The organism is Lacinutrix jangbogonensis (genome assembly GCF_000797445.1).
Lineage (GTDB): Bacteria > Bacteroidota > Bacteroidia > Flavobacteriales > Flavobacteriaceae > Lacinutrix > Lacinutrix jangbogonensis.
Window position 1 is genome coordinate 230685 of sequence record NZ_JSWF01000028.1, and the last position, 57671, is coordinate 288355.

The following is a 57671-nucleotide window of genomic DNA, read 5'->3' on the forward strand; positions in this document are numbered from 1 at the left end:
TTTGGAACATAATGTGCTACAATTCCAGATAATCTTCCTAATTGCACTCCATTTTGTTCTGTTAAAATTGGACTGCCTTGTAAGAAAATCATTTTTCCATCTACAAACTTAGAGTTTCCTGTTTCGTGAATATAAAGCAATATTGCATTTCGAGCTGCATTAACGTGATTAGGCATGCTTTGAGCAGTAATAGGAATATATTTTGCACCAGATGTTGTTCCGGAAGTTTTAGCAAAATAGAGTGGTTTCCCTTTCCAAAGAATGTCTTTCTCTCCCGCGACTACTCTTTCAACGTAAGGTTTTAGTGCTTCGTAATCTCTAATAGGTACACGTTTTATAAAATCATCGTGGTTATTTATATTTATAAAATCATGGTCTTCTCCAAACGCGGTTTTCGACGCTTCAGAAATTAAATTGTGAAATACTTTCTCTTGGGTTTCAATAGGGTTATTGGCCCATTTCTGAACTTTCTTATGTATATATATTGCAAATGGTTTTGCGAATAGTGATTTTAACGACATATTTATTTCTTAAAATCTATAAAATTTGTTGGGTTTACGGAATAGCCATCACTCCATAATTCAAAATGTAAATGTGGTCCTGTAGTTAAATCTCCTGTATTTCCTGAAGTTGCAATTACTTCACCTGCTTTTACCAAATCGCCTTGCGTTTTAGTAAGAGTTGTATTGTGTTTGTATACAGAAAGTAAGCCATGACTATGCTCTATTAATATTACAAAACCTGTTTCGGCTGTCCATTCTGCAAAAACAACTGTTCCATCTGCAGTGGCTTTAATGGGTGTGTTTTTAGCAACTACAATATCTACTGCGTAATGTTTATTTTCTATACTATATTCCTCACTAATTTCGCCATTTACAGGTGGAAATAACACGAAATTAGTTTTAGATTTTGCAGTTTCAAAAAGGTTGTATTTATCTTCTTTATCTACTTTTGATCTTAAAAGAGAATCTGCTTCATTGGCTGATAAATCTATTTCAGTTGGGTCTATTTTTGCAGATTCGATAATAGAGTCTCTGTTAAACTCTACAGTGCTCACCTCTCCTTTTAGTACTTTTTTTATTGAAGCATAATATTGATCGTTATATGTAATAACCTGCTGTAAAGAATCTGTTTTAAAATTAAGTTCTACAGCTTGCTTTTTTAATGCTGTTGAAGAATAGCCAGGAATGTATTCTCGTAATGGTGTAAAAGCGATTAGTAAAATAGTAAAACCTATAAGTGCTATTGATGAAATACCAAGCAATACAAACACATTTAATAGCGTAAGCTTAAATGTCAATCGCTCCTCGAAAGTATCTTCGTTTAAAATGACTAAACGAAACTTATGAAGTAGTTTTTTTGATATTTTTTTGGTCTTTTTAGTCTTCTTATCCATGAGTAATCATCTTAAAACAAAAGTAAATAAAAATATAGCTTTTCCTATTTAACAATATGCTAAAGTTAGCTTTAAAACGCTATTATTAAACTTTAATTACTAACTTTGTGCTATAAATACATTTATTATGATATCACTAGGTATATTTTTAGGAGCATTTGGACCATGGCAAATTGGATTAATAGTTATAGCTATTTTATTACTCTTTGGAGGTAAAAAAATCCCAGAACTTATGAAAGGACTTGGAAGCGGCATTAAAGAATTTAAAGATGCCAGTAAAGAAGATGAGGAAAAAGCTGAAGAAAAAAAGTAGAATTCTATACTATAGAACATAAAAAAAAACAGCATGTTCGAATGGATTTTAGTTTTGAATTGTCTTGTTATTTTTGTAAAATTTTTTTATGTTCTGTATTTTGAAAACACTAGTTAACTCTAATAGATTTTATAATAGATTCTAACTCAAAAACGTAGTTACGCTTAGAGACAGATGGCGCAAATGCAAAACCTTCGGCAACTACATATCTATCGTTAACCTTATCTTCTATAATATACATAATAAATGGTCCAGACATAAACTGGTTTTTTACATCCCAAAGTCCTTTTACCTCTATTGTTGGTTTGTTATCAATAATAGTTTCGTAAACATGCGGCGCATAAGCCATTTCTGTAGCCATATAACTACCATCTGCAGGTCCTGGAATATATTTTTTACCAATAGAATCTCTAGTTCTAATAATTTGACTAACCAAACTATCGTTCTTTTTTATAGCACTTAATGGTAATTCGTAAAACACGATATTAGTATATCCTGTTGGTATATCTCGTTTTATCCAATTAAATTTATCTTCGGGTTTTGCAATTGTATTTGTAACTCTGTAATACGATGGAAACTTTACTTTTATATCTAACGCTTCTTGAACGGCCTTATTTCTTGATAAAGATTTGCTCATTTGTTTTTGCTTATATCTTATTTCTTCAGCTTTTAAAGCCTCAATAATATTATCCGCATTTTTATTTATTTGAGCTTTAATTTCTGTAATATCTTTTCCAGAAACAGTCACAATTTTTTGAGGCCTTGCATGTACATCTCTTTCAATTTTAAAACCGGATTCACCTTGTTCTACCTTTAAAATACTTCTGCTTTGTTTAGCAAAACCAGTAAAAACAGGAGTTGGAATCTGTGATAAAGAAAACATTGGCTCTGGTTGAGGCAAACCGTCTATTGATTGCGTCATAACGCTTCTTATAGTTTCTCCAACAGTGTTTTTCCATAGCTCGTTGTCCACAACAATGGCAATTTTATTAAAAGGGCCTGCAGAATCTGGAAGTATTCTTATAACCTTTTTACTACCATCATTATTACAAGAAAATGTAGTTGCTATGACAACTACTAATAGAATAAGTTTACGCATAATTTGTTTATTAAATTGGTGTTACTAACTTTTAGAAACTCTTAAAGTCATACCTGGTTTTAAATTAGTACTACTAATATCGTTCCAATCTTTAATATCTTGTAAAGAAACTCCTGATAATTTTTGAGAAATGCTCCATAATGAGTCTCCAGTTTTTACTATATAAGTCTTCCCTTTAAAATTTGGAGTACTTTTGGGTTTCCTAGCAGCTTTTGTTACAGATGAAGGATTTCGTGGATAAACGGTTAGCCGCTGTCCAATTTTTAAACTGTTACTGCGTAAACCATTCCACCGTTTTAGTTCACTCACACGAACACCAAACTTTCTAGCAATTTTACCTAAATAATCGCCTTGCCTAACTTTGTATCTTGTTTTTGTATCTGCGTTTAATAATTGTGGTAAAGGTTTTTCACGTTTATCAAATTCAGCTTTTGCAAAAGCATACATTTCACTTTCATTATTTACAAAAGCACCAATAACATTTCTTGGCAATCTTAAAGTATAATTTTTTCCTTTTATATACGGAATAACATCTAATTTATATGACGGGTTTAAAAACTGAAGCGTCTCCATTTTTACACCTGTAAACTCCGAAACCTGATCTAAAGTAATCATCTGTTTTACGCGAATAGTATCGGTTTCAACATAATTAAATAGAGGTTTATGTTGCACAAAACCATGCTCTTCAGCATATTCAAAAATATACATTGTTGCCAAAAAAGCCGGTACATAACCTGCAGTTTCACGTGGTAAATTAGGCCTAATATTCCAGTAGTTTTTATAACCACCAGAACGTCTAATTGCTTTACTTACATTTCCTGGCCCAGAATTATAAGCTGCCAATGCTAAATCCCAATCACCAAAAATTTGATATAGTTTAGCTAAGTATTTTGATGCCGATTCGGTAGATTTAATAGGGTCACTACGTTCGTCTACATAGCTACTTACGTCCAAGCCGTATTGCTTTCCTGTGGCAAACATAAACTGCCATAAACCTGTTGCTCCAACTCGCGATTTTGCTCTGGGTTTTAGTGCAGATTCTACAATCGCAAGGTACTTAATCTCTAACGGGATATTATAGTTATCTAATTCGCGTTCGAACATTGGGAAATAATATTTACTCAATCCCATTAAACGCTCCATAGATTGGTGCCTTTTTTTTAGCCAACGTTTAATTAAGTTTTCAAGTTGCGGATTATACTCTACATTAAAAGGTGTTCTGGCATTCAAGCGCTCTAACCTTGCTTTTAATGTATCTGTAGGTAATTCTGGGTAGTAAACAGCTTCATATTTAAGATCTGTAACATCGCGATAAATAGTATCGAAAAGCGAAGTGCTATAAAGCTCTTCCATCCATTTTTTATCGATATCTGAAGAAAATGCATTGTCTTGTAGTTCCTTAGCTAAATCTATAGTTTTTAAGGGTTGAAGAGACTTTTTAAAAAAGGCTTTATTATCCACAATTGTATCTATTACATCCCTTTCTCCTGCTATTAATTCAGATTCTAAAAGGTGCGTTTTTTTAACCTCTAAAGAGTCTTGTTCTTGTGCATGAAGTACAATTGCAAAGAAAAGTAAACAAAATAGAACTATATGTTTGATAAATAAATTCATTTAAAAAGATTGCGTTTAAAACTAACGTAATAGTAGCTAAAAAGGTATTAAAGCATAAGTCTTATTCTAAAATAGCTGCAATCCCGGGTAATGTTTTACCCTCTAAACTTTCTAACATTGCACCTCCTCCAGTGCTTACGTAGCTTACTTTTTTATCGAAACCAAACTGTTTCACTGCGGCGACAGAATCTCCTCCTCCGACTAAAGAGAACGCTCCGTTTTTAGTAGCTTCTGCAATTGAATTACCTAATGCTATTGTTCCATTTGCAAAGTTTTCCATCTCGAAAACGCCTAAAGGACCATTCCATAAAATGGTTTTGCTTTGCATTACAACGTTGTGAAATTGCTTTCTAGATTCTGGTCCTGCGTCCAATCCCATCCAATGTTCTGGAATAGCCGTAATGTCACAAACTTTAGTATTTGCATCGTTACTAAAGGCGTCTGCAATTATAGAATCTATAGGAATATGAATAGTAACGTTTTTCGCTTTCGCTTGCTTTAAAATATCTAAAGCCATTTCCATTTTGTCATCTTCTACTAAAGAGTCTCCAATAGTTCCTCCTTGTGCTTTTACAAAAGTAAATGCCATGCCTCCTCCAATAATGATATCATCTACTTTGTCCAAAATGTTTTCTATAACTGTAATTTTAGATGATACTTTTGCTCCTCCTAAAATAGCTAAAACAGGTTTGTCGTCCGACTCTAAAACTTTATCAATACTTTTTATTTCTTGTTCTAATAAATTGCCAAAACACTTTTTTTCTGGGAAAAATTGAGCTACAACTGTTGTAGATGCATGTGCTCTATGCGCTGTACCAAAAGCATCGTTTACATAGATATCTCCAAGTTTTGAAAGTTTTTTAGCAAAATCAACATCTCCTTTTGTCTCCTCCGCATGGAAACGTAAATTTTCTAAAATTAAAAGTTCTCCCGATTTTAAATTAGCGGCAGCCTCTTCTGCTTCAGCTCCAATGCAGTTAGAAACAAATTTAGTTTCAACTCCTATTATATTTTCAACTTTACTAAGAATATGTTTTAAAGAAAACTCCTTTTGAACTCCTTTTGGTCGTCCTAAATGAGACATTAAAATACAGCTTCCACCATCTTCTAATATTTTTATTATTGTTGGTTTTGCTGAAGAAATTCTAGTGGCATCAGTAACATTAAAATTAGCGTCTAATGGCACATTAAAATCTACTCTAACTAATGCTTTTTTATCTTTAAAATTAAAATCGTTAAGGGTCTTCATTTTAGTGGTGTATTATTTTATATGAACAAAAATAATCTTTATTTTTTTATAAATAATATTTATATAGTAGGTGAATCTATATTAACTTTAAAAACCCAAATACCCTCTAAATAATCTAATGCATCTAGCCTACTGCGCTCCTTAAGTGCTACATATATGTCTTCCGTATTAAAAACAGAAATATAATACCAATTGTTTTTAGGATTAATAAATACTTCTGTTTGATAGCCTTTTTTAAGTAATAACGCATTCCAACGATCTGCTAAATACTTTTTTGAAAACACATTAGTAATAACATAATATCCTCTTCGTAACTCTGACGACTCCATGCCTTCACTGTTATTTATGTCTATAATTAAACTTTCAAAATCCTCTGGAATTAATGGGTTTACTTCGTCTATTATTTCTTCATTTGAAACAACAACATTATCGTCTTCGTATTTATCCTGTTCTAATATAGTTTCATTTTCTAATTTTGAAGCGTCAATGCTTGGAGTTGTTTTTGGTTCTGGATTGTTTATTACCAATTCCTTATCATCTGAACTCGCTAAAACTTTAGAGGAAGACATTTCATTGTCTGTATTTACAATACTTTCATTGTTTAGTTTTGTATTTAAATCTATAGGAATAAGGTCTTCTTTGTTTTGTTGTAAATCATAAAAATCTTGACTAATCTCGGTTTCAAACGCGGTAAAAAATAAATAAAAGCGATCTGATTTAGTGTTAAATCTTAAGGTTGCTTCAGTTGTATTCTTACCTATTATTTTATTGTTTTCATTTGGGACTTTTATTTGTGCTAAATCGAAACCTAAAGTGTTTCTACTGTTTGGATTACGATTTATAAACAGTTCATTATCTTTAGTTGTTATGGTACTATTAAAAAAGTTTTTTTCATGTCTTATTTTGTTAGATAATGGTATATAAGTACTGTCTTGAGGGTTAAATACTAATGATTGGTCCTGCTTTAGTCTGCTATCTCCTTCTAATGCGGCCATAGTTATAGATGCATCTATAAAGCCTTCTCTAGCAGTTATAAATTGATTTAAAGCAATATCTAAGGGTTTGTTTTTTTCTAAAACAGCCAAACCATGGTAAGTTGTAATGTATTTTGGGTTGTCTTTGGGTTTTTCGTAAACCACATACAAAACCCAACCAGCAGAGCTTCCTCCTGAAGTAAAACCTTGGGTTGCTTTAATATTTGCAACAGTATAGGCTCCATTTATGTTGTTGTTATCAATTAAATTTGTAACATCTGCATAACAGACATAAGGTGAGCTCTCTTTAAACTTCTCATTTTCAAAACCATCAAAAAGAACGTCTCCTAAAACTGATTTATAGTCACCGTTTGGCGTTTTAAACTTTATAATATTAAAGATACTATCTCTTTTCCCTTTTCCTATGTAAAATATCTTATTTCCTCTTTTTCTTTTAACACCTTTTTTATAACCGTATATGGCGCTCCAGTACAATCCAGCGTAAACAATTTTGTTATTATTTTTTAAAAGTTCTAAATTTGCGGAGCTTGAACTAAAAGTAGAATTATCATTATCTACGTCAACATATTTCATGTTAATTTGATCATTAACTATGTTTATCGTATTAAACGCCTTTTTTTTATGTTTGCTTAAAATATTGTTACCAATACTTATAGCATCACCGTGAACATAAAACTGTTCATTAAGATGGAATGTTTTAGTTTCTTGTGCATAAACAAGTATATTGAACAGTAGCGCAATCAAAAAATACTTTTTATTCATAGGTTTAATTCTTGAGTATAATACTATATATTTATAGTTTGGATAAAACTAAATTTTTTTATGTACCACAAAACTCTGCAACTATAATTATTATATGAATTTTATTAACATTATTGGACAAGCCCATGTTAAAAACCATTTAAAGCTAAGCGCAGATAATGGTAGAATACCTCATGCGCAACTTTTTATTGGTCCAGAAGGATCTGGTACTCTACCAATGGCTATTGCCTATGCACAGTACGTTTTATGTGGTAATACTGATGCCGAAAATAGTAACGGAAATACTGCTTGCAATCTAAAATTTAATAACTTTTCGCATCCAGATTTGCATTTTGCCTTTCCTGTAACAACTAATGATAAAATAAAAAGGCATCCGGTTTCTAAGCATTTTTTAGTAGAATGGAGAGATATGTTGACCAAACAACCTTATGGAAACTTATTCGATTGGTACAAACAATTAGGTGTTGACAATAAACAAGGCCAAATCGGAGTAGATGAAGCACAAGATATTATTAAATCTCTTGCTCTAAAATCTTACGAAGGCGGTTATAAAGTCATGTTAATTTGGATGGCAGATAAAATGAATACTGCCGCTTCAAACAAACTTTTAAAGTTAATTGAAGAGCCACCAAATAAAACTATTTTTATTCTTATTGCTGAAGAAGAAGAACAAATAATCAACACTATTAAATCGCGTTGTCAATTACTACACTTCCCGCCATTGGCTGAAATTGATATAAAAAACGCTCTTATTAAAAACTATGGCCTTACTGAAGCTGTAGCAACTAAAATAGCACATCAGGCCAACGGAAACTATAATAAAGCTTGCGATTTAGTCTATAATGATAGTGAAGATACACAGTTTGAAACTTGGTTTATTTTCTGGATTCGAGCTGCATTTAAAGCTAAAGGTAATAAGGCCGCAATCCATGATTTAATACAATGGAGTGAGGATATTGCTAAAACTGGTCGCGAAACACAAAAGCATTTTTTAAATTTCTGTTTAGGTTTTTTCCGTCAAGCACTATTATTAAATTATAATGCAGACGCTTTGGTCTATATGGAAATTAAAAGCGAAAAGTTTAAACTTGAAAAGTTTGCTCCTTTTGTTCACAACAATAATATCTTAGATATCTCTAACGAATTGCAAGATGCAATTTACCACATTGAGCGCAACGGAAACTCTAAAATAATACTTACAGATTTATCCATAAAATTAACAAGGCTACTTCATAAAAAATCAGAATAAAAGCATTTATAAGCATAAAAAAAACGCTAAATAATAATTTAGCGTTTTTAAAAACTGTATTTGGTTGTTATTGTTTTTTAAACTTACTATCTATTTCTTTAATAATTAGATCAGACAAGTCTAATGCTTCATCGCCATATAAAATAGTACCAATAGACTCGTTAGTACCTATAATAAATTTATAGCCATTTGCTTTTCCGTAGTCTTTTACTGTCGCTTTCATTTTAGAAATAACAGAATCAACGTCTGCCTGATAAGCCGTTTGCATTTTCTGCTGTTCTGCCTGCATCATCTGTTGATATTGTTGCGCCTTTGCTTGAAACGGTTGCATAGCTTCTTGTTGTTTGTTTTGGGGCATTTTAGCTACTTGAACTTGTAATATTTGATATTCTGATTGGTACGCTTTACCAATACTATCTGCACGCAATTTAAAAGATTCGTTTAAAACATCGTATTTAGATTCAATGTCTTTTTTCTCTTGAATATCGTTAATTACTTTTCCGTTATCTACAAATCCCATTTTTTGTTCTTGGCAAGATGCAAATGTTACCAAAACGATAAGTGCTAATATTAATTTTTTCATTTTAAAATAATTTTGTGTTTTGGCAAAAATAGAAAAGAGAAATAATTTAACTGCAATAATTCTTAATAAAAACTTATTATAGAGATTTATTATTAATATAATTGGTCGAAATAGTTTTTAACTATTGTAAACGGATTAAAATAAAGCGTTTTAATGGCTTTTATAGAAACCCACTAGCAAACTTAAAGATCGGTTCAATACAAAAGCACCACGGTGTCTATTATTTAGTTTTTATAGTTTTTTAGCACATAAATTAAAGAAGAATACTCTCCAGAACGTTTAGCTTTTACATTTGAACGTAATCCAACAAAAAAAGCACGAAGCGGAGTCATAGATTTTCTTTTATACTTTTCTGAAAGTAAACTCACATAAAAAGCATCAAAAACCATAGGAAGTATTTTTTCAACAGTCATGTTTTTTGTTTCAAACAAATTTGAGATTGACTCCTTAGAGAAATGCCAAAGATGTCTAGGCACATCGAAAGCTGCCCAAAACTTTTTGTAATGCAGTGCATCGTGACTATTAAAATTTGGAACTGCAATAACCAAAGTGCCATTAGGCTTTAATAATCTTTTTAAAGTTGAAGTTTGTTCTTCTAAATTTGGTAAGTGTTCTAGAACATGCCAAAGCGTTATAACATCGAAGCTTTCTGCCTTAAAACTTTTTAATTTTTCTATAGTATAAACAGAATCATCACAGGCGTCATTAGCTATTTCTCTTGCTTTTTCATTGGGCTCAATTCCAGAAACATACCATCCATTATCCTTTGCTGTTTTTAGAAACGCTCCCGTTCCACAACCAATATCTAGCAGTTTCTTGTCTTGCACTTGAAACGAATTAATAAGTTTTAATTTTCGTTTCAAGGAAATATTACGAATTGTATGGTATGCTTTTTCAAAAAGATTTCGCTTAGCATTTGTATGAGAAATGTAATCTTCGCTTTCGTAATAACTAGAAAGGTTTTCTGCGGTTGGCTGAGGAGTGGTTTCTAAATAACCAAATTCTAGATTTGGAATTAATTGAAATTCTTCACCTGAAACAGAATGATCCTTAACTTTAATGTATGGTGTCTTTTTTCGATTTTGCACTTATAAATAATATATAACTTGATGGATTCCTCCTTCTCAGGAATAACAAAACTAAATTTCTTTCAAAAATAACTTACATGTTCCACGTGGAACAATATATAGAAAACGTTTCCATTATCGCCCCATAAACACAAGAAGCACTGAAATATCCGCAGGAGAGACTCCGCTTATTCTTGAAGCTTGAGAAATAGTTATCGGTTGAATTTTGTTTAATTTCTCTCGCGCTTCTAGGCTCATTGATTGCAAATTTGAATAGTCAAAATTCAAAGGAATTTTGATGTTTTCCAGTCTATTTAATTTATCTGCATTATTCTTTTCCTTATCGATATATCCCGCGTACTTAACCTGAATCTCAGTTTGCTCTATAACTTCTTTATCCAAATTATGTTGCTGAATATAATTATCTACAGAATCAATTTTGCGCATGTCGTCAATAGTAATATTTGGTCTAGCAAATATTTTATGCATTTTTCCTTGCTGTTTTACAGCAGCAGAACCTTTAGCCTCCAAAACAGGATTTGCCTCGTGAGTTGTAACACTTGTATCTTTGAAAAATTTAACAAAGCGCTCCGACTCCTCACGCTTTTTCTCCATTCTTCTTAATCGTTTTTCACTAGCCAAACCAAGATCATAGCCCTTTGGCGTGAGCCTAAAATCTGCATTATCCTGACGTAACAATGTTCTGTACTCTGCTCGAGACGTAAACATTCTATACGGCTCTTCGGTACCTTTGGTAATTAAATCATCTACCAAAACGCCAATATAAGCTTCGTTCCGTTTCAATATAAAAGGATCCTTTTCTTGTACTTTAAGCGCAGCGTTTATTCCTGCCATTAAACCTTGCGAAGCAGCTTCCTCGTAACCTGTAGTGCCATTAATTTGTCCTGCAAAATATAAACCCTCAACAAGCTTTGTTTCTAATGTGTGTTTTAATTGTGTTGGTGGAAAATAATCATATTCGATTGCATAACCAGGTCTAAAAAACTTGACGTTTTCAAAACCAACAATAGAGCGCATAGCTTTGAATTGAACATCTTCTGGTAGCGAAGTTGAGAACCCGTTAACATACATTTCAACAGTATTCCATCCTTCAGGCTCTACAAATAATTGATGACTATTTTTATCAGCAAATCTATTTATCTTATCCTCAATGCTTGGGCAATATCTTGGTCCGAGACTTTGAATTCTGCCATTAAACATTGGTGAACGATCAAAACCTTCACGCAGTAAATCGTGAACCTTCTCACTTGTATGCCCCAAATAACAAGAACGTTGATGCTCTAATGGCTTAGTAATATCTAAGTACGAGAATTTTTCAGGATTAGCATCTCCCGGCTGTTCTGCCATTTTAGAAAAATCTAAAGAACGACCATCTACTCTTGGTGGTGTTCCTGTTTTCATTCTACCCGATTCGAATCCTAAACTAACCAATTGTTCAGTTATTCCAGTAGCCGCTCTTTCTCCTGCTCTTCCTCCACCAAAATTCTTATTTCCTATATGTATTAATCCATTTAAAAAAGTACCATTGGTTAATACTACAGATTTTGCTTTCACTTCTATTCCTAAAGATGTTTTCACACCTGCCACTTTTCCATTTTCAACAACTAAGCTAGAAACCATATCTTGATAAAAATCAAGATTTTCTGTTCTTTCAAGCATTAACCTCCAATCTTCAGCAAATTTCATTCTATCACTTTGCACTCTTGGACTCCACATTGCTGGTCCTTTAGATTTGTTCAACATTTTAAACTGAATAGCAGAAGTATCACTTACAATTCCACTATAACCGCCAAGTGCGTCAATCTCTCTTACAATTTGTCCCTTAGCAATTCCTCCCATTGCAGGATTACAAGACATTTGAGCAATATTTTGTAAATTCATGGTAATAAGCAGTGTCTTGCTTCCCATATTTGCTGCCGACGCCGCAGCTTCGCTTCCCGCATGACCACCGCCAACAACTATAACATCGTAAATTTCGTTAAACATAATAATATAATTGTTCCACGTGAAACATTTAAAAAATTTAAGTGTTTCAAAATGGAATTAAAAATCCTTTGATTACATATATAATGTTCCACGTGAAACATTACTAATTACTATTTAAAAGTCTGCAAATATAGTGCGAAATAATGAATTCTAATTAAGCGTATTAAGGTAGAAGTTTTCTTTCTCTCGCATGAGTTTAGCATCTTCGTCTGTCTTATCTTTATAACCACAATAATGTAAAACACCATGTACAAGTACACGATATAATTCATTTTCGAAAGTAACCTTGAAATCTTTAGCATTATCCTCAACCCTCTCCGTAGAAATAAAAATATCACCTTGTAGTGTTTTTCCTACCGAATAATCAAAACTAATAATATCTGTAAGTGTGTCGTGGTTAAGGAAATCCACATTAAGCTTGTGAAGATATTCGTCATCACAAAAAACATAGTTTATCTCGTCCTCTTTAAAGTTTTCAGAGGAAATAACTGAAGCTATCCATGCTGAAACTACAGCCTCATTTGGAAGCTTAAAATCGTTTTCGTAATTAAAACTAATCATTCTTTTGTTTAAAGTATTCTTGTACTTTTTGTTTATAAACCTGCTGCAAAGGTAAGGCTTGCTTATTCAATATTTCTGTGGTATTAAAATATTCTTTAGCCTTAGGTATTTGATTATTTGTAGTATTTGAAAACTCCTTTTTATTAGTTTCAGATTTACGTTTATTGTCCTGTCCTTGTTGAAACGTTGCTTTTTCCAATTTTAAAAGTTGATGTTGTAAATTCAACATTTTAGAAAGTGTTTCATTTGTAAAGCCACTATTAATTAAATCCAACTCCACATCTTCCATTTGCTTTAGCAATTGCTTTGCATTTGCTGGTGTTCCTTTACCCATCTTTTCGTCTAATGCAAGCTTGTCTTCCAGTGCCTGACGTATCATTTGTTGCTGTTGGTAGATCTTATATAACTCTCCGTTTACATCTTCATTAAAACCATCTTGGCCTCCTTGAGCTCCACCTTTACCCTCTCCATCTTTTCCATTGCCTTCGCCTTCACCTTTTCCCTTTCCGTCTTTACCTTTCTTACCGTCTTTACCTTTTTTACCATTCTCACCCTTGTCGCCATCTTCACCTTCCTTACCTGGTTTTTTTCCTTTTCCCGGTTTCTCTCCTGGTTTGTCTCCTGGTTTTTCTCCTTCTCCATCTTGAGGTTTACCGCTCTCTGCTTTTTTTGTGCCTTCCTCCATTTTCTTATTAAGCTCTTCTTGGCTCATAATAATATCTGGAAGTGGCTCACCTCCTTCCCCGGATCCAGGTGATGGCATTCCCATTGAATTTTGTAACTGATCTAAAGTATCACTTAAAAAATTGGCTAAATTATTTGCAGAAGTAACTGCGTATTGTTGCGAAGACACACCTTTATACAAATTATTCTCTGCTAACTCCGCTAAGGCTTTATCGATATTAAAATACACTTCGGAAATCTCAGTATTTACCTCTTCAGATATTTTTGGTTGACGCAGGGATAGACCAAATAAACTATCATCCACATGCTCAAAATGTGTACGCAAATCCTTCTGTTTTTTTAAATAGGTAGCGTATTCATTATGGTTTATTTCTATACTTTTAAAGCGTTTCATTACCTTTTCTTCATCGAAAGAAAACAGTAAAAGATTATCCAATATTTGACGCAACATGTCAATATCTTCCTGTAATGCTTCGCCTGAACCTTGCCCCATTTGAGCCTGCATTTTCATGCTCATCTCTTTCATTTTCTGAGCTGCTGCTTTTTGCTTTTTCTTTGCTTTAGTATTCTGACTTTGCTTTTCTTCGTTGCTTGGCGATTGTTCTTTCTTATCTAATTCTTCGGAAGCCTTTTCTTGGTCTTCTTTTACATTTTCTTCTTTATTCTCATCTCTAGGCAAATCAATAGGTTTCTTTAATTCCTTATTATCCTTTTCGAGATCGTCTAATTGCTTTTGGATGTCTTCAAATTTCTTGTTCAGCTCCTCTTGCTTTTCTTTAGTATTCTCCTTTAGTTTTTCGTTAGCAAGTTTATCTTGTTCTTTAGCAAGCTTGTCTAGCTCATTGCCAATTTTTTCCATTTTCTTATTAACGTAATACCGCTTCGTTAATTCCAATATTTGCTCCAGGCTTCTTTTCTGACTTTTAGCCTTCTTAGCGAGTTTATCAATTTTCTCTGAGAACTCTTCTTTATTCATCTTCTCGCGCAACTTTTCGAGCTCTTCAAGTAGTTTTTCGTCTTTTTTAAGTTGTTCTTCGTTTTCTTTTAAACGTTCTTTTAAATCGGCTTTAAATTGATCTTCTTTCTTATTTTCTTTTTGGAAGTCTTCTAAATTCTTTTGAAGCTTTTTATTAAACTTCTGCATCATTTTTTCTTGTTGCTTTTGACGCTTCATGAAATTTTCGAACTTCTTTTTATCATTAAAATTGAGTTCAGATTTTTCCTTTTGCGTTTTCGAAAGCTCTTCTAATTCTTTTTGCTGCTTATCGAACTTTTCCAAAGATTGATTTAAATCTTGAATCGTTTCGTTTTGCTCTTGTAATTGCTTTTTCTCCTCTTCGTCTGCTGTTCGTTTTCTGTAACTAAACACACTGCTCTTTGTGCTCTTATTTTTAGTAACTGCGTCATTATCGAAAACCTCGAAGTATAAATCGTAACTAGTACCTTCAGTGATATCTAAATTGTTTGGAAACGCGCTTACAAACTCGCTAAAATTTGATCCTGATATTGGAATAACTTCTGTTTTCTTCACCTTATCATTTCCGCTAGGATAATAGACTAATTGCAATCTATTAAGACCGTAATCATCGCTAACTTTTCCGAAGAAATACAACGATTGCTTATCTAAAGAATCTACTTTAGATTGTAGTTTTAACTCTGGATATTCATCGCGAACCACTTGAATATTAAACGCTAGATTCTCATAATCTTTTAGTTGATTATTACTTGTTGCAATGCTATAATCGAAATTACTATACACGCTTTTACCAATAGAAAATTGTCCGTTTTCGCTGCTATTAAACTGCGTTGTGTCTTTCGCGTAAAGCGTGGCGTAATCAGTTGCTTTTGTTCTTAATTCCCATGTAATACGTGTTCCTGTTGGTACAACTGCATTTCCTGTACTTTTCAATACCTCATCGCGCTTATTTGTATAATTTGGGTAATTTAAAAGCATATCGAAACCCAATAAAGTTGGTACTGGAGCCACGGTTATTGTATAAGGTTTAGAGGTGACTTTATTTGCTGTTAAATTAAAAGTAATATCGTTTTTAGGTTGCTCGAACACATATTCGAAAGCACCTACTCCACGTTGTTGCAAATAATAGGTCTCGTTACTAAAAGTGATTTTCGCGTTCTCGGGAATAACGTCTCCAGCGGTTTTAACAATCAATCGAAACTCCTTATTCTCGACAGCCTGCATATCTTCATTTAAAACAAAAAACTGAAAAGGTGCTGGTTGCTCAAAAGCGGTTTGGTAATTTACTACACGCTCATAACTCTCGCTAAACCAATTCAATTTCCCAGAAATAGCTGTTACCAAAATAATAAGCAATGGAATGGCTGCATATTTCAAATATTTAGCATTTTTTTTGAAATTTATAGCCAATTTAAATGGCACTGGATTTAATTCAGCTGACTTCTGGTCGATGCTTGCTAACAATAGCTCTGAATCTGAATGTGTGTTTTTTAACTGAAGTACATTAAGCAATTTATCATTAACCTCCGGAAAATGATTACCAATTAATAGTGAAGCTTTCTCAAAATCTATTCCTTTTTGGAGTTTGAACAATTTTGCTAATGGCATTGCAATAAACTTAACAAACAAGGCCAGTTCTACCGCTACAAACAACCAAAAGAGAACCGTTCTAGCCGCAGAGTTTAACCATAAAAAATGCTCTACTAACAATGTAATTAATAGATATAATAAACCAATACTAAAAAACAAAATCACGCCTTTAATTAACGCGTTCGTGTAATATTTTCTAATAAATTGCTCTAGCTTAGAGTGTATGTTTTGGAAATTGTTCAATGCTCGATTACTTTTTTTGCTTTATAACTGACTAAAATACTGCTTTATTTTATAAAAAATATTAGTATTTTGTTAAAAGGATGTTTCAAAGAATCTACTGATTTCTTTGTTCTATACCCATATCAATATATCTTTGCGACAATAAAATTTATACAATGTCTAAAAATGTTCGTGTGCGTTTCGCACCAAGTCCAACAGGACCTTTACATATTGGAGGTGTGAGAACAGCTCTTTTTAACTATTTATTTGCAAAAAAACACAACGGTACTTTTGTGTTACGTGTTGAAGATACAGACCAAAACCGTTATGTAGAAGGCGCAGAGCAATATATAATCGATGCTTTAAATTGGTGTAATATTCCTTTTGATGAAGGACCTAATAAGAATGAAAAATTTGGCCCTTACAGACAGAGTGAGCGCAAGCATTTGTACAAACAATATGCTGAGCAATTAATTGCTAGTGATAATGCATATTACGCTTTTGATACTTCTGAAACTTTAGATGCTAAAAGAAAAGAATACGAAGCGAACAAGCAAACCTTTATATACAATTGGCATAACCGTTTAGAGCTCAGTAATTCTTTATCGCTTTCTAAGGAAGATACTCAAGCAAAATTAGACAATGGAGACGATTATGTAATTCGTTTTAAATCTCCTCAAGATGAAACACTTCGTCTTAAAGATATTATTCGTGGAGATATTAAAATTGATACTAATGTTTTAGATGATAAAGTACTGTTTAAAAGTGATGGTATGCCCACCTACCATTTAGCGAACATTGTAGACGACCATTTAATGGAAATCTCTCATGTTATTCGTGGAGAAGAATGGTTGCCTTCTTTAGCTTTACACATGCAATTATACACTGCTTTTGGATGGGAATCTCCTGAATTTGCACATTTACCTCTAATTTTAAAACCTACTGGAAAAGGAAAGTTAAGCAAGCGTGATGGTGATAAATTAGGCTTCCCAGTGTTTCCATTAGAATATACTTCGCCAGATGGAGGTGTTTCTAAAGGTTATAAAGAAGAAGGCTATTTTGCAGATGCAGTAATTAATTTCTTAGCCTTTTTAGGATGGAATCCTGGGACAGAACAAGAGCTTTTTAACTTAGACGAATTAATTGAAGCTTTCGATTTAAATCGTGTAAATAAAGCAGGAGCACGTTTTGATCCAGATAAAATCAAGTGGTTTAATCATCATTATATGCAAGAGCAAAGCAATGATGAATTGGCTGAAGCTTTTAAAAATAATCGCACAGAATTAACAAACATAGATTCTAGCTACATCGCAATGGTTGTAGGTTTAGTTAAAGAACGTGCAACGTTTGTAAACGACTTTTGGGCATTAAGTAGCTTCTTCTTTGTTGCTCCAGAAAGTTATGACGAAAAAGCCTCTAAAAAAGCTTTTAAAGATAAAACCAAAGACTTAATGACGCATTTAGTCTCAATAGTTGCTAATATTGACGATTTTGAAGTAGAACCGCTTCAAAAAGAAATTAAAGGTTGGATTACAGGAAACGAAATAGGTTTTGGAAAAGTAATGATGCCTTTACGTTTAGCACTTGTTGGAGCACTACAAGGTCCAGAAGTTTTTGATATTATGTATCTAATTGGTAAGGCTGAAACTGTAATGCGTATAGAAAAAATGATTACTGTTTTGTAAAAACCGCAAACATATTAAATAAAAAAAGCGAGCCAATGGCTCGCTTTTCATTTATATAAAAATCTAATGTTTACTCTTTAATAAACTTTAATACAGTATCTACTCCATTAAATTTAATAAAGTAAGCTCCTGTTGCCAAATTAGAAACATCCATTGTATTCGCTCTTGCATTAACGTTTAGGTCTTTTACTCTTTGACCCAACATATTAAATACGGCAACATTATAATCTTGATTAATGTTTTTTAAAGTAATTACTCCTTGAGTTGGATTAGGGTAAATAGAAATACTATTTGCTGTAAACTCATCTACACTTAAATTACAAGTATAAGCAGGCAATGTATAGCCTCTTGCAGTAAATCTATCTGTAAAAGCTTGTATATCTGCACAAGTATAACCTCCAGCAGTTCCCATGTCTATAGCTGCTTGTCTTACAGCAATTGCTGCGTCTTGCTGGTTTGTACCATTATTTGTCATAGCGATACCCTCTATAAAAGCTTTGTCAGTTTTCTCTCTACCAACAATGTCCCAAACTTCCATTAACGTTGATGCCCACATTTGTCCGTCGTTATGTGCTGCTCCACCTTGTAAGCCAACTAGACCGCCAGGATAGACTCTAGTATCTGCAGTTGTACGTCCTCCCCAACATGGGTTATGTCCATCCCAACCAAACATAAAACTGTATGATGCGTCTGAAGCGCTCCATTGTCCAAAACTTCTTTTATAGGATCCTGCTAAATAGTCTCCATTACCTTCTCCTAAGAAAGGAGATGTTGCACCATTTGTAATCCAATCATGCACGCCATGCCCAACTTCATGTACAATAACATCAGCATCTTCACCATCATCTACACAACCTTCTCCAAACTGAACACTTTGTGATCCTGGATTATAAAAAGATTGATCTTCTCCATTTGCACCATGCGCATCAAATCGAACTACTCCTCCATTTCCGCTAGGAGCGACACTTAAACCTAAATCAACATTTAGATATCTTAAAAAATTATCTAAATGATAATACACATTAACTGCTTCAAAACCGTCTTGTTGTCTATTAAAAGAGAAATCGCTACTCGTTTGAATAAACAAACCTTTGTTTGGCGCACCTAATTCTGCAATATCTGCATAAGGTCCAGTTAATCTATAATTACCTCCAGATAATTCAATATCTAGTAATGTAACAGAACTTCTTGCTGCATCCAAAGCTGCGTTAGTATTGTCATTATTATCTACATATTGTCCTCCATAAAGACTAGTTGTTGCGGTTAAAGGATCTGATTCAAAAACAAAACCAGTTCCGGTAGCCATCATTATAGATGAATTATCCGTTTTTGCTGTGTTTTGGTCCTTATCCTTTTTGTCTTTTTTGTGATTGTATAATGCAACATCCTTAGCACTTATTACAGCACCTGTTTGGGCATTTAACATCACTTCCCATGCTCCTGTTTTGGTATAAGCACTTACAAGAACTCTGCGAGTCAAAATAGTTTGATTGTTATTTTTCAAAATGTAAAGTTCATTCTTTATATTAGTAACATCGGCAGCTTCGACGTTTAAGTTAGTTAAAGCAATTTCTAATGCTTGTTCCTCTGTAACAGCTGGTGTGGTACTTATCGTTTCAATACTAGAATCGTAAGTCGTTGCATGAAAAGTAACATTGTTTCTATTAGATACATGAACAGTAATTTCTGCATTAAAAATTTGAACACCATTGATCATTTGGTAAAAACGAAAGGTTTCACCAGATAAACCTGCTCTACTAAATTGCATGTCCAAATTATGATTATCTTGAATATTTAATTCGTTTTTATTGTCTTCTAACCAATTGCGTGCAATGGTTTCTTTTTCACTTTGTGCGAAAATAGTAGCACAGCCTAAAACTGTAAATATTAAAAAAAGTAGATTTTGTTTCATGACTATGAATTTTAGTTTGTATTGAATAATACCGTAATTATTTACTAGATCGTTCCCTATTTTAAAAGGATATCATAGCAGAAAAAGTTAACATGGATTGATTTCCTTTAAACTTAGTGCTGTTCCCTGTTAAATCAATATCGTCATTGGAGTTTAGCTTATTTAAGGTGTTAGTGAAACCATAGATATATTGGGCTCGAAACTTTATAATACTAACTCCTGCTGTTAACCCAACAGCACCATTAGCATTAAAAGCAGAAATTTTTGTAATATCGCTAGCTGTTAAAGCATTATAATTATTAACTAAAAAATTCTCTTGTTGGTCGTTTATTAATTCTAGGTCACTATTGTATTGTAACATTGGTCCAAAATCGAAAGTTAAAAAATCACCAAAAATTTTAGCATGCCATAAGTAAACAACTTGTACCGTAAATATCTTATATTCTAGTGCTTCTGCAGATAAATCTGTATTACTTATACGGCCAGAAACACTAATTTTATTTTCGGCAAGTTGCATCCCATAACTTGCATTATACCATTTGTGTGGTAATTCTACAGTAGCACTCATACCACCAATCCAGCCATCGCCTTTTGTAGTTTCAAAATTATCGGTAATAATATCGAATTGTGAAATACCACCAAACAAACCAATACCGTTTTTAATATCTACAGTCCCGTGTTGAGAGAAACTTTTTGTAACAAAACAAAGCATAATGACTACTAATAACGAAAGTTGTATCTTTTTCATGGAAATTTTTGTATTAATGAACAAATATAACTTATTTTAGTATTTCAACTGTTATAAACACTAAAAGCTAGATTTATAGCTTTTAGAAACCACTTAAAAAACTGTTATGGGACAATTTATTCTTATTCCGATTTTATTTTTCGGTCTTATTATTTTAATTACTGGAATATTTACTGTGAAACAACAAACTGCTGCTATTGTGGAACGTTTTGGTAAATTTCTAAGTGTTCGCCAATCTGGGTTACAATTTAAAATACCGATTGTAGATAAAATTTCAGGACGCTTAAGTTTAAAAATTCAACAATTAGATGTCATTGTAGAAACAAAAACTAAAGATGATGTTTTTGTACGTTTAAAAGTTTCTGTACAATACAAAGTAATAAAAGCTAAGGTAGCAGATGCTTACTATAAATTAGATTATCCACATGATCAAATTACTTCTTATGTCTTTGATGTTGTGCGTGCAGAAGTGCCAAAAATGATACTTGACGATGTCTTTTTACGTAAAGACGATGTTGCAATTGCAGTAAAATCTGAGCTTAATGAAGCGATGCAAGATTACGGTTACGACATTATTAAAACTTTAGTAACAGATATTGATCCAGACGCTCAGGTAAAGGAGGCAATGAACAGAATTAACGCTGCAGATAGAGAAAAAACTGCCGCTCAATATGAAGGTGATGCACAGCGTATTTTAATTGTTGAAAAAGCAAAAGCTGAGGCCGAGAGTAAGCGTTTACAAGGACAAGGTATTGCAGATCAACGTCGTGAAATTGCGCGTGGTCTTGAAGAAAGTGTAGAAGTTTTAAATAAAGTTGGTATTAACTCTCAAGAAGCCTCGGCTTTAATTGTGGTAACTCAACATTACGATACTCTACAAGCTATTGGTAGCGCAACAAATAGTAATTTAATTTTATTGCCTAACACGCCTCAAGCAGGAAGTAATATGCTAAATGATATGGTTGCCAGTTTTGCCGCTAGTAATGAAATAGGCGAAGCTATGAAAGAGGCGAAGCTTAACAAGAAAGATGGTAAATAATAAAAATGAATAGCCTTAAAAGGCATGATATCAAAAAACCTCAAGTTTAAGCTTGAGGTTTTTTATTTCTTATACCAACTTAAACCTTTAATGTCGTTTTAAAAGGGTGTCTTTCTACCCATTTAGTTTCTGGGTTTAAATACTTAACAATAAATTTAAGCATAGAGTTAGCAACAAAATTAGTGTGCTTCATGTAAATATACATAGGCTCAGGTGTCGCGCCAACAGAACTTTTAATTTCCATTGCTGTTCTAGCATAAACAATTTCTTTAAAATTATTTTCAATACCAAATTGAGCCATATCATAAAGCATGTTCAAATATATTTGATGCTTATGTTGGTACTTATGATTATAACCTAAAAAATAAGTTTCTAGTGCTTTATTATTAAGTATTAAAGTGAAAAAACCAACGAGTTCTTCATCTATAAAATAGCCGAAAACTTTAAAATTTTCTTGAAGTTCTTCTTTTAGTGTCTTAAAATGATTTTTGTTTAATATGAAAGAATTTACTCGTGCGTTATCTGAAACATTTTTATACAATTGAAAAACTTCAGATTCTAATACACTTAAATCTTCAATGCTTAACTCTCGTTTACTAATTTGCTTACCTTTCTTTCTAGCCGATTTAAAACGATCTCTATACTTTTTAGTAAAAGCTGAAGTATAGTCTTCTAAGCTTGTCCAAGATTCTGGAATATTAAAAACCATATTAGGCTGTACCTGCACTTTGTAAAGTTTTTCTGTTTTAAAAAAAACTTGATTATCATGGATTTCGTCATATTCAAAATAATCTTTAAAAGCTATTAGCCTCACTTTTTTATTTTCCTTTTGTTTTAAATTAGATTTAATCTGGCCTATAACTATAGACAATTGATTTAAGAATTCTTTATAGCTTATTGCTTGACTATTAAAATACAAACCATGCTGTCCTGTGTGCATGATGTTGCCAATAACTAAAGTATTTCCTCTAACTATTTTAGAAATTAATTGTTTCGATCTTCTAGTTAAATACTTGTCGTTATTATTTCTAAAGATATCTTCAAGATACATTTCTACACGTTGGATAATTGCAATTCCAACAAGTTCTTGAGCTTTAAAAATAGCTATATAGTTAGGCGTAATGTTTTTAGGAGAAGAGTGTTCTAAAGCTTTTAAAAAAGATGTTTTTAATAACACATCATTGTACGGTAAAGCATCCCAAGAATCTGGGATTTCTTCTACTGTATTGTATATTTTAAACTGTAGCTTAGTCATAAAAAAACTGATGGATTTACCATCAGTTTTTGTTTGTTTTATATACTTACATTATTAAACCCAACCACATAAAATTGCTCCCATAACTGCTAAAGAAACAACCCAATACCCAGAGTTAATAAAAATATATTTCCAACTTTTACGTTCGAACATTCCATTAATTGCAATAACAGGAAAGAATAAGAAAACACCTGCTAATACACCGTGTAAAGCACCATGTTTAAAAGTTCTAAATACTGTGCCATAATCTGCCATAAAAGCTTCGTAAGACGGTTCTGCAAGAGTAGCGTCTCCACCCATTAAACTATAAGCTCCCATTTGGTGATTGGTTAATTGCTGTAAAAAGAAGGCTAAAATAAAAGATAATAATAATGTTAAACCAAAAATAATAGGCATGTTTCCACCTTTCATTTTTTCTTCGGTCATTTCAGATTCGCGCATCCAAGCGTTTCCAAAAAGTTTTGGGTTATACCATAAAAACCCAATAAGAATAGGTGCAATTGCAGCTACTAAAATTGCTAGATAATTAAACTCCATAATTATTAATGTATTGGTTAGTTCGCTAAATGTACAAAAAAGGAATTACGCACTAAGTTTCTTTTCAATACTGCTACTAGCATTTATTTCACTCCTAATTAAACTTCCCTTAATCTAAAAACTAATTCGTCGATGTTGGTTATATTTTGTCTACTCAATAATTATTTTTTTAATGACTTCGGTATTATTTATTTTAACCTTTAAAAAGTATAAGCCAGAACCATAGCTAGAAACATCTAATTTATGTTCTGCTTTAGTGTTAAAGCGTGTTTTAGAAACCGTTGTTACTCTTTGTCCTAAGCTATTAAGTAATTCCATTTGGTATGTATCACCAATAGTGGTATTAATACTAATATTCACATGATCTTTAGATGGGTTTGGATATACAGAAATTGCGTTTTCTAAAATATTTTCATCAACAGATAAAGTAATAACTACTTTGGTTAAATTAATGTTATCTATAAAAGTACCGTTACTATAATCGTTTATGTTTATAAACCTTAATAAAATGGTTTCACCTACATAAGGTGTTAAGTCAATTATTTCTGTTCTCCAGTTTGCAATGCTATTAGGAGTCCAAGCTGAATTTGTATAAGGTACAGTTGCTAAATTAAGCCCATCTTTAAAATACACTTGTGTAAAGGTAACACCACAATCAATAGAAACCTCAACACGTAAACCATCGTTATATGCTGCAGACCATTGCGCTTTTGCTAAATCGAACTTTAATTCAGCCGTTCCATTATAGTTTAAGTCAAAATACTCTGTTGTCATTGTATCTTCTTGACCTCTTGTGGTATAATTTGCACCATCTACAAACGCTGTAGTTGTCGCGTTACCGTCAATTCCAACAACATTTGTTCGTTCTTGCCATGTTATCGCGTTGTCTGGGTTGTTTATTACCCAACCTGATGGTAATACACCATTAACATCAAAAGGTTCTGCAAAATCAAGTGCTGTGCCGGTTACTTGTGCATAGAAACTTAGCGTTTTCTCGTCATTACTTGTAAATTCATCTCCAGGAAGTGAGGTCCAAACTTTTATACTACTCGCTTCATTAGCTGTTAAGGTTACTGGTGTTGTAAAGCTAAATGTATTAGATGCTCCAGCGGCAAGTGTTCCAGAATACATTTGACTAACTACGGTTCCTGTTCCAATTTGGTAGGAAACCATAAAATTTGATTGTGGAATTGTACCTCCGTTTTGAATGTTTACAGAGATAATAATTGGATCTGTACTACAAATTGTTTCGAAATCGTTTGCTGTATTACCAATTGTTGTAACTGATAAATCATTATTTAATGGGCAATTAAATAATCCGCTTCCTGTGTAGTTTACAGCATTTGTTCGTAAACTTTCCCATCCATTTCCTCCTTTTGCACTTACTGCAACCCAAATTGGAGTAAAAGGATCTGTAATTGGAATTGCTAATGATGTTGTTGTAGAATTCCCTACTACTTCCATAAACTTATTACCTAATAGATATACATCGTAGGATGTAGCATTTGTTACTGCGTTCCAGTTTACTGTTACTTCTGAAGGACAAACTTGTGAAATATTGACACCTGTAACACGAGAAGAAATAGAAAATTTACTTGTACTTTGGTCTGTAAGCACTCCATTAGTAATTCTAACTAAACAGTCTCCAACTCCAAATGCAAGTCCATTTGGTATAGTCCAAGTATAATTTGTAGTTAAAGCTGGTAATGTTGCCATAGCATTCCAATTTGTGCCATTATCTGTAGAGTATTCTAATACATGAGAATTTACAGCATTTACAGAATCCCAATGGATAATTTCTTGTGTTCCAGCTTCAAATTTTTCTCCTCCTAAAGGATAAGTTAATGTTAATCCATCGGTAATAATTTCGTAAACCACGTAATACTTTTGTGGTCCTATAGGCACATTAAAACCAGAGATATTAATGTTATAAATTCCAGAAGTAGGGTTATTTATTAACACTTGCTCCATATTATTTAAGTGATCTGCTCCCGTTGTTGCTGGTGTATCTAAATTAGCCGCATTTGGAGTGGAATCTAAAATCCATGGTTGGTGTACTGTACTTCCTGGGTCTGTTACAACTAAATCTAAATCATTTACTAATGCAGGTGAAGCTCCAGGAGCAGCTGCTTCATCACTCCAATACACCATAAAGCGGACTTGGCTAGTGTTTAAAGGAACTGTAATTGAGTGATTATTATTTGTGCCTTGTGTAACTGTACTGTTTAAGTAGCGTCCCTCTTCTATTAGCATTGCTGCTCTTAATCCATTTACTAATCCCCATCCAAAGCTAAAATCTGGACCTACATTTCCATAATCGTTTGCAGTATTTAATAAGGTTGCTTTTATTAATGCTGATTCTGGAAATGTTCCTCCATTTAAACCTGCATACGCTTCATATAATTGAGCAGAAACACCTGCAATTCCTGGTGAGGCTCCAGAAGTTCCTCCAAATGATTGATATGTATTATTTTCGTTTGTTGATTGTTGATTTGCTCCATGTGCAGTAATATCTGGCTTAATTCTACCATCTGCTGCTGGTCCATGACTACTAGAAGTCGCTAGTTCTCCATTAAAAAACGTGTTTGCTGTTGCTATTACATTTTTACCTTGTTTGTGTCCTCCAGTAATATTTCCCCAACCAGATCCTGCTCCATAACCACAGTTACTAGTTCCCGAATTACCAGCTGAAAACACGTGAAGCAATGAAGACGTAGTATTGGTTTGTGTATCTACAGTTCGAGAATTTAAAGTATAACCTCCATTACATCCATCTCCATAAGATGAATTTGTAATTTGTATTGTTCCATTATTTATTAAAGACGTTGTTTCTGGATCTAACATTGTTGATGCGTACAGCGTTACAAAAATATTTGTACCAGCAGCCATTCCTCTTTTTCTAGGATCGAGATTTCCAGCTCCAGCTAAAATTCCAGCAACACCATCTCCATGAGTTTGTCCTATAGTCGTGGTAGCAGAATTATCTATTCTTCCTTGAAAATCAATGTGCGGCCCTACAACACCATCGTCTCTTACCATTACACCAACACCTAATCCTGTATAATTTCTTCCTGTTGCTGTTTGTGTATCAAGGTTTGATGCTCTATGTAGGTTTCTTCCTTGTACATCTTCTTTTACAGCTGGTGCAGGAATTAATTCTACCCATTTTACAAAAGGCTTTGATACAACTGCATCTATTTGATTGTATGGGACCGCAATTTGTATCATGCTACTTCCTTTATAATCTTCTATAATTTCTACAGTGCCATTTTTTAACAATTTATTAATTACAAGATTAGAGCTTATAAAATTATAGTGTTCTAACATTAAAAGCACTTTATTGCCTTGCATTGCATAACTATCAATAGTGTTTAGTTTGATTTGAGATGCTTTTTTAAAATTATTTTCTATAGGAATTATAGAAACAATACCTGATGCTTGCAAGAAAGATGTTTGTGTGCTTTCAGGAAAGTAAAAAAGATATGTTTTATCTGGAAAATACTCAATAAGCTCAAGATTTCTAGAAGCAAACTGATCTTGAATATCTTGTGTTGGTGTTTCACTAAAACGCGCCCAGCCAAAATATCCTCCATTAAATTTTGAGTTTTCAGGCATGGCATTCAAATTGAAAGAGGCCATGTTATTAGGTAATTCAATTACTTCGCCCTGAAATTTAACTTGATTTTGAGCTTGTGAACTACTGAAGCTAAAGAAAAGTGCTACCATTAAAAAATAAGCACACGCACTTATTCTTGTTTTTAGTTGAGTCTTTTTTTTCATATTTTAGATTAAGATATTGTTGTTGTGGTCTTACTACTTCGTTATAAAATTTAAAACCTTTTTATTTTGTCAAAAGATAATATATTATTCTTTAAGCGCATTAGCTTCCTGAACCAACAACTCATTTTTATCATCTAATGCTTTTAAGATAAAATCGTTAATGGCTTCGTTGTTATCTAATCCGTTGTTTAATAAAACACCTAAACTTATCATCGTAATAATACGGGTACCCACTTTTTTAACTGCTGTCCCAAAGAGCGACTCTAAATCTTCGTAAGACACACTTTTAGCTAATTCTATAATTTCGGCTTTAGCTTTTTCACGTTGATCGTCTGGCATGCGATCGTATTTTTTACCGTAAGATTTTATTTGATCTATTGCTGAACGCTTATTTTGTTGTGGCTGCTTTATATTATTATTTTGCTGGTTATTATTCTCATTTTTAGGCTTTACTTTCGCCCAAGAATCTCTTAAACCAACGGTTTTATTAAATACTAATTTCTCTGAATTAGAATCGTCATCCACATTAAAATAACCTAAACGTTGAAACTGAAATTGCTTGCCTATTTTAGCTTCTGCTAAACTTGGTTCCACAAAAGCTTCAATTATTTTTAAAGAGTTCGGGTTAATAAAATCCATAAAACCTTTATCTGCATGACTGTCTGGAGTTTCATCTGTAAACAGTCTATCGTATTCACGAACTTCTGCTTTAATTGCGTGTTTAATTGAAACCCAATGTAATGTTCCTTTTATACGTTTTTCGGTATCTTCAGAATAGGTACAATTAATTTCGGTTACATTACCAGCTTCGTCTTTTACAACGCTTTCGGCTTTTATTATATAAGCGTTCTTCAGCCTAACTTCTCCACCTAATTTTAATCTAAAAAACTTACTACTAGCCTCTTCTTTAAAATCTTCTTTTTCGATATATAATTCGCGAGAGAATGGTACTTTTCTAAAACCTGCGCTATCGTCTTCTTGATTGTTTTCGGCTTCTAACCATTCTTCTTTATCTTCTGGATAATTGGTGATTACCAATTTCACAGGATCTAAAACAGCCATTACTCGGTCTGCTTTTTTATTTAAATCTTCACGAATACAGAATTCTAAAAGTGAGACATCAATTGTGTTTTCGCGTTTAGCAACACCTACAGTTTCTACAAATTTTCTAATAGATTGTGGTGTATAACCACGACGACGTAAACCAGAAATGGTAGGCATTCTTGGATCGTTCCAACCTGAAACCACTCCATCTTCAACCAATTTAAGTAACTTACGTTTACTCATGATAGTGTAACTAAGATTTAAGCGTGCAAACTCACGTTGTTTAGGCTGCATAGGATACTTGTTCTTTGCAAAACCATGTACTTGTTCCTTAAACCAGTCGTAAAGCTCTCTGTGAGGCTTAAATTCAAGCGAGCAAAGTGAGTGTGAAATTTGCTCTATGTAATCACTTTCACCATGTGTCCAATCGTACATTGGGTAAATACACCAATCGTTTGCTGTACGATGGTGGTGCTTTTTTAATACACGATACATCAAAGGATCGCGCATTAACATATTTACATGTTGCATGTCTATTTTAGCGCGTAAAATATGCTCGCCTTCATTACATTCTCCAGCTTTCATTTTAGCAAAAATAGCAAGGTTTTCTTCTACTGTTCTATTCCTATAAGGTCCGTCTACACCTTGTTGGGTTGGTGTTCCTTTTTGCTCTGCCATTGCTTCGCTTGACTGAGAATCGATATAAGCTTTACCCTCTTTTATAAGTAATATAGCCCAGTCGTAAAGTTCTTGAAAGTAATCTGAAGAGTAACGCTCTTCTGCCCATTTATAGCCTAACCACGAAATATCATTTTTAATAGCGTCTACGTATTCTTGCTCTTCTTTTGCAGGATTAGTATCGTCAAAACGTAAATTTACTGGTGCGTTGTATCTTTCGCCCAATCCAAAACTAATACCTATGGCTTTAGTATGGCCAATATGTAAGTAGCCATTTGGCTCTGGTGGAAAACGAAAACGTAGTTTATCTTGGGATAATCCGTTTGCTAAATCTTCTTCTATAATGTGCTCTAAAAAATTGAGTGCTTTTGTTTCTGCTGACATAAAATTGTTCTTTATTCTGAATGATTATTTAGTTTCCCTTTTTCGTGGGAATGACAGTTTTAAAAGAAATTTCTAAAAAAAACGAGAAATTTCTACTTAAATAAATCAACTTAAAATAGATTGTAAAATTAGTTAATTTTCTTCTGAAAAAAATTGGAAGTCATTTATAATTATTTGAAGCCTCTTTTTTAAGTACATTTGCCATTCAAAATATAAAAAATGGGAATAATTAAAGTTGAAAATATCCGCATTCATGCCAATCATGGTTGCTTAAAAGAAGAAACAGCTATTGGAAGTGATTACCGCGTAGATTTAAAAGTAAAAGCAGATTTAGAAAAAAGTGCAAGTTCTGATGCACTTAGCGATACTGTAGATTACGTATTTTTAAATAAAGTTGTCGCTGAAGAAATGGCAACTCCAAGTGCACTTTTAGAGCATGTTGCTAAACGTATTATAAGACGTATATTAACTGAAGCTAAACAAGTTAGTATAGCAACTGTTTCTGTAAGTAAGATTAATCCACCAATAAGTGGAGACGTTGAAATGGTTACTATTGAATTGACCGAAAAAAGAAAAAGTTAATCAATATAGCTTAAAACGGTAAATATTTTTATATTTGCTGCCAAATTAGGGTGTCGTGGCCGAGTGGCTAGGCAGTGGTCTGCAACACCATCTACAGCAGTTCGAATCTGCTCGACACCTCAAAAGAAACCTTCAACGCAAGTTGGAGGTTTTTTTTGTTTAAAATTTTAAGAAAATTATGGTAATTTTTTACAGCAGTTCGAATCTAATCGACACCTCAAAGAAACCTAAGACGAAAGTAAACTGTTTGTTTTGCTTAAAATTTTAGGAAAATTATAATAATGTTTTAGAGCAGTCCGAATCTGCTCAACACATCAAAAGAAACCTTAAACGAAAGCAAACTGTTTGTTATGTTTAAAATTTTAGGGAAATTATAATAATGTTTTAGAGCAGTCCGAATCTACTCGGTACCTCAAAAGAAACCTTCAACGCAAGTTGGCCATTTTTTTATGTTTAAAATTTTAAGAAAATTATGGTAATGTTTTACAGCAGTTCGAATCTGCTCAACACATCAAAACAAACCTTAAACGAAAGCAAACTGTTTGTTATGTTTAAAATTTTAGGGAAATTATAATAATGTTTTACAGCAGTTCGAATCTAATCGACACCTCAAAGAAACCTTAAACGACAGTAAACTGTTTGTTATGCTTAAAATTTTAGGAAAATTATAATAATGTTTCAGAGCAGTCCGAATCTAATCGACACCTCAAAAGAAACCTTAAACGAAAGTAAACTGTTTGTTATGCTTAAAATTTTAGGAAAATTATAATAATGTTTCAGAGCAGTCCGAATCTGCTCAACACATCAAAAGAAACCTTAAACGAAAGTAAACTGTTTGTTATGCTTAAAATTTTAAGAAAATTATGGTAATGTTTTACACCAGTTCGAATCTGCTCGACACCTCAAAAGAAACCTTCAACGCAAGTTGGCCATTTTTTTATGTTTAAAATTTTAAGAAAATTATGGTGATTTTTTACAGCAGTTCGAATCTAATCGACACCTCAAAGAAACCTAAGACGAAAGTAAACTGTTTGTTATGCTTAAAATTTTAGGAAAATTATAATAATGTTTTAGAGCAGTTCGAATCTGCTCAACACATCAAAACAAACCTTAAACGAAAGCAAACTGTTTGTTATGTTTAAAATTTTAGGGAAATTATAATAATGTTTTAGAGCAGTCCGAATCTACTCGGTACCTCAAAAGAGACCTTAAACGCAAGTTGTCATTTTTTTATTTTTCAATTATAATAATACAACAGAGGTTTGAAAAGTTGGAATCAATACCTAAAAAAATTATATTATAAATAAATATAGATTCCTGAATTCCTAGGAATGACAAAAAGTTTGCGGGTGTTTTCCTCAAATATTTTAAACCATCATTCCACCTTAACATAATACTTCAAGTATTTATTAATTTTAGTGTGATCTGCATTAACAGCATCCGATACTAACTGAAAAAAGTAGCGTTCGTTCTTATAATCTATTAGCTTTGCAGTTCCTAATATGTTTTGAGATTTATATTTAATTACAAAATCTACTCTGTCTAAATCGTTAAATGTTGTATTTACTGTTAGAGGTTTTTTAATTACGAATTCGCTTCCAGGATAAAGGGCAGTAAACTGTGTTCTTAAGCTTTTACATTGCTCTAATTGGCTTAACTTTTTATTCTTTACTACTTTGTTGTAAATAAAATAATAACCTCTAGAAGTCGCTTTTATTGGTAACTCGCTATCTTGATCACTTATAGATAATCTAAAACCTCTGGGTAACATTAGTTTTACTTTTGAATTTAAGACTATAACCGTATCTGTATTCATTTTTCTATTAAATGAGGCTTGTCTGTTTCTGTCGCTTAAGTAGTTTATAGTCGCTACTTTATTTCTTTTCTTTTGTTTTTTTTCTAACTCTTCTAAATAATCGTATTGAGAAGTACTTGAATTGTTATTATCGAGCTTAGAAACTGTACGTGCAATTTTAAAACCTATAACAAGAACTGTAAACAGTATAGATGCACCAATCCAAAATGGACTTTTGCTTTTTTTCTCCTTTTTATTGTATTCTTTGTAAGAAGGATGTTGTCTTAGTGGTTCGGTACTACTTTGAAAAGTAGTACTATTCTCTCTTTGATTGAAGTCTTTACAAGTACCTATAAAATTTGGTTTCTGTCCTGTTAAACCACAGAGTGTTCCAAAACGCTCATCTACTTGTTTGTTAATGCATGTGTTGCACTATTTTAGTCTAATCTGTTCTTGAGATTGCATTATTGCTACGTTTTATTAGTGAGTCTGTTCCTCAATTTTTTCAAATATTTCTTGAGGATTTAATTTATCTTTTGGCAGAAAACCTTTAACAATAAGTACCGTTCCACAAATTACCAAAATTAATCCTAGAAGACGTTTAACCTTAACAATAGCTTTAGGTGTCAATTTATTTTTTAATTGTTTGGCTAATAAAATTTTAAAAATATCTGTTACAAAGTAAGCCGTAATCATGGTTCCAAAAAAGATAATAAACCTATTGGTATCATTTTCTAAACTCGGACCAACTACTATAATAATACCTAACCAAAAAACTAAAACACCAATATTAATAAAGTTTAGAAAGAAACCTTTAATAAATAATGAAATATAATTTGTTTTAGGTTTTGCCAACTCTACAGTATCTACAGCTTCTTTTTTAGGTTTTTTAAAGTAAATAATAAAACCGTAAACAGCTAAAATAGAACCACCAAAAACATAAAGACCTGGCTGATTACTTAGGTTTTCTAATAGTTGAAAGCTTGAAAAATAAGCGATTGCAATAAATAGTATATCTGCAATAATAACACCAAAATCGAATGCTAACGCGGCTCTAAAACCTTTAATTACACTGGTTTCTAGAAGTACGAAAAAAACAGGACCAATCATGAAAGCTAAGAAAAAGCCTAATGGTATTGCTGTCTGAATGTCTTCAATCATAAAAAAGGAAAGTGTTGATATTACAAAGTAAAGAAATTTATGGGAAAAAATTAACTGTTTTAAGTAGTTAATTACATTAAATATAAACAAAAAAAAGCTTCATATAAATATGAAGCTTTAGGTCTAATAATATTGTTTGGATTTCTATTTTTTGATCTCTATTCTACCACCAAACGTTTGCTTTTTCTTAACATTTTTAGGATTTCCGTAGATATAAATATCTCCTCCAGCAGTAATTCTAGCATCCACTGTTTCTAAAGCATTAACCTCTGCTTCTCCTCCAGCACTAACTTTAACTTCTGTGTTATCTGTTATAAGCTCTTGTCCTTCATAAATACCTCCAGTATTTAAAGTAACATCTTGAGATTCTGCTTTTCCATTGGTTTCTATAATACCTCCAGAAACGGCTCTAACCTCAAGTTTTCTTACCTTTAAACCTATTTTTAATATGGCGCCTTCTTGTGCTCGAAGTTCAATTTTATCTTGTTCTATTAATTCATTACCAACAATTTTAGCGCCTTCATTACCATCTATAACTTCTATTTTTTTGTAATGCACTGCTACAAAGGTTTTGGTACCATCGAAACTGCGTTCTAATTTCATTCGCACTTTTAATATTCCATTTTTATTAATTATTTCTACGTCATCTGCATCTTGACCAGAAATAATAACTTTGCTTTCTTCAGATTTAACTAAACTTATATGAATTAAATCGAAGACTTTAACCGTTGTAAAATCGCCCACATTTAGCTCTTTAGGATTTTGAGAAAAGACAGCTATTGAAATAAATAGTAATACTACTGATGTAACTAGTTTCATGTGTTTGGGTTTATTCTTTTTTTATGATGTCATGCATGTTGTAATTAATCACTCTTTTAGAAGATTAATTTTTACCATACATGTTTCATAGTAAAGTATTTGTTTGTTTTAAAGAGCACCAAAAACTAAAACTGTTACAGTTTTGTAATATTATTTTTCTGAAACAACGTTTACAGCTGTACCGGTAACAGAAATCATATTTACAGCAGATGTTGCTAAAACTTCAAAATCTATTTTAATACCAACAATAGCATTTGCATTTAAAGCTTTTGCATTTTCTTTTAATTTATTAAAAGCTTCTTCTTTTACATCATTTACACTCTTATTTAAAGAATCTAAATATTTACTGGTACTAAAAGAGAATGTTACTTTTTGCTGTTGCGCACTAACTCCTGTTACAATGCCTTTATAATCTATTATTCTAAAGCCTTCTATAGAATTTGTTGTTGTTAAAATCATGAATGGTTGTTTTATTATTAGTTGATAAATTTATAAAAATGTTACAAATTAATTTTAACAACCTGTCGATTGTGCTCGAGGAGACAACATTAATTATGCTTTAGGCTTTCCTATTAATTCGAAATCTAAGTGACGTTTTACTAAATCGGCATTTTTTACTTTTACAATAACTTCATCACCAAGTTGGTACATGGTTTTTGTTTTCTGTCCAATTAATGCAAATTGCTCTTTATCGAACTGGTAAAAATCACCTTTTATATCGCGTGTTCTAACCATACCTTCGCATTTATTAGATACAATCTCTATATAGATTCCCCATTCGGTAGCACCAGAAATTACACCTACAAACTCTTCGTCTTGATGATCTTGCATAAAACGAATTTGCATGTATTTAATAGAATCTCTTTCTGCTTTTGTAGCTAAATATTCCATATTACTAGAATGCTTACAGCGCTCTTGGTAAATCTCTGGATTCGCTGTTTTTTCGCCATCTAAATACCGTTGTAATAAACGATGTGCCATAACATCTGGATAACGACGAATAGGCGATGTAAAGTGACTGTAATAATCGAACGCTAAACCGTAATGGCCTATGTTTTTGGTCGTATATTCTGCTTTAGACATGGTTCTAATCGCTAAAGTATCGACTAGGTTTTGTTCTTTTTTACCTTGAACATCGCTTAGTAATTTATTTAAAGATTGTGATACTCCGTCTTTACTATTAAAGTTTAATTTGTGTCCAAACTTTGCAACAACACCTTGTAAAGCCATTAGTTTTTCTTCATTTGGTTCATCGTGAACTCTGTAAACAAAAGTTTTTTCTGGTTTTTGTTTTCCTACAAATTCTGAAACCTTTCGGTTTGCTAATAGCATAAATTCTTCAATTAGCTTATTAGCATCTTTACTGGTTTTAAAGAAAACGCCAACTGGATTAGACGCTTTATCTAAATCGAATTTAACTTCTACTTTATCAAAAGAAATTGCGCCAGATTGCATACGTTTACCACGCATGATCTTCGCTAAATCATCCATTTTTAAAACAGCATCTGCAATCGCTTGGTCTGTTTTATATGCTTCTCCTGTAAGTGAAACCTCAGCAGGAATGCTGTTATTTTTATTATCTATTATAGCTTGAGCTTCCTCGTATGCAAAACGTGCATCAGAATACGTTACAGTTCTTCCAAACCATTCGTTTTGTATTTCGGCTTTGTTATTTAATTCAAAAACAGCAGAAAATGTATATTTTTCTTCGTGTGGACGTAAAGAACAAGCACCATTACTTAATATTTCTGGTAACATTGGTACCACGCGATCTACTAAATAAACAGACGTTGCGCGCTCGTAAGCTTCTTCGTCTAAAATAGTACCTTCTTGTAAATAGTGTGAGACATCTGCAATGTGAATTCCTATTTCGTAATTACCATTTTTTAAAACGGTAAACGATAAGGCATCATCAAAATCTTTAGCATCTTTAGGATCTATGGTAAAGGTTAAATCCTTTCGCATGTCGCGACGCTTCGCTATTTCTTCTGGTTTTATGTTTAAATCTATGTTGTTTGCGTAGTCTTCTACTTCTTTAGGGAATTCGTAAGGCAAACCATAATCTGCTAAAATAGCATGGATTTCTGTATTGTGCTCTCCGGCTTTTCCTAATACTTTAATTACTTTACCGTTTGGAGAATCGGCTTTTTCTGGCCATTCTTCCATAGTCACTAATACTTTGTCACCATCTTCAGCATTCATAGATTTACTGATAGGTACAAAAATATCTGTTTTCATTTTATTACCATCGACTACTACAAAAGCAAAGTTCTTTTTGGCATGAATTTGAATAATCCCAACATAATCCGTCTTTGCACGTTTAATAATTTTGGTTATTTCACCTTCTTGTTTACCACTTTTTTTACGTTTGTAAACATATAATTCTACTTCATCACCATTTAAAGCTTTGTTTACATTGTTTGAACCAATGTAAATATCGTCTTCAAAATCATCGCAAATAACGTAACCGTTACCACGTTGTGCAGCATCAAAAATACCAGTGTGATAAACTGTATTATTATTTATTTGAAACTTGCCACGATCGATTTCTTTAATCTCTTCTTTCGCTTTAAGCTCTGCTAATTTTTTTATAATCTGGTTGCGACTACTAGCGTCGTTAACGTCTAGTATGGCTCCAATTTGTTTATAGTTAAATGTTTTGTTTCTATCTTTTTTTAAAATACTTAGAATTGTATTTGTAAGGTTGGAAATCTTGTTATGTGAAGGTTTCCTGTGTTTCTTTTTACTCATGTAATGTTTTAATGTAATGAATTCCTAAAGTTATTGGAATTTCTGATTTTTAAACCAATTATAATATTAAATAATTGATAATAAATAGCAATTAGAAGAAGATGTGTTGCTATTAAGTTTGTGCAAAGCTACGTTTTTAATATTAAATGGATATTAAGTTGAAGTTAAGTCAAAGTTAAGGTTATCCACATTTATACTATATATTATTATTCTTTCTTTAAAATTTAAAAAAATAATGATGATTATGATAGCTTGTGAATAGCGGTATAACTTTTTTAACTTTTGATTGTGTAGCTTACTTGTCTCTTTCTACTAACAGGTTATAAACATATTAAAGTACTGGTTTTAATACTAATTAAGGTTGCTGTTAACAACTGTTTATAACCTAAGTTAACAACATTTTTTTAATAAGTAATTTAATTTTTTGTGTTTGTATGTGTTCTTTTTTTAATGATAAATTACCAAAAGAAAATAGCTAACTTCTTTGGTGGTTAAGTTTACGTTTTGGTTTGTAAAATTAACTGGATAATCCTAATAAAAGTTTTAAAAAGCTCTTATTAGATATTAACAAGTAGTCACTATTAAAACGTGTAGTTGTTAACAACAGTTTTAAACACTCTTTTTTAAGCTTAATTTACAAACCTATAAACTTTGAATAAGTTCATTAGTATTACTTATTAATAGTTGCAAGCAATTATTAACTTTACCTTTTTAACACACAACTTATATTATGACAATCTCAATAGGAAACGATCACGCGGGAACAGACTACAAATTTGCTATTATTACGCATTTAGAAGCTAAAGGTATTGCAGTAATAAACCATGGAACAGATGCTAACGATAGTGTAGATTATCCAGATTTTGTACATCCTGTTGCAACCGACGTAGAAAGTAAAAAATCAACTTTTGGAATTCTTGTCTGCGGAAGTGCAAATGGTGTAGCTATGACTGCTAATAAACATCAAGGTATTCGTGCTGGTATTTGTTGGACAAAAGAAATTACAGCTTTAACGCGTCAACACAATAATGCAAATATTATTTGTATTCCTGCACGTTATACAGCAGTACAACAAGCTATTGCAATGGTCGATACTTTTTTAGAAACAGCATTCGAAGGCGGAAGACACCAAAACCGCGTCGAAAAAATTCCTTGTTAATTGGGGCACAATCATTCTCATAATCACGCACACGATCATAGCGATTTAAAAGGTAGAAACTTATTAATTTCTATCCTTTTAAACATAGTAATAACCGTTGCGCAAGTAATTGGTGGATTACTCTCTGGAAGTCTTGCTTTATTAAGTGATGCGTTACATAATTTTAGCGATGTTGTATCGCTTATTATTAGTTATATAGCCGAAAAATTATCTAAACGAAAAGCCTCCTTACATAAAACTTTTGGTTATAAACGTGCCGAAATTTTAGCAGCATTTATTAATGCTTCTACTTTAATGATTGTCGCCATTTTATTGATTATTGAGGCTATTAAGCGATTTCAAAATCCTCAAGAGATAGAAAGTAATTTAGTTATTTGGTTGTCTTTTATTGCTATTTTAGGTAATGGTTTTAGTGTTTTACTACTTAAAAAAGATAGCGAATCGAACATGAATATGCGAAGTGCATATTTACATTTGTTAACAGATATGATGGCGAGTGTGGCTGTTTTAATTGGTGGATTATTAATGAAATTCTATTCTGTTTTTTGGGTCGATAGTGTGCTTACTTTTGCTATTGCATTATATCTTATTTGGATGGGTTTCGATTTACTAAAAGAATCTACCAAGGTATTAATGTTGTTTACACCAGACACCATTCCTATAGATGAAATAGTAAAAGAAATAAATGCTTTTGAAGCCATTAAAAACGTACATCATATTCATGTTTGGCAATTAAATGAAGACGAAACTCATTTTGAAGCTCACGTAGATTTTGAAAAAAACATTACGCTAACAGAATTTGATACTATTCTTTCTAAAATTGAAGAATTATTATTTCATAAATTTGAAATTAACCATATTAATATTCAGCCAGAATTTGGAAAGGATGATACTAAAGATGTTATTGTGCAGGACTAAATACTGGAAATGCAGAAATCTCATAAATAGAAAATCATATACATATGTCACTTCGAGTGAAATTATTTTTTAATAATTTTGTATCGAGAAGTATTTTAAAGGCTCATTTTTTAATGAGACTACTCCGTTCCTCACAATAACAGTAAATTATAAATTATGCTAGAAATAAAAACTAAAACCTTCCAAGAACTTACAACCATAGAGTTGTACGACTTACTACAGTTAAGAAGCGCCGTTTTTGTTGTAGAGCAAGATTGTGTGTATCAAGATCTAGATGGTAAAGACCAAAAAGCATTACATGTAATTGGATTTAAAAAGGGTAAAATAGTTGCATACACACGTATATTTAAACCTGGAGATTATTTTGAATTATCAAGTATTGGTAGAGTAGTGGTTGCAGAAAATGAAAGGCAATACAAATACGGTTACGATATTATGGAAGCTTCTATACAAGCGATACAAGAACACTATAATACTTCTGAAATTAAAATTTCTGCACAGTGTTATTTAAAACGCTTTTATAATAATTTACAGTTTTTTGAAGTAGGAGAGGAGTACTTAGAAGATGGAATCCCTCATATTGGAATGCTATATAAAAGTAAAAATCATTAGTTTTCCTTGCCAACATAAGTAATTAAAATTTCTACACGTCTATCAAATTCTGGTGCGCCACCAAGTGGAAATTTTCTTCGAAAACCTAAGTATTTCATTCGTTTTTTAGCCACACCTTTTTTAGCTAAATAATCATAAATATATTTCGCTCTAGCTACAGATAAATTTCGTTTACTTGTTTTTTTATCTACGGCATCCCGACTATTTTGTGTACAACATACATGACCTTGAATGGTGAAATAAATATTTTTATTTTCAACCATAATTTTAGCAAGAGATTCTAGTGTTTTTTTAGAGCCTGAAGTAACATAACTATAACTGGTTTTAAAATAGATTTTATCTAAACGGATTTTATCGCCTTTTTTTATAGTTCCTTTTTTAATATCGTCTGTGGTTTTTTCTTTTGTAGTTTCCTTTACAACCTTATTTTTTTCTTCATTAGCTTTAGTAGGTAATTTTCTAGTAACAACGACTTCAACTTTTCTGTTTAAGCCACGAATTTGCTGTATTTCTTCTTCATTTAAAACCTTTAAAAGAATTTCTCCTTTCCCATTAACATTAGTAATTAAATTAGGGTCAATACCATAACCAGCAAACATATCTTTAATAGTGTTAGCACGATTTTGAGACAGTTCTAAATTGTATTCGTTAGTACCTCTATCGTCTGTAAAACCATAGATAGATACTTTTTCAATAGGAATTGTATCTAAAGTAGAAATAAAAAGTAATAACCTATTTTCTTCGGTTAAAGGCACAAAATACTTGTCTGTATCGAAATAAACATCATGGGCGAATTTATTTTGAGAAAACCCAAGTTGTGTTACAAATAAAAGTATGGTTATTATATATTTCATTTTTAATAAATAGACTAGTTTAAATAGCGTTTGTATTTTGTAGGATTCGCTAATATTTCAGCAGCCGTTTTAATTTCATTATTATTTAGTTTATAATACTCGTATAATCCTTCTCTGTATACGTAACGTTTAATAATCTCATCGCTTAATAAACTCATAAGTTGAGATTTATTATCGTCTACAGCTTTTAATTTTGAATTATTTAAATTCTTAATTAAATTATTATAATCACGTTGAATATCGTCGTCTAAATTCTCTGTTTTAGCAACTTCTAATGCTTTACTCAGGGATTTTTCGGTTGCAGTTTCAAATGAAAAATCTGAAGATTTTAAGAATTTTTTAAAATCTTGAAAATCTGAATCTGTTAGTTTCCAATTGTTAATATCACCAATATTAGTATGGTTATAATAATATTTAGTGGCATAATCGAAAACACTCTGGTTGCTTAAAATAGCTTTTGTTATAGCAGAATTCTTGGAGTTTTCTAAAGCTTCATCTGGAAAAACACCACCACCGTCAAAAACTTGTCTTCCATTTTTGGTTTTAAAAACATTGTAATCTTTTTGTTTTACACGAACTGCGTTTCCTTTGTCATCTTTATTCCAATAATCTAAAGCTTGAATACAGCGACCAGAAGGCGTATAATAACGAGAAATAGTAACTTTTAACTGCGTACCATAGGTTAACTTTTTTGGACGTTGCACTAAGCCTTTTCCAAAGCTTCTAGCACCAACAACAACACCTCTATCTATATCTTGTATTGTTCCAGCAACAATTTCACTTGCCGAAGCACTACTGCCATTTATTAGCACTACTATTGGAATCTCTGTGTCTATTGGATTTTTTTAGTGTAATATGTTCTGTTGTATTTTTTAACTTTAGATTTTGTTGTGACTACTAATTGCCCTTTGGGTACAAATAAGTTTACTACATTAACTGCTTCGTTTAGTAATCCTCCTGGGTTTCCACGAAGGTCTAAAATAATACTTTTAGCACCTTGCGCTTTTAAATCTTTTAGGGCATAACCTGTTTGTTGAGATGCTTTTGCGTTAAACTTCTTTAATACAATGTAGCCTGTTGTAGCATCAATCATGGAGAAATGAGGTACAGCATCAATTTCAATTTCACTACGTTTTACGGTTGTATTTGCTGTTTTTCCTTGTCTTAAGTAGGTTATTTCCGCTGTAGAATTTGCCACGCCTTTTAGTAAGTTACTAGCATCGTCTTCATAGTCTGCAATTCTCTGGTTATCCATTTTTACAATCTCGTCTCCTGCTTTTAATCCCGCTTTGTCTGCTGGATACCCTTTATAAGGTTCAATAATTACTAACTTGTCTTTTAAAACACGAACTTTAGCACCAATACCAGTATAATCTCCCGTTCTTTTAATTCTCGCAGCTTCTACATCTTGTTCGTTATAGAACTTAGTGTAGGGATCGAGGTCGTTTAGCATGTTTTTAATGGCGTTATCCATTAAATCACCGGGATTTGTTTCATCGACATAATTCATATTCAGCTCTTTAAAAAGTGTAGTGAATATTTCAATTTGTTTGGCTATTTCGAAAAAATCGTTGTTATAGCTTTTAAAAGCAGAACCAGTAAGTAATATTGTAAGTGCCAATACAGGAATAAGCACTTTTTGTTTTAGGATGTTTTTCATAGTTCTAAGGTTTAGAAATAGCGTCTGTAAATTTTGTTAATACGGTTTTCATTTTAGTGTTTACAAACTCAAAATCTGGCATGTCTTTACCAATATATAAAATCATTAACGCATAACCGTTAACTTCCTTATTAATTAACATGGTTTTGTTTAATCTATAAGTTTCACGAAGCAAGCGTTTTATGCGAATACGATCTACAGCAAGCTTAAAATTTCGTTTACTTACAGAAACTCCAATTTTTCTAGATTCGTCATGTTTCATATACACTAACCGCAAAGGATATGCCGAAACCGATTGTCCTTCAAGAAATAATTTCTCGATGGTTTTTTGGCTTTTAAGCTTTTCGTGTTTATTGTAGGTAAGTTTCATTGTATAACTGTCGTGCTATGTCTTCCTTTTATGGATGAAGCTAATATACAACATCACTTAGACAAAACATTTTGAAAAATAAAAAACCACAACTTTCGATGTGGTTTTAATAGTTATTAATCACTTTTTATTTATTTAAAACAAATACAACAAACGCTCTTTGTTGTCTGGTAAGCCAATAATATTGTTGATATAATCGTTTTGATATATCAATTTACCTTTTTTAATGTAGCCTTCACCCTTTGGCATACATGCTTTCCAAGAACCAGAAGGTTTACAATTATCTAAGTCGGTAATTTTAAGAATAGTATAATCTCCTACAGTAATAACAGCGTATTTATAATCTTTAGCTTTTATTAACGATGCTTCTATATTGTTTTTATTTATTTTAATAACCCTTTTTACCGAACCAGAAGCGCGTTTCTTAAAATTCTCAATAGGATTTTTAGAGGTGTCTTTCTCTAAGCTTTTAACATCCTTAAGAAAAACAATAGTTGTTATTTTAACTGTAGTTTTTTCTTTTGATTTAGGTATTGTAGTTTGAGTTGTTTTGGTTTCTACTTTTGTTTTTACTGGTTTGGTTTCCTTTTTACAGCTTAAAGCAATTATAAAAATTAATAGTATCGAAATTTTTTTCATCTCTTTGGATTTAATTTTAATTAGTTATAAAAAATATGAAACGATAAAAAGCTACATCATAAAGGTGTAGCTTTTTATCTCATTTTCCAATAAAACAGTTGTTTTACATTTTATTATTTGTCTTATCAATATCTGCCATTATATTTTTAGCATCAATCTCTACACTTTTTATAGCTTTTTTAGCTTCGAAAGAATAGGTTGGGTAAGCCCAAGCCCAGTCTGCAGCAACAGTTGCTGTTGTTGGTTTTTCACCACGCATCATTTGTAATGGAATGTAAATACTTTCTTTAGAACCATCGGTATACGTTACTTCAAGATCAATAGGCATTGGCATTTCGCCAATACGCTCTAAAGTAACGGTATTGCCATTTACACTTTTTACTCCATAATCTATAGTGTTTATTGTCTTGGTCCAGTCTGTTAAATACCATTCTAATTCTAAACCAGATACTTTCTCTGCTACGCGAATAAAATCGTTAGGTGTAGGGTGTTTAAAAGCCCAATCGTTAAAATATTGTTTTATGGTCTTTTTTAAATTGTCTTCTCCAATAACATAACCCAGTTGTGCTAAAAACACTTCACCTTTACTGTAAGCTGCTCTACTATAAGCAAAGTTGGTTTCGTAGCGATCTGCATGCGTAGTCTGTGGTTTTTCTTTACCAGATTTTGCAAGAGAAGCATATCCATAATAACCACCAATAGCTGGATTAGCCGCGTTCCTTTTGTTAATAAAGTTCATAGCGTGATCACTTATGTAACTTGTAAACCCTTCGTCCATCCACTCATTTTTAGCTTCGTTGGTTGCTAATAAGAACTGAAACCAAGTATGTGCTAATTCGTGAGCAGTAACACCCACTAAGCTACCAAATTTGCGTTTACCAGTAATTAAAGTACACATCGCATATTCCATTCCACCATCTCCACCTTGAATAACAGAATATTGATCGTATGGATATTTCCCAATATTTTCACTAAAATACTGCATCATTTCAACTGTTTTAGATTGAAGTTTTTTCCAGTTTTCTAAGTTCTTAGCAGGCATGTTTTTCTTATAATAGAAATTTAGCATTGGTCCATTAGGGACTTGCATGGTATCGTGAATATACTCAGGATCTGCAGCCCAAGTAAAATCATGAACGTTTGGTGCTTTAAAATGAAGCGTTTTCTTATTGCCATTTATTACTGGATTTGGTTGTAGATAACCCGTACCACCAACAACATAATTTTTATCTATTGTTAGTTTTAAATCAAAATCTCCCCAAACACCATGAAACTCTCTAGCAATGTATGGATAGGCGTGCCAACCTTCAAAATCATATTCCGATAATTTTGGATACCATTGTGTCATTGATAATGCAACACCTTCTGCATTATTTCTACCAGAACGACGAATTTGTAAAGGAACTTGAGCGTCGAAAACCATATCGAAAGTGACACTTTCTCCTGGTTGGATCGCTTTGTTTAAAGTAACTTCTAAAATAGTTCCAGCTGTTAAGTGCTTTACACTACTTCCGTTTTGTTTAAGAGAAGTTACGTTTATATACCCTATTTCGTTAGGCTTTAGTATACTAATTCTACTTACTTTCTCACCATCTACATTGCTCATCATTCTACCATCGGGATCTTCTATAGACTGTAATCTAGCATCCATTTCGCTTCCTGGCTGAAAAGCATTAAAAAACAAGTGATAAAAGACTTTATTTAATACATCTGGCGAATTGTTGGTGTAGACCAGTTTCTGCTTTCCTTGATATTGGTAGTTATTAACATCCATATCAATCTCCATTTTATAATCCACATGTTGCTGCCAATAGGTAGATTTTGCTGAAGACGAGCTAGAAGCTGTAATCGTTTGGGTCGTTGTAGTTGTAGATACACTTTTAGATGAGCCGCAACCCATTAAAAATAATGAAGCCGAAAGGCTAAAAAGAAGAACTTTTTTCATTTTAATTTATTTTAAATAAAAAAGCCTCAGTAATTCGTAAATACCGAGGCTTTTTTGAGTTTTATAATTACTTAGATAATTGTGATGCCATAATTAGTGCATTGTATACATTAACCATTTTTCCAGATTTTGTTAAATCTCCAAACGATCTAATGTCTTCAGCTTTACCACCAACAACAACTTTAGTATTGATCGCTAAACCAGAATCCATAATAATTTGCTTAACCTGAGCCGCTGTTAATTTTGGGTATTGAGACCAAACTAAAGCAGCAACACCAGCAACAGCAGGAGCAGCCATAGATGTTCCGCCTTTAGTATCGTATTCGTTTTCTGGAGTAGTAGAATAGATATCGCTTCCTGGAGCAAAAACATCTACATTATTTTTTCCGTAGTTAGAAAAACTAGAAACCATATTTGTTCCATATTTAGGAGCTAATGAACCAACACGAATGTAAGTATTACCAACTTCAACATAATTTACGTTATCATCTGGAAAATTAGGCTCTGTATCTACATCTTCACTAGAGTTTCCTGCAGCGTGAACAAAAATCACACCTTTATCACTTGCATATTTAATAGCATCTCTAACCCAGTCAGCATGTGGTGAGAAACTTTTACCAAAACTACCATTAATTACTTTTGCACCATTATCTACTGCATATCTAATTGCTTTCGCAACATCTTTATCATACTCATCGCCATTAGGTACAGCTCGAATTGCCATAATCTCTACGTTATTAGCGACTCCATTTGCTCCTATACCATTGTTGCGCTCTGCTGCAATAATTCCTGTAACGTGAGTACCATGACTTTCGGATTTTTTTACAGGCATAACGTTTCCGTTTCCGTAACCTGGTTTGTCGTTAAAATCGTTTGGATTATCTCCTGTTTTTCTACCGCTAAAATCTTTATTTAAGTTAAAAGCCACTTGGTCTCCATAGTAGTCAACACCAGGTTGTACTTGTTTTAATACAGCAGGTAGCGAAGGTGCTCCTCTTGAAAACATACTAGTTGCAGTCTCTGCAGCTGCTTCTAAAGTAGCATCTTCAGTTTGAATAGCCGCTACTTCCTTTGCGGTATAATCTTCTTTTTTAAAGTGAGCGGTTAATGCTTTATGAGCGCTTTCAACAGAGTTTACAATGCCTTCATATTGCTGCTTTCCTGCAAGCGCTGCATTATAATCTGCGTCGTACTTAGCTTTAGCTTCTGCAAAACGTGCTGCATTTGTGTCTCCACTAGCTACCAAACGAATATATTCTAATTGCTCATCGTAACCATCGCCTAGAAAATTCCAACCATGGATATCATCGATATAACCGTTTTTATCGTCGTCTTTTCCGTTGCCTGCAATTTCTTTTTTGTTGGTCCAAAGCACACCATCTAAATCTTCATGCGTAATATCTATTCCAGAATCGATAACAGCAACAATAATTTTTTGTCCTTTTTCACCTTTTATGATTTCACTATAGGCCTTATCAACACTCATTCCTGGAATAGTATCTTTTGCAAGGTCTAAATGTCCCCAGTTTTGAGCTTCAGCTTCAGTAAGCGTAGCTTCTTTTAGGGGTGATGTATCGATGTTTTCAACAGGTATTGTTAAAATTGGTGCACCACCACCGCAGCTAGATAATAGGGCTGCAGAAAATACTGAAAACAAAAGTGTTTTATTAATTAATTTCATGTTATAAATTGTTTAGTTGTTATATTATATATTAAAAATATCGTTGCTTGTAAAAGTGTCTTTTAAACGGACTCCTTTTTCGGTATTTTGCACAGTAATTAACTCATTATGTGCATCGTGTTCCAAAAATAAGTAATAATTATTATTTGCGGCTAGGTTGAGGAAGGTTTCTTTTTCGTCTATAGTTAATAAAGGCCTCGTGTCATAACCCATTACGAACGGAATTGGTAAATGACCAACAGTTGGTAATAAATCTGCCATAAAACAGATGGTTTTTCCTTTGTAATTAATCATTGGGATCATTTGCTTTTCGGTATGTCCATTAGCAAAAAATATATCAAAACCTAGGGCTGAGTTTTTTAAAATATTTTCAGAATGACCTTGTGGAAGTTTCGTAAACTTTAAATGTCCACTGTCTTCTATTGGTATAATATTCTCTTTCAAAAATGAAGCAACCTCTCTACGATTAGGCTTTGTTGCCCATTGCCAATGTTTCTTGTTACTCCAAAAATGAGCATTTTTAAAAGCAGGCTCTAAAAGAGTTCTGTCTTTGTTGTATTGAATAGAGCCTCCACAGTGATCAAAGTGTAAATGCGTCATAAAAACATCTGTAATATCATCGCGATGAAAACCATATTTAGCAAGAGACTTGTCTATGGTATCGTCTCCCCAAAGGTGATAGTAACCAAAGAATTTATCGCTTTGCTTGTTTCCCATTCCTGTGTCTATTAAAATTAAACGATTTCCGTCTTCAATTAATAAACAACGCGCAGCAATGTCAATCATGTTTTTACTATCAGCAGGATTGGTTCTCGACCATAGCGATTTTGGAACCACACCAAACATGGCACCTCCATCAAGCTTAAAATTACCTGCGTTTATAGGATATAAATTCATTGTTGCAAATTATGAAAAACTAAGTAATTGTTACTAGACCTTATGCTTTTATTAAGAAACTACTTGTTGTAAGCGTTTACCAAAATCGTAAAGTGCTTTTATTTCTTTAATACTAGCTAGTCTTTCGCGACCAAAAACAAGTAAATTGTGTCCATTAGATTCTACATGGTAGTAAGGATTACTCTCGAAGAAATGGGTGGTTTCGTCTGTAAAGAATTCTTGAATCGCCTCTGTATCTTCACCAAGTAAATAGAACCTGTTAGAGAAATCTGTATGGTTTTCTATCGGAATATCTTTAAAACCAGCAAAAGCATAAACTTTTTCTAAAAAGCCTTCGCGATCTAAAGTGAATTCAGGAATATTTTTATCAAGTTTTATATGAAGCATGGTAGAACGAATCACTTCTTTAGCAATAAACTCGCCTTCAGAAAATTCAATATCAAAAGTGTTTATAGCTTCATTCTCGCTAGATAATTGATTATAAATATAATTTATTTTTTTTGTTCTAAAGAAGTGAAAACCATCTAAAAAGTGTGTTTCTCTTTCTTTTTTGGATGCGTAGTTTAATTGGTAGTCTTTTGCTAATTCTTCTATTGTTGTTTGACGGCGCGTTAAGCTTTTTTTAATAACATTAGGCACAGGTAGCAAGCGACGTAAAGCAAAGGGATGTTTAGAATCTGTATCATGCAAATCGAGACCTAATACTTCAAAATGACCGTCTCTTTTGGTAAATAACTCTTGATAGTTGTTAAGATTTTCCATAACGGTATGGTCTACAAATTTACACAGTGAGAAATCAACAATTACATCTTCGGTTTCTGGGACAGCATCTAATTTTGCTTTCAGTTTATAGAAATTTAAAAAGCTACAAAAGTGCTTTACACTTACATAGTAATTCCCTTCCTCTTGAAACATTAAAACATTAGGTTTTAAGAGGTTTCGACCAAAAAGCCCAAAACTTTTATTGATTACGATATGGATAATAAAAGTGATAAAAACTCCAGATGCAATCCCGGAAATTAAACCTACTTTTAGTGTTACAAATAAAGTAATGAAGAATATAATAAGTTGCTCTCTCCCAATTCTAAAAATTTTTCTAATATTTTCTGGTGAAGCTAATTTATAACCGGTATACACTAAAATAGCCATTAAAGCGGGTAATGGAATACGTTGTAATTGAGAACTAAAAAGAACAATAAAAATAACTAAAAATAGTGCGTGAAAAAAATTAGAAGACCTGTTACTTGCACCATTATTGACATTTACAGAACTTCTTGCAATAACTGTTACTACATTTAACCCACCTAAAAACCCACTGCCAACTGTTGCCAAGCCAAGTGCTTTTAAGTCTCGGTTTACATTGCTTCTTCTTTTTTCGGGATCTAGTTTGTCTACTGCTTTTATGCTTAATAAGGATTCTATACTTGCAATTAAGGTTAGTGCTAGAACGCTTGTCCAAAAAGGTAAAGTTCCTATCTTACTAAAATTTACTGTTGGTAGTTGATCTATAATCTCAGAAAATTCAGGTATTCCAGAAATCATATAATCTATAGCAATTGGGTTATTTTCGTGTGCAACTAGCTCAAAATAGTAACTAAAAGTTATCGATAAAATAACAATCCACATTGGAGCAGGAATAAGCTGTAAATATTTGTTTCTTATTTTCGAATAAAATATCATGATTATAAAGCTTAATACACCGGCAATAGCAGCATAAATTAGTCCTTTATTATCATAGTGAAGAGCATCGTTTAAGGTATAAGGAATTTCCAATAGGTAATCTATTGTGTCTTCTCGTTTTATGCGATGCGCAAGCATAATATGAAATTGTTTTCCAAGAATTATTAGGCCAATAGCAGCTAACATACCTTGTATTGCAGAAGATGGAAAGAAATCTGCCAATTTACCTAATCTTAAAAAACCAAGTATTAATAGTAAAACACCAGAGCAAATAATAGCTGCATAAGCGCTTTCTAAACCTAAAGTCGTAATTGCAACTAAAAGCACACCAACAAGACCATTTCCTGGCCCAGCAATAGTAACGTTACTTCCTCCTAAAATTGAGACGAGCACACCACCAACAATAGCAGCTATTACACCTGAAATTGGAGGAGCTTCACTTGCCATCGCTAGTCCTAAACCAAGCGGTAAAGCAATAAGGCTTACTACAAAACCAGAAAAAATATTTTTTGGTAATGTTTTAAAAAACGATTTTATAATATTCTTTTTTGGTCTCATTGAATAATTAAAACATCGGTTGGTAATTCGGTTAAAATATGTTCTATATCATGCGGGAAAAGGCGATCCCAAAAGGTCATTTTTGTAGGTGCGTTCATAATTAGTAAATCGGCTCTTGCAATTTGGGCATAATGACCAATAGAGTAGCCTTGTGTTCCAAAAATAGGTTGCGATTTTACTACAATATTTTTAGTAAATTCTTCAGGAATATCGTCTATTACATGATTTATTCTTGAACGTTCTCGATTTGCTAGACGTTCTTTTAGAATTGTAGCTTTTCTAAGTGTTTTATCATCATCAACTTTAACAGCAATTTCGTTTTGCTTAATTTCTTCAACAATGGTTAGTTTTTCTGCTTTTAATTTTGATCCAACATAAAAAGCCGTCGCAATGGTCTGTTCTGTTTTTGGGTCTATTAAACCATTAACAACAATGTGTTGGCATGGCAAGCGCTCGATAGATGGGTTTATAAGTAGCAATAAAGAACACTTTGCTTTTCTGGTAATTTGGCGCGCAATAGAACCTACGTAATAAGTAAAAAGCTTTTCTTTTTTTGCCGCACCAATAATTAGTAAGTCTATATTTTTTTCTTCTGAAGCGTTTAAAATGACATCAACAGGATTTCCAGATTTAAAAACAACTTCATAATCTAAATGCTCTTTTTTAAAATTATTTAGAATGGTTTTTAAGGTTTTTAGTTTGTCTTCAGACGCTTCTCCAACATGAATAATAGCTAACTTACTTTGAAAAAGCAAGGCTAAACGCGCGGCTTCAAAAAGGTTTGCTTTAAGATTAGGAGAAAAGGCTATACCTATTCCAATGGTTTTAAATGGTTTTTTAGTCACGTATAAATAATTTCAAAAAAAGTGAAGATAGTATTTTTTGTTATTACCAAACAAGTGTATAAGAATTCTAGATAGCATGTCATTATGAATTATTTATTTTTAACTTTAACTTTTTAAAACAAAAAACATTTTATGTTAGAATTAGCTGGAATCATCATTTTAGGAATATTAGCACAATGGGTTGCATGGAAATTTAAAATTCCAGCTATTCTACCGTTAATACTTATTGGGCTTCTGGTGGGACCAATTGCAGCAGAATTTTTAAGCGAAGATGGAGAAAAATGGATAGAACCTATTTGGAATGGCACAAAAGGATTATTTCCTGGAGATAGCCTGTATTATTTTGTGTCTTTAGCGATAAGTATTATTCTTTTTGAAGGCGGTTTAACATTAAAACGCTCCGAAATAAAAAATGTTGGACCAGTAATAACCAAGTTAATTACACTGGGTTCTGCGGTTACTTTTTTTGGAGCTGGTGTTTTAGCACATTATATTTTTAATTTAAGTTGGGACTTATCATTTTTATTCTCTGGACTAATAATTGTAACAGGACCAACGGTTATTACGCCTATTTTAAGAAATATTCCACTTAAAAAGGATATTTCAACAATTCTTAAATGGGAAGGCATTTTAATAGATCCAATTGGCGCATTAGTAGCCGTATTGGTTTTTGAGTTTATTAGCGTTGGGGGTGATAGCGGCTTTACAAAAACAGCGCTTTTAGAGTTTGGGAAAATTGTGCTTTTCGGGACCACTTTTGGCTTTACATTCGCTCATGCTTTGGCTTTTGCTATTAATAAAAAATACATTCCACATTACTTATTAAATGTGGTCGCACTTTCTACAGTGCTTTTGGTCTTTGTTGAGTCTGAAATTTTTGCGCACGAATCTGGTTTATTGGCCGTTGTAGTTATGGGAATGGTTCTAGGAAACGGAAAACTAGAAAACCTTAAAGAGCTTTTATATTTTAAAGAATCTCTTAGTGTATTACTAATTTCAATATTATTTATTCTTCTTTCAGCAAATATTAATATTGAAGATTTAATGCTATTGTACACCTGGAAGACAGCAGTTCTTTTTGCTATTGTTGTTTTTGTAATTAGGCCAATAGCTGTTTTTTTAAGCACCCGAGGCTCCAAATTAAAGCTTAACGAAAAACTTTTTATTAGTTGGGTTGGACCACGCGGTATAGTAGCAGCTGGTATTGCTTCGCTTTTTGGTAGTAAACTTTTAAAGCAAGGTGTAGAAGGTGCAGAATATATAACACCTTTAGTTTTCATGATTGTTTTAGGTACCGTATTATTAAACGCAACAACAGCACGTTTATTTGCAAAAATTGTCGGTGTTTTTTTAATAAAATCTGATGGCATTTTAATTGTAGGCGCTTCTAAAGTATCAAGGCTTATAGGGCATTATTTAGAATCTAACGGAAGACATGTTGTTTTAATAGACAGCAACCAAAGCAATATCGATAAAGCTCAAGAATTAGGTCTTGAGGCCATAAACACCAATATTTATTCTGATACTTTAATGGATAATATAGAATTAAACGATGTTGGTTACTTAATGGCGCTAACAGGAAGTAACGATATTAACACCTATGCTATTAATAAGTTTAGTAAGAATTTTGGCGAAAATGGATCTTTTAGATTAGTGAGTGCCGACGAAATGCATGATAGTAACAATAACCCAAAAGAAGGCTTGTTTTCTCATACAGACGATTTTATGACACTTACAAATGTAACCAGTAAATACCCAAGCATTCAGGAAATAGAAATAAAGGATAAGTTGCACTACGAGAGTTTAATTGAGATTTCTGATAAAGACAGTGATATTATTCCATTATTTATAAAAAATGAAGCCTCTGAAATACAAATCATTTCCTCTTACAATAAAGCTATTGAAGCAATAGGCGAAAATTGGCATTTGGTGTATTTAGGAAAACCTTTTGATGTTGAGCTTGTAGAAGCAACATAAAGCTAAAAAAACCTTCAGTTTTCACTGAGTTTTTTTTATATAATTTGAAAAATAAAAATTAATCATTCAACTTTAAAACTGCCATAAACGCTTGTTGAGGTATTTCTACATTACCAACTTGACGCATACGTTTTTTACCTTTTTTCTGCTTCTCCAAAAGTTTACGTTTACGCGAAATATCTCCACCATAACATTTTGCAGTAACATCTTTACGTAATGCTTTAACTGTTTCTCTGGCAATAATTTTTGCTCCAATTGCTGCTTGAATTGGAATATCGAATTGCTGACGTGGAATTAATTCTTTTAATTTCTCAGTCATTTTTTTACCAATATGGTGTGCGTTATCTGCATGTATAAGCGCAGAAAGGGCATCTACTGGTTGTGCATTTAATAAAACATCTAAACGTACCAACTTCGATGTCTTCATACCTATTGGATGATAATCAAAAGAAGCATAACCTTTAGAAACCGTTTTTAATCTATCGTAGAAGTCAAAAACTATTTCTGCCAAAGGCATTTCGAAAGTAAGCTCAACACGAACAGGAGTTAAGTAGGTTTGATTAGTAATCATTCCACGTTTCTCAATACACAAACTCATAACGTTACCAACAAAATCGGCTTTCGTAATTATTGTAGCTTTAATATAAGGTTCTTCAACCCGATTAATCATTGTTGGTTCTGGTAAATCACTTGGGTTATTGACCACAAATGGTTCATCCGGATTTTTATTGGTGAAGGCATAGTACGACACGTTTGGTACAGTTGTAATAACCGTCATATCAAACTCGCGCTCTAAACGTTCTTGTATAATTTCCATGTGCAGCATTCCTAAGAAACCACAACGGAAACCAAAACCTAAAGCGGCAGAGCTTTCAGGAGCAAAAACTAAAGAGGCATCGTTTAACTGAAGCTTTTCCATAGAGTTTCTAAGCTCTTCGTAATCCTCTGTATCTACAGGGTAAATACCAGCAAAAACCATTGGTTTTACATCTTCGAAACCTTCAACGATATTGGTTGTTGGAGTATCAAAATCGGTAATAGTATCTCCAACCTTTACTTCTTTTGCTGTTTTAATTCCGGTAATTAAATAACCAACATCACCTGTTTTTACACTTTGTTTTGCCACTTGCGTTAGTTTTAAAGTTCCAACTTCATCTGCAAAATAGTGATTATCTGTAGCGACAAATTTAATTTTTTGTCCTTTTTTTATTTCACCATTAAAAACTCTAAAGTACGTTTCAATACCTCTAAAAGTATTGTAAACTGAATCGAAAATTAAAGCCTGCAAAGGTGCATCTGGATCTCCTTTTGGAGCTGGAACACGTTTAATAATAGCTTCTAAAATATTTTCGACACCAAAACCAGTTTTTCCACTAGCATGTATTACTTCTTCTGGTTCACAACCTAAAAGATCTACAATATCGTCTGTTACTTCTTCTGGATTTGCACTTGGTAAATCGATTTTATTTAAAACAGGAATAATTTCTAAATCGTTCTCTAGTGCTAAATATAAATTAGAAATGGTTTGTGCCTGTATGCTTTGCGCTGCATCGACGATTAATAAAGCACCTTCGCAGGCCGCAATAGATCGCGAGACTTCGTAAGAGAAATCTACATGGCCGGGAGTATCAATTAGGTTTAAAACATACTCTTGACCTTCGTATGTATATTCCATTTGTATAGCGTGCGACTTAATGGTAATACCACGTTCGCGCTCTAAATCCATACTATCTAGAAGTTGTGCTTGCTGTTCACGAGCAGTTACAGAGCCAGTTGCATCGAGTAAACGATCGGCAAGTGTGCTTTTTCCGTGATCAATATGTGCAATAATGCAAAAATTTCTAATGTGCTTCATAATCTATCTTCTCTAATATATGATAAGAGTCTGCAAATATAAGGCATTTATTGGCGATTTTTTTAGTTTTTATTAGGCATAGTACTCATCAAAAATTTACGGCTTTTACCGTAATAAAAAACTAAAAACAATGACTAACTTGCTTTTTTATTAATCCCATAAATGAAATACTTTTTATACCTACTTATTTTTTTGTTTTCTTCGGAAATTATAGCACAGCAATTTACAATTTCTGGGACTCTATTAGATGAAAATAATGAACCTATTGAATATGCCTACATATACCTTATGAAGGCTGTTATGGAAAGTGAGACTGAAACGGAACTAATTGGAAACCCTGGTTATAAAAACCCAAAATGGTTTTCTACAGAAAAAGGAGGTTTTTTTAAATTTGATGGACTTGAATCAGGTGATTATAGAATCACAGCTAGTTTTATGGGTTTTGAAACAGAATCTAAAGATATTAAATTATTAAAGAACGATACAATAAAAATTATTCTAAAAGAAAATATCGAAGCGCTTGAAGAAGTAACACTTACATCAACCCAACCAACCCTAAAAAGAGAATCAGATAGACTTGTGTTTAACGTCGCCAATACAGCTTTAAGCGAAGGCAATTTATTAGAAGTATTACGAAGCACACCAGGCGTTTTAATTCTCGACAACACTATTACAGTAAAAAACAGTACACCAACAGTGTATATAAACGATAGAAAAGTAAATCTCTCGGCTAGCGAAATTACCCAGCTTTTAGAAAATTCACCAGCAAACACTATTAAAAAGGTAGAGGTGATTACCAATCCACCGGCAAAATATGATGCAGAAAGTGGTGCTGTTTTAAACATTGTAATGAGTAGGAATTTAATCACAGGTTACCGTGGCAATCTTTTTAGTAATTACACGCAAGGCGTTTTTGGTAGATATAATGCTGGAGTTAATCAGTTTTATAAAACAAAAAAAATTAATCTGAATTTGAACTATAGTTTTACTAAAAGTAAAATTAATAGAGAGAATGACGATCGTGTAAATTATCTTGATAATACTGGTGATTTAGACGAAAAATGGCAAACGAATAACAATAGAAATACGCGTTCGAACACACACAATGTGAATTTAAATTTCGATTACTTTATTGATAGCAAAAACACCTTAAGTTTTTCATCTAACGCCTTATTAGTGCCTTATTACCATTATAGAATTAATGGAAAAACCTTAGTTATAGATAATTTAAATGAGAGACTTTTTAACTTTGATGCCATTAATCGTTCCGAAGACGAGAAGTATAATTTAGGTTTCGATTTAGATTTTGTACATGGTTTTGAAAACGAAGCCACATTAGCTTTTAATGCCCATCTTACAGATTACGACTACCAAAGAAATCAAAACGTAAATAGTAATTATTTGTTTCCAGATGCTACTAATAATTACAGATCAGCATTTAACACTAATAATAATCAAGAGACTACTATTTTTACTTCTCAATTAGATTATACATTGCCTATTAACGACAGCTCAGAATTTGCTTTTGGAGTTAAAACATCTAACATAAAAACCGATAGCGACATTAAGCAATTTGATATAAACCAAACAACAGGAAGTAGCGTCTTAGATACTGCAAATACTAATGTTTACAATTACGAAGAGTCTATATTTGCAGCTTATTCGACTTTTAATAAATCTTGGAATAGGTGGGATTTTAATGGAGGTTTAAGAGTTGAACAAACCAAAGTCGACGGTTTGTCTGTTTCAAATAATGTAAAAAACACACAAGACTATTTCGAAGTTTTTCCAACGTTAAATTTAAGTCATCAAGTATCAGAAAACGCTAGCATCTATAGCAATTACAAACGCAGTATTTCCAGACCAAGTTATCAATTGTTAAATCCGTTTAACTTCTTTTTAAATGATAATACTGTTGTAACTGGAAATCCGGTTTTAAAACCACAGCTCACAAATAAATTTTTATTAGGAACAGGATTGTACGATTTTTTAACGGTTGAAGTATTCTATAAAACAAATGATAATGTTATTTTCGAAACACCAATTCAGGATAACACCACCAATATTATTACTTATGCACCACTAAATATTAATAAATCTAACGAATATGGATTAGATATTGAATTCTATAAAAGTATAACAGAACGGTGGTTTTTATATGCCGCTAATTCGTTATCGAATACAGATGTCAAATTTAATTTGAACAACACCAATGTTGAAAAAAATAAGTGGTATAATTATTCGATATTAAGTACGGATTACAGCTTTTTAAAAGACAATAGTTTATCGGCAAACCTTACGATAACAAGAGTTGGAGCAAATATTATTGGCTTACAAACCATTGACACACGCGTGGTTTCAGATTTATCAATTAGAAAACAACTATTTAATAAAAAAGGAACGCTGTCTTTAGCTATTGCAGATGTGTTTAACAAACAAGATTATGGTGTAACCAATAGGTACTTAAATCAAGATAGTTATACGTTTAACAATGAAGATACGCGTTATATAAAATTAGGGTTTAGTTATAAGTTTGGTAATACTACACTTGAAACTAATGAAAGAACAAAGGAGCTTATAGAGCGTGATCGTTTAGAGAAATAGAATTCCTTTTTTATAAGGAATTGGGCTAGTCCTGCCATTCAGCAATAAATAAGTTTGTATCACGTCCACCGCCATTATTCCTGTTAGAAGAAAAGGCTAGCTTTTTTCCATCGTTAGAAAACACAGGAAAAGCATCAAAAGTTTCACCATGAGTGACACGCTCTAAATTCTTCCCATCAATATCAATTAAGTATAAATTAAAAGGGAAACCACGTTCTGCTTCAAAGTTAGAAGAGAATAATATCTTTTTACCAGAAGGGTGAAAAAACGGACTCCAATTCGCGTTTCCTAAGTCGGTTAATTGACGTAAATCACCACCATCTGCATTACAAATGTAAAGTTCCATATCTGTTGGTTCTACCAATCCTTGAGCTAATAAATCTTTATACTCTTTAATTTCTTTTTCAGTTTTTGGTCTAGAAGATCTAAAGATAATTTTTGTGCCATCTGGTGAGAAAAACGCGCCTCCATCGTAGCCTAATTCATCTGTAATCTGCTTAACATCGCTGCCGTCTAAATTCATTGTGTAAAGCTCTAAATCTCCACTTCTAGTGGATGTAAAAACAATTTTATCTCCTTTTGGAGATACTGTTGGCTCGGCATCGTAACCTTTCTCGTTAGTTAATTGCTTAACAATATTTCCTTCTAAATCAGCAACAAATATGTCGAACGTATCGTAAACGGGCCAGATGTATTTTCCATTTTTACGTAAAGGTGTATCTGGACATTTTTCGTCGCCTAAATGTGTAGATGCATAAATAATATGTTTGTTGTCGGGTAAAAAATAGGAGCATGTTGTACGTCCTTTTCCTGTGCTTACCATTGGGGGTACAGTTCCATTAAAGGTCTCGTCTGCATGCATTAAAAACATTTGGTCACA

At 32.6% G+C, this 57671-nt stretch carries 42 protein-coding genes, 1 tRNA gene and 1 pseudogene (2 of these 44 cut by a window edge); 11 read left to right on the top strand and 33 right to left on the bottom strand.

The window, feature by feature from the left end; genetic code table 11:
- Window positions 1–521 carry the beginning of a GH3 family domain-containing protein gene (locus RH82_RS10010; protein ID WP_034060408.1) on the bottom strand. The gene continues 964 nt to the left of window position 1, outside the view, so 521 of the gene's 1485 nt are visible here — the first part of the coding sequence; it begins with the start codon at window positions 519–521; its stop codon lies beyond the left edge, outside the window.
- Between the two features lie 2 nt (window positions 522–523).
- Window positions 524–1396 carry a M23 family metallopeptidase gene (locus RH82_RS10015; protein ID WP_034060410.1) on the bottom strand — a complete coding sequence of 291 codons (873 nt, stop codon included), beginning with the start codon at window positions 1394–1396 and terminating at the stop codon, window positions 524–526.
- 127 nt (window positions 1397–1523) lie between these two features.
- Between RH82_RS10015 and RH82_RS10020 the strand changes: the two genes are divergently transcribed.
- The gene (locus RH82_RS10020) at window positions 1524–1709 is read left to right on the top strand and encodes a Sec-independent protein translocase subunit TatA/TatB (RefSeq protein ID WP_034060412.1); all 186 of its coding nucleotides are present in this window, start codon (window positions 1524–1526) and stop codon (window positions 1707–1709) included.
- A gap of 109 nt (window positions 1710–1818) precedes the next feature.
- Here RH82_RS10020 and RH82_RS10025 read toward each other — a convergent pair whose 3' ends face one another.
- From RH82_RS10025 to RH82_RS10040, 4 genes are all read right to left on the bottom strand, one after another.
- Window positions 1819–2808, bottom strand: a complete 990-nt coding sequence (locus RH82_RS10025) for a DUF4837 family protein (RefSeq protein ID WP_034060414.1) — start codon at window positions 2806–2808, stop codon at window positions 1819–1821.
- A gap of 24 nt (window positions 2809–2832) precedes the next feature.
- Window positions 2833–4422 carry a LysM peptidoglycan-binding domain-containing protein gene (locus RH82_RS10030; RefSeq protein ID WP_034060415.1) on the bottom strand — a complete coding sequence of 530 codons (1590 nt, stop codon included), beginning with the start codon at window positions 4420–4422 and terminating at the stop codon, window positions 2833–2835.
- Between the two features lie 61 nt (window positions 4423–4483).
- Entirely contained in the window at window positions 4484–5671 is a 1188-nt protein-coding gene (locus tag RH82_RS10035) for a phosphoglycerate kinase (RefSeq protein ID WP_034060417.1), read from the bottom strand.
- A 59-nt stretch (window positions 5672–5730) separates the two neighbouring features.
- A complete protein-coding gene (locus tag RH82_RS10040; RefSeq protein ID WP_034060419.1) occupies window positions 5731–7428 on the bottom strand; it encodes a hypothetical protein in 1698 nt (565 codons plus the stop codon).
- Window positions 7429–7522: 94 nt separating this feature from the next.
- Here RH82_RS10040 and RH82_RS10045 point away from each other — a divergent pair, with 94 nt between their 5' ends.
- Entirely contained in the window at window positions 7523–8677 is a 1155-nt protein-coding gene (locus RH82_RS10045; RefSeq protein ID WP_034060421.1) for a DNA polymerase III subunit, read from the top strand.
- Between the two features lie 67 nt (window positions 8678–8744).
- Here the strand turns inward: RH82_RS10045 and RH82_RS10050 are convergent, their stop codons facing one another.
- The 5 genes from RH82_RS10050 to RH82_RS10070 form a co-directional block, all read right to left on the bottom strand.
- Window positions 8745–9260: an OmpH family outer membrane protein gene (locus RH82_RS10050; protein ID WP_034060423.1), complete on the bottom strand. Its 516-nt coding sequence runs from the start codon at window positions 9258–9260 to the stop codon at window positions 8745–8747.
- 224 nt (window positions 9261–9484) lie between these two features.
- A complete protein-coding gene (locus RH82_RS10055) occupies window positions 9485–10348 on the bottom strand; it encodes a class I SAM-dependent methyltransferase (protein WP_034060425.1) in 864 nt (287 codons plus the stop codon).
- A 114-nt stretch (window positions 10349–10462) separates the two neighbouring features.
- A complete protein-coding gene (gene mnmG, locus RH82_RS10060; protein WP_034060426.1) occupies window positions 10463–12334 on the bottom strand; it encodes a tRNA uridine-5-carboxymethylaminomethyl(34) synthesis enzyme MnmG in 1872 nt (623 codons plus the stop codon).
- Between the two features lie 150 nt (window positions 12335–12484).
- Window positions 12485–12895: an rRNA maturation RNase YbeY gene (ybeY, locus tag RH82_RS10065; RefSeq protein WP_034060428.1), complete on the bottom strand. Its 411-nt coding sequence runs from the start codon at window positions 12893–12895 to the stop codon at window positions 12485–12487.
- Window positions 12888–16388 carry a DUF4175 family protein gene (locus tag RH82_RS10070; RefSeq protein WP_034060430.1) on the bottom strand — a complete coding sequence of 1167 codons (3501 nt, stop codon included), beginning with the start codon at window positions 16386–16388 and terminating at the stop codon, window positions 12888–12890. The genes ybeY and RH82_RS10070 overlap by 8 nt, the downstream gene beginning before the upstream one ends.
- A 155-nt stretch (window positions 16389–16543) precedes the next feature.
- Here RH82_RS10070 and gltX point away from each other — a divergent pair, with 155 nt between their 5' ends.
- The gene (gltX, locus tag RH82_RS10075) at window positions 16544–18052 is read left to right on the top strand and encodes a glutamate--tRNA ligase (protein ID WP_034060431.1); all 1509 of its coding nucleotides are present in this window, start codon (window positions 16544–16546) and stop codon (window positions 18050–18052) included.
- Window positions 18053–18122: 70 nt separating this feature from the next.
- Here the strand turns inward: gltX and RH82_RS10080 are convergent, their stop codons facing one another.
- Window positions 18123–19964, bottom strand: a complete 1842-nt coding sequence (locus RH82_RS10080; protein ID WP_052158298.1) for a T9SS type A sorting domain-containing protein — start codon at window positions 19962–19964, stop codon at window positions 18123–18125.
- A gap of 61 nt (window positions 19965–20025) precedes the next feature.
- Window positions 20026–20712: a hypothetical protein gene (locus RH82_RS10085; RefSeq protein WP_034060433.1), complete on the bottom strand. Its 687-nt coding sequence runs from the start codon at window positions 20710–20712 to the stop codon at window positions 20026–20028.
- Window positions 20713–20818: 106 nt separating this feature from the next.
- Here RH82_RS10085 and RH82_RS10090 point away from each other — a divergent pair, with 106 nt between their 5' ends.
- Complete coding sequence (locus RH82_RS10090; protein ID WP_034060434.1) at window positions 20819–21751, top strand: SPFH domain-containing protein; 933 nt, start codon at window positions 20819–20821, stop codon at window positions 21749–21751.
- A gap of 79 nt (window positions 21752–21830) precedes the next feature.
- On the opposite strand, the gene RH82_RS10095 is transcribed toward RH82_RS10090, so the two are convergent.
- The 4 genes from RH82_RS10095 to RH82_RS10110 all read right to left on the bottom strand — a co-directional run bounded on the left by RH82_RS10095 (window position 21831) and on the right by RH82_RS10110 (window position 29429).
- The gene (locus RH82_RS10095) at window positions 21831–23006 is read right to left on the bottom strand and encodes a GNAT family N-acetyltransferase (protein WP_034060437.1); all 1176 of its coding nucleotides are present in this window, start codon (window positions 23004–23006) and stop codon (window positions 21831–21833) included.
- A gap of 54 nt (window positions 23007–23060) precedes the next feature.
- Window positions 23061–23543: a DUF1761 domain-containing protein gene (locus RH82_RS10100; protein WP_034060439.1), complete on the bottom strand. Its 483-nt coding sequence runs from the start codon at window positions 23541–23543 to the stop codon at window positions 23061–23063.
- A gap of 150 nt (window positions 23544–23693) precedes the next feature.
- Window positions 23694–27323, bottom strand: coding sequence for a S8 family serine peptidase (locus tag RH82_RS10105; RefSeq protein WP_034060440.1), 3630 nt, complete (start codon window positions 27321–27323; stop codon window positions 23694–23696).
- A gap of 84 nt (window positions 27324–27407) precedes the next feature.
- Complete coding sequence (locus tag RH82_RS10110) at window positions 27408–29429, bottom strand: glutamine--tRNA ligase/YqeY domain fusion protein (protein WP_034060442.1); 2022 nt, start codon at window positions 29427–29429, stop codon at window positions 27408–27410.
- Between the two features lie 219 nt (window positions 29430–29648).
- Between RH82_RS10110 and folB the strand changes: the two genes are divergently transcribed.
- Both folB and RH82_RS10120 read left to right on the top strand, forming a co-directional pair.
- A complete protein-coding gene (folB, locus tag RH82_RS10115) occupies window positions 29649–30011 on the top strand; it encodes a dihydroneopterin aldolase (RefSeq protein WP_034060444.1) in 363 nt (120 codons plus the stop codon).
- A 49-nt stretch (window positions 30012–30060) separates the two neighbouring features.
- Window positions 30061–30131, top strand: a tRNA-Cys gene (locus RH82_RS10120).
- Window positions 30132–31386: 1255 nt separating this feature from the next.
- On the opposite strand, the gene RH82_RS10125 is transcribed toward RH82_RS10120, so the two are convergent.
- The 5 genes from RH82_RS10125 to rnr form a co-directional block, all read right to left on the bottom strand.
- Window positions 31387–31827 carry a hypothetical protein gene (locus RH82_RS10125; protein WP_034060447.1) on the bottom strand — a complete coding sequence of 147 codons (441 nt, stop codon included), beginning with the start codon at window positions 31825–31827 and terminating at the stop codon, window positions 31387–31389.
- Between the two features lie 459 nt (window positions 31828–32286).
- Window positions 32287–32967: a LysE family translocator gene (locus RH82_RS10130; protein WP_034060448.1), complete on the bottom strand. Its 681-nt coding sequence runs from the start codon at window positions 32965–32967 to the stop codon at window positions 32287–32289.
- A gap of 144 nt (window positions 32968–33111) precedes the next feature.
- Window positions 33112–33786 carry a head GIN domain-containing protein gene (locus RH82_RS10135; protein WP_034060450.1) on the bottom strand — a complete coding sequence of 225 codons (675 nt, stop codon included), beginning with the start codon at window positions 33784–33786 and terminating at the stop codon, window positions 33112–33114.
- Between the two features lie 150 nt (window positions 33787–33936).
- The gene (locus RH82_RS10140) at window positions 33937–34245 is read right to left on the bottom strand and encodes a YbjQ family protein (protein WP_034060451.1); all 309 of its coding nucleotides are present in this window, start codon (window positions 34243–34245) and stop codon (window positions 33937–33939) included.
- Window positions 34246–34338: 93 nt separating this feature from the next.
- The gene (gene rnr, locus RH82_RS10145; protein WP_034060454.1) at window positions 34339–36537 is read right to left on the bottom strand and encodes a ribonuclease R; all 2199 of its coding nucleotides are present in this window, start codon (window positions 36535–36537) and stop codon (window positions 34339–34341) included.
- 730 nt (window positions 36538–37267) lie between these two features.
- Between rnr and rpiB the strand changes: the two genes are divergently transcribed.
- From rpiB to RH82_RS10160, 3 genes are all read left to right on the top strand, one after another.
- Window positions 37268–37696 (top strand): ribose 5-phosphate isomerase B, encoded by a 429-nt coding sequence (gene rpiB / locus RH82_RS10150; protein ID WP_034060456.1) that lies wholly within the window; start codon window positions 37268–37270, stop codon window positions 37694–37696.
- Window positions 37697–38614 (top strand): cation diffusion facilitator family transporter, encoded by a 918-nt coding sequence (locus RH82_RS10155; RefSeq protein WP_034060457.1) that lies wholly within the window; start codon window positions 37697–37699, stop codon window positions 38612–38614.
- A gap of 156 nt (window positions 38615–38770) precedes the next feature.
- On the top strand, window positions 38771–39226 hold the full coding sequence (locus tag RH82_RS10160; RefSeq protein ID WP_034060459.1) for a GNAT family N-acetyltransferase: 456 nt from the start codon (window positions 38771–38773) through the stop codon (window positions 39224–39226).
- On the opposite strand, the gene RH82_RS10165 is transcribed toward RH82_RS10160, so the two are convergent.
- From RH82_RS10165 to RH82_RS10205, 9 genes and pseudogenes are all read right to left on the bottom strand, one after another.
- Window positions 39223–40080: an OmpA family protein gene (locus tag RH82_RS10165; protein WP_034060461.1), complete on the bottom strand. Its 858-nt coding sequence runs from the start codon at window positions 40078–40080 to the stop codon at window positions 39223–39225. The genes RH82_RS10160 and RH82_RS10165 overlap by 4 nt on opposite strands.
- A gap of 14 nt (window positions 40081–40094) precedes the next feature.
- Window positions 40095–41740: pseudogene (locus RH82_RS10170) on the bottom strand (S41 family peptidase).
- Window positions 41741–41744: 4 nt separating this feature from the next.
- Window positions 41745–42110 carry a ribonuclease P protein component gene (gene rnpA, locus RH82_RS10175; RefSeq protein WP_034060463.1) on the bottom strand — a complete coding sequence of 122 codons (366 nt, stop codon included), beginning with the start codon at window positions 42108–42110 and terminating at the stop codon, window positions 41745–41747.
- A gap of 135 nt (window positions 42111–42245) precedes the next feature.
- A complete protein-coding gene (locus RH82_RS10180) occupies window positions 42246–42749 on the bottom strand; it encodes a hypothetical protein (protein WP_034060465.1) in 504 nt (167 codons plus the stop codon).
- Between the two features lie 103 nt (window positions 42750–42852).
- Complete coding sequence (locus RH82_RS10185; RefSeq protein WP_034060467.1) at window positions 42853–44694, bottom strand: M1 family metallopeptidase; 1842 nt, start codon at window positions 44692–44694, stop codon at window positions 42853–42855.
- Between the two features lie 67 nt (window positions 44695–44761).
- Window positions 44762–46375 carry a S8 family peptidase gene (locus RH82_RS10190; protein WP_034060469.1) on the bottom strand — a complete coding sequence of 538 codons (1614 nt, stop codon included), beginning with the start codon at window positions 46373–46375 and terminating at the stop codon, window positions 44762–44764.
- A 24-nt stretch (window positions 46376–46399) separates the two neighbouring features.
- Window positions 46400–47272 carry an MBL fold metallo-hydrolase gene (locus tag RH82_RS10195; RefSeq protein WP_034060471.1) on the bottom strand — a complete coding sequence of 291 codons (873 nt, stop codon included), beginning with the start codon at window positions 47270–47272 and terminating at the stop codon, window positions 46400–46402.
- 51 nt (window positions 47273–47323) lie between these two features.
- Complete coding sequence (locus tag RH82_RS10200; protein ID WP_034060472.1) at window positions 47324–49510, bottom strand: SulP family inorganic anion transporter; 2187 nt, start codon at window positions 49508–49510, stop codon at window positions 47324–47326.
- Complete coding sequence (locus RH82_RS10205) at window positions 49507–50355, bottom strand: universal stress protein (protein ID WP_034060473.1); 849 nt, start codon at window positions 50353–50355, stop codon at window positions 49507–49509. Before RH82_RS10205 ends, RH82_RS10200 begins: the two co-directional genes overlap by 4 nt.
- Window positions 50356–50487: 132 nt before the next feature.
- Here RH82_RS10205 and RH82_RS10210 point away from each other — a divergent pair, with 132 nt between their 5' ends.
- Window positions 50488–52332 (top strand): cation:proton antiporter, encoded by a 1845-nt coding sequence (locus tag RH82_RS10210; RefSeq protein ID WP_034060474.1) that lies wholly within the window; start codon window positions 50488–50490, stop codon window positions 52330–52332.
- A gap of 58 nt (window positions 52333–52390) precedes the next feature.
- Here the strand turns inward: RH82_RS10210 and lepA are convergent, their stop codons facing one another.
- A complete protein-coding gene (gene lepA / locus RH82_RS10215; RefSeq protein ID WP_034060475.1) occupies window positions 52391–54187 on the bottom strand; it encodes a translation elongation factor 4 in 1797 nt (598 codons plus the stop codon).
- A 162-nt stretch (window positions 54188–54349) separates the two neighbouring features.
- Here lepA and RH82_RS10220 point away from each other — a divergent pair, with 162 nt between their 5' ends.
- Window positions 54350–56791 (top strand): outer membrane beta-barrel family protein, encoded by a 2442-nt coding sequence (locus RH82_RS10220; protein WP_034060477.1) that lies wholly within the window; start codon window positions 54350–54352, stop codon window positions 56789–56791.
- Window positions 56792–56816: 25 nt separating this feature from the next.
- On the opposite strand, the gene RH82_RS10225 is transcribed toward RH82_RS10220, so the two are convergent.
- Window positions 56817–57671 carry the 3' portion of a TolB-like translocation protein gene (locus RH82_RS10225; RefSeq protein ID WP_034060579.1) on the bottom strand. It continues 258 nt past the right edge of the window, so 855 of the gene's 1113 nt are visible here — the last part of the coding sequence; the start codon falls outside the window, past its right edge — the gene reads right to left on this strand; the stop codon is at window positions 56817–56819.

What these genes read in the sequence shown, in the direction of transcription:
- RH82_RS10015 (WP_034060410.1), bottom strand. Translation starts at nt 1,396, where the DNA reads ATGGATAAGAAGACTAAAAAGACCAAAAAAATATCAAAAAAACTACTT.
- RH82_RS10020 (WP_034060412.1), top strand. Translation starts at nt 1,524, where the DNA reads ATGATATCACTAGGTATATTTTTAGGAGCATTTGGACCATGGCAAATT.
- RH82_RS10025 (WP_034060414.1), bottom strand. Translation starts at nt 2,808, where the DNA reads ATGCGTAAACTTATTCTATTAGTAGTTGTCATAGCAACTACATTTTCT.
- RH82_RS10030 (WP_034060415.1), bottom strand. Translation starts at nt 4,422, where the DNA reads ATGAATTTATTTATCAAACATATAGTTCTATTTTGTTTACTTTTCTTT.
- RH82_RS10035 (WP_034060417.1), bottom strand. Translation starts at nt 5,671, where the DNA reads ATGAAGACCCTTAACGATTTTAATTTTAAAGATAAAAAAGCATTAGTT.
- RH82_RS10040 (WP_034060419.1), bottom strand. Translation starts at nt 7,428, where the DNA reads ATGAATAAAAAGTATTTTTTGATTGCGCTACTGTTCAATATACTTGTT.
- RH82_RS10045 (WP_034060421.1), top strand. Translation starts at nt 7,523, where the DNA reads ATGAATTTTATTAACATTATTGGACAAGCCCATGTTAAAAACCATTTA.
- RH82_RS10050 (WP_034060423.1), bottom strand. Translation starts at nt 9,260, where the DNA reads ATGAAAAAATTAATATTAGCACTTATCGTTTTGGTAACATTTGCATCT.
- mnmG (WP_034060426.1), bottom strand. Translation starts at nt 12,334, where the DNA reads ATGTTTAACGAAATTTACGATGTTATAGTTGTTGGCGGTGGTCATGCG.
- ybeY (WP_034060428.1), bottom strand. Translation starts at nt 12,895, where the DNA reads ATGATTAGTTTTAATTACGAAAACGATTTTAAGCTTCCAAATGAGGCT.
- gltX (WP_034060431.1), top strand. Translation starts at nt 16,544, where the DNA reads ATGTCTAAAAATGTTCGTGTGCGTTTCGCACCAAGTCCAACAGGACCT.
- RH82_RS10080 (WP_052158298.1), bottom strand. Translation starts at nt 19,964, where the DNA reads ATGAAACAAAATCTACTTTTTTTAATATTTACAGTTTTAGGCTGTGCT.
- RH82_RS10085 (WP_034060433.1), bottom strand. Translation starts at nt 20,712, where the DNA reads ATGAAAAAGATACAACTTTCGTTATTAGTAGTCATTATGCTTTGTTTT.
- RH82_RS10090 (WP_034060434.1), top strand. Translation starts at nt 20,819, where the DNA reads ATGGGACAATTTATTCTTATTCCGATTTTATTTTTCGGTCTTATTATT.
- RH82_RS10095 (WP_034060437.1), bottom strand. Translation starts at nt 23,006, where the DNA reads ATGACTAAGCTACAGTTTAAAATATACAATACAGTAGAAGAAATCCCA.
- RH82_RS10100 (WP_034060439.1), bottom strand. Translation starts at nt 23,543, where the DNA reads ATGGAGTTTAATTATCTAGCAATTTTAGTAGCTGCAATTGCACCTATT.
- RH82_RS10105 (WP_034060440.1), bottom strand. Translation starts at nt 27,323, where the DNA reads ATGAAAAAAAAGACTCAACTAAAAACAAGAATAAGTGCGTGTGCTTAT.
- RH82_RS10110 (WP_034060442.1), bottom strand. Translation starts at nt 29,429, where the DNA reads ATGTCAGCAGAAACAAAAGCACTCAATTTTTTAGAGCACATTATAGAA.
- folB (WP_034060444.1), top strand. Translation starts at nt 29,649, where the DNA reads ATGGGAATAATTAAAGTTGAAAATATCCGCATTCATGCCAATCATGGT.
- RH82_RS10125 (WP_034060447.1), bottom strand. Translation starts at nt 31,827, where the DNA reads ATGAATACAGATACGGTTATAGTCTTAAATTCAAAAGTAAAACTAATG.
- RH82_RS10130 (WP_034060448.1), bottom strand. Translation starts at nt 32,967, where the DNA reads ATGATTGAAGACATTCAGACAGCAATACCATTAGGCTTTTTCTTAGCT.
- RH82_RS10135 (WP_034060450.1), bottom strand. Translation starts at nt 33,786, where the DNA reads ATGAAACTAGTTACATCAGTAGTATTACTATTTATTTCAATAGCTGTC.
- RH82_RS10140 (WP_034060451.1), bottom strand. Translation starts at nt 34,245, where the DNA reads ATGATTTTAACAACAACAAATTCTATAGAAGGCTTTAGAATAATAGAT.
- rnr (WP_034060454.1), bottom strand. Translation starts at nt 36,537, where the DNA reads ATGAGTAAAAAGAAACACAGGAAACCTTCACATAACAAGATTTCCAAC.
- rpiB (WP_034060456.1), top strand. Translation starts at nt 37,268, where the DNA reads ATGACAATCTCAATAGGAAACGATCACGCGGGAACAGACTACAAATTT.
- RH82_RS10160 (WP_034060459.1), top strand. Translation starts at nt 38,771, where the DNA reads ATGCTAGAAATAAAAACTAAAACCTTCCAAGAACTTACAACCATAGAG.
- RH82_RS10165 (WP_034060461.1), bottom strand. Translation starts at nt 40,080, where the DNA reads ATGAAATATATAATAACCATACTTTTATTTGTAACACAACTTGGGTTT.
- rnpA (WP_034060463.1), bottom strand. Translation starts at nt 42,110, where the DNA reads ATGAAACTTACCTACAATAAACACGAAAAGCTTAAAAGCCAAAAAACC.
- RH82_RS10180 (WP_034060465.1), bottom strand. Translation starts at nt 42,749, where the DNA reads ATGAAAAAAATTTCGATACTATTAATTTTTATAATTGCTTTAAGCTGT.
- RH82_RS10185 (WP_034060467.1), bottom strand. Translation starts at nt 44,694, where the DNA reads ATGAAAAAAGTTCTTCTTTTTAGCCTTTCGGCTTCATTATTTTTAATG.
- RH82_RS10190 (WP_034060469.1), bottom strand. Translation starts at nt 46,375, where the DNA reads ATGAAATTAATTAATAAAACACTTTTGTTTTCAGTATTTTCTGCAGCC.
- RH82_RS10195 (WP_034060471.1), bottom strand. Translation starts at nt 47,272, where the DNA reads ATGAATTTATATCCTATAAACGCAGGTAATTTTAAGCTTGATGGAGGT.
- RH82_RS10200 (WP_034060472.1), bottom strand. Translation starts at nt 49,510, where the DNA reads ATGAGACCAAAAAAGAATATTATAAAATCGTTTTTTAAAACATTACCA.
- RH82_RS10210 (WP_034060474.1), top strand. Translation starts at nt 50,488, where the DNA reads ATGTTAGAATTAGCTGGAATCATCATTTTAGGAATATTAGCACAATGG.
- lepA (WP_034060475.1), bottom strand. Translation starts at nt 54,187, where the DNA reads ATGAAGCACATTAGAAATTTTTGCATTATTGCACATATTGATCACGGA.
- RH82_RS10220 (WP_034060477.1), top strand. Translation starts at nt 54,350, where the DNA reads ATGAAATACTTTTTATACCTACTTATTTTTTTGTTTTCTTCGGAAATT.